General features: G+C 59.8%; 61 protein-coding genes and 1 tRNA gene (2 of these 62 only partly in view). 39 read left to right on the top strand and 23 right to left on the bottom strand.

Translation table 11 applies throughout. From position 1 onward, the window contains the following. Together HU755_RS16250 and HU755_RS16255 are read right to left on the bottom strand one after the other, a co-directional pair. Positions 1–432 carry the 5' portion of an HDOD domain-containing protein gene (locus HU755_RS16250; RefSeq protein ID WP_186621925.1) on the bottom strand. It extends 390 nt beyond the left edge of the window, so 432 of the gene's 822 nt are visible here — the first part of the coding sequence; it begins with the start codon at positions 430–432; its stop codon lies beyond the left edge, outside the window. A 34-nt stretch (positions 433–466) separates the two neighbouring features. Beyond that, positions 467–1,408, bottom strand: coding sequence for a folate-binding protein YgfZ (locus tag HU755_RS16255; RefSeq protein WP_186634438.1), 942 nt, complete (start codon positions 1,406–1,408; stop codon positions 467–469). A 150-nt stretch (positions 1,409–1,558) separates the two neighbouring features. Here HU755_RS16255 and HU755_RS16260 point away from each other — a divergent pair, with 150 nt between their 5' ends. Both HU755_RS16260 and HU755_RS16265 read left to right on the top strand, forming a co-directional pair. Beyond that, on the top strand, positions 1,559–1,813 hold the full coding sequence (locus HU755_RS16260; protein WP_186548888.1) for a succinate dehydrogenase assembly factor 2: 255 nt from the start codon (positions 1,559–1,561) through the stop codon (positions 1,811–1,813). Beyond that, entirely contained in the window at positions 1,797–2,249 is a 453-nt protein-coding gene (locus HU755_RS16265) for a protein YgfX (protein WP_186634441.1), read from the top strand. Before HU755_RS16260 ends, HU755_RS16265 begins: the two co-directional genes overlap by 17 nt. Here the strand turns inward: HU755_RS16265 and nadB are convergent. Continuing rightward, a complete protein-coding gene (nadB, locus tag HU755_RS16270; RefSeq protein ID WP_186634444.1) occupies positions 2,218–3,834 on the bottom strand; it encodes an L-aspartate oxidase in 1,617 nt (538 codons plus the stop codon). The genes HU755_RS16265 and nadB overlap by 32 nt on opposite strands. Positions 3,835–4,391: 557 nt before the next feature. Here nadB and rpoE point away from each other — a divergent pair. The 4 genes from rpoE to HU755_RS16290 all read left to right on the top strand — a co-directional run bounded on the left by rpoE (position 4,392) and on the right by HU755_RS16290 (position 8,204). Further along, positions 4,392–4,973: an RNA polymerase sigma factor RpoE gene (gene rpoE / locus HU755_RS16275; protein ID WP_003172477.1), complete on the top strand. Its 582-nt coding sequence runs from the start codon at positions 4,392–4,394 to the stop codon at positions 4,971–4,973. 30 nt (positions 4,974–5,003) lie between these two features. Further along, on the top strand, positions 5,004–5,591 hold the full coding sequence (locus HU755_RS16280) for a sigma-E factor negative regulatory protein (RefSeq protein ID WP_186548882.1): 588 nt from the start codon (positions 5,004–5,006) through the stop codon (positions 5,589–5,591). Positions 5,592–5,599: 8 nt separating this feature from the next. Continuing rightward, a complete protein-coding gene (locus tag HU755_RS16285; RefSeq protein WP_186621919.1) occupies positions 5,600–6,565 on the top strand; it encodes a MucB/RseB C-terminal domain-containing protein in 966 nt (321 codons plus the stop codon). 208 nt (positions 6,566–6,773) lie between these two features. Then, a complete protein-coding gene (locus HU755_RS16290) occupies positions 6,774–8,204 on the top strand; it encodes a DegQ family serine endoprotease (protein WP_186634447.1) in 1,431 nt (476 codons plus the stop codon). 81 nt (positions 8,205–8,285) lie between these two features. Here the strand turns inward: HU755_RS16290 and HU755_RS16295 are convergent, their stop codons facing one another. Further along, positions 8,286–9,719: a M48 family metalloprotease gene (locus tag HU755_RS16295; protein ID WP_186634450.1), complete on the bottom strand. Its 1,434-nt coding sequence runs from the start codon at positions 9,717–9,719 to the stop codon at positions 8,286–8,288. A gap of 98 nt (positions 9,720–9,817) precedes the next feature. Between HU755_RS16295 and HU755_RS16300 the strand changes: the two genes are divergently transcribed. After that, on the top strand, positions 9,818–10,057 hold the full coding sequence (locus tag HU755_RS16300) for a sulfurtransferase TusA family protein (RefSeq protein ID WP_186548874.1): 240 nt from the start codon (positions 9,818–9,820) through the stop codon (positions 10,055–10,057). A 32-nt stretch (positions 10,058–10,089) separates the two neighbouring features. Then, entirely contained in the window at positions 10,090–11,160 is a 1,071-nt protein-coding gene (locus tag HU755_RS16305; RefSeq protein ID WP_186621915.1) for an AI-2E family transporter, read from the top strand. A 120-nt stretch (positions 11,161–11,280) separates the two neighbouring features. Here the strand turns inward: HU755_RS16305 and HU755_RS16310 are convergent, their stop codons facing one another. Both HU755_RS16310 and HU755_RS16315 read right to left on the bottom strand, forming a co-directional pair. Beyond that, complete coding sequence (locus HU755_RS16310; RefSeq protein WP_186634453.1) at positions 11,281–11,754, bottom strand: peroxiredoxin; 474 nt, start codon at positions 11,752–11,754, stop codon at positions 11,281–11,283. A gap of 10 nt (positions 11,755–11,764) precedes the next feature. Further along, positions 11,765–12,325, bottom strand: coding sequence for a glycine cleavage system protein R (locus tag HU755_RS16315; RefSeq protein ID WP_007958014.1), 561 nt, complete (start codon positions 12,323–12,325; stop codon positions 11,765–11,767). Between the two features lie 327 nt (positions 12,326–12,652). Here HU755_RS16315 and dapA point away from each other — a divergent pair, with 327 nt between their 5' ends. The 5 genes from dapA to HU755_RS16340 all read left to right on the top strand — a co-directional run bounded on the left by dapA (position 12,653) and on the right by HU755_RS16340 (position 16,347). Then, positions 12,653–13,531 carry a 4-hydroxy-tetrahydrodipicolinate synthase gene (gene dapA, locus HU755_RS16320; protein WP_186548868.1) on the top strand — a complete coding sequence of 293 codons (879 nt, stop codon included), beginning with the start codon at positions 12,653–12,655 and terminating at the stop codon, positions 13,529–13,531. A 17-nt stretch (positions 13,532–13,548) separates the two neighbouring features. After that, positions 13,549–14,664 carry an outer membrane protein assembly factor BamC gene (gene bamC / locus HU755_RS16325; RefSeq protein ID WP_186634458.1) on the top strand — a complete coding sequence of 372 codons (1,116 nt, stop codon included), beginning with the start codon at positions 13,549–13,551 and terminating at the stop codon, positions 14,662–14,664. Positions 14,665–14,670: 6 nt separating this feature from the next. Further along, positions 14,671–15,432, top strand: coding sequence for an MBL fold metallo-hydrolase (locus tag HU755_RS16330; RefSeq protein WP_186621907.1), 762 nt, complete (start codon positions 14,671–14,673; stop codon positions 15,430–15,432). 28 nt (positions 15,433–15,460) lie between these two features. Further along, positions 15,461–16,174 carry a phosphoribosylaminoimidazolesuccinocarboxamide synthase gene (purC, locus tag HU755_RS16335; RefSeq protein ID WP_007963288.1) on the top strand — a complete coding sequence of 238 codons (714 nt, stop codon included), beginning with the start codon at positions 15,461–15,463 and terminating at the stop codon, positions 16,172–16,174. Between the two features lie 83 nt (positions 16,175–16,257). After that, positions 16,258–16,347 (top strand) — tRNA-Ser (locus HU755_RS16340). 99 nt (positions 16,348–16,446) lie between these two features. On the opposite strand, the gene HU755_RS16345 is transcribed toward HU755_RS16340, so the two are convergent. Both HU755_RS16345 and HU755_RS16350 read right to left on the bottom strand, forming a co-directional pair. Next, positions 16,447–17,208, bottom strand: a complete 762-nt coding sequence (locus tag HU755_RS16345) for a hypothetical protein (protein ID WP_186548857.1) — start codon at positions 17,206–17,208, stop codon at positions 16,447–16,449. Between the two features lie 220 nt (positions 17,209–17,428). Next, on the bottom strand, positions 17,429–17,620 hold the full coding sequence (locus tag HU755_RS16350; protein WP_095119102.1) for a DUF1508 domain-containing protein: 192 nt from the start codon (positions 17,618–17,620) through the stop codon (positions 17,429–17,431). Between the two features lie 277 nt (positions 17,621–17,897). Between HU755_RS16350 and HU755_RS16355 the strand changes: the two genes are divergently transcribed. The 6 genes from HU755_RS16355 (at position 17,898) to HU755_RS16380 (ending at position 23,664) form a co-directional block, all read left to right on the top strand. Further along, complete coding sequence (locus HU755_RS16355) at positions 17,898–18,863, top strand: glycosyltransferase family 2 protein (protein WP_186548853.1); 966 nt, start codon at positions 17,898–17,900, stop codon at positions 18,861–18,863. Positions 18,864–18,866: 3 nt separating this feature from the next. Further along, positions 18,867–19,577 carry a bifunctional 2-polyprenyl-6-hydroxyphenol methylase/3-demethylubiquinol 3-O-methyltransferase UbiG gene (locus HU755_RS16360; protein ID WP_186634461.1) on the top strand — a complete coding sequence of 237 codons (711 nt, stop codon included), beginning with the start codon at positions 18,867–18,869 and terminating at the stop codon, positions 19,575–19,577. After that, positions 19,574–19,960: a GtrA family protein gene (locus HU755_RS16365; RefSeq protein WP_186634464.1), complete on the top strand. Its 387-nt coding sequence runs from the start codon at positions 19,574–19,576 to the stop codon at positions 19,958–19,960. The genes HU755_RS16360 and HU755_RS16365 overlap by 4 nt, the downstream gene beginning before the upstream one ends. Then, complete coding sequence (locus HU755_RS16370) at positions 19,957–22,053, top strand: DUF6311 domain-containing protein (protein WP_186634467.1); 2,097 nt, start codon at positions 19,957–19,959, stop codon at positions 22,051–22,053. Before HU755_RS16365 ends, HU755_RS16370 begins: the two co-directional genes overlap by 4 nt. An 86-nt stretch (positions 22,054–22,139) precedes the next feature. Beyond that, the gene (locus HU755_RS16375) at positions 22,140–23,060 is read left to right on the top strand and encodes a LysR substrate-binding domain-containing protein (RefSeq protein WP_186548845.1); all 921 of its coding nucleotides are present in this window, start codon (positions 22,140–22,142) and stop codon (positions 23,058–23,060) included. A 238-nt stretch (positions 23,061–23,298) separates the two neighbouring features. After that, positions 23,299–23,664 carry a 5-carboxymethyl-2-hydroxymuconate Delta-isomerase gene (locus HU755_RS16380; protein WP_186548844.1) on the top strand — a complete coding sequence of 122 codons (366 nt, stop codon included), beginning with the start codon at positions 23,299–23,301 and terminating at the stop codon, positions 23,662–23,664. Positions 23,665–23,667: 3 nt separating this feature from the next. On the opposite strand, the gene HU755_RS16385 is transcribed toward HU755_RS16380, so the two are convergent. Both HU755_RS16385 and HU755_RS16390 read right to left on the bottom strand, forming a co-directional pair. Then, positions 23,668–24,603, bottom strand: a complete 936-nt coding sequence (locus tag HU755_RS16385) for a LysR family transcriptional regulator (protein ID WP_186634470.1) — start codon at positions 24,601–24,603, stop codon at positions 23,668–23,670. 185 nt (positions 24,604–24,788) lie between these two features. After that, complete coding sequence (locus HU755_RS16390) at positions 24,789–25,973, bottom strand: cyanate transporter (RefSeq protein ID WP_186634472.1); 1,185 nt, start codon at positions 25,971–25,973, stop codon at positions 24,789–24,791. A gap of 401 nt (positions 25,974–26,374) precedes the next feature. Here HU755_RS16390 and HU755_RS16395 point away from each other — a divergent pair, with 401 nt between their 5' ends. The 4 genes from HU755_RS16395 (at position 26,375) to HU755_RS16410 (ending at position 30,649) form a co-directional block, all read left to right on the top strand. Then, a complete protein-coding gene (locus HU755_RS16395) occupies positions 26,375–28,024 on the top strand; it encodes a phosphoethanolamine transferase (protein WP_186634475.1) in 1,650 nt (549 codons plus the stop codon). 163 nt (positions 28,025–28,187) lie between these two features. Beyond that, a complete protein-coding gene (gene rnd, locus HU755_RS16400) occupies positions 28,188–29,321 on the top strand; it encodes a ribonuclease D (RefSeq protein WP_186548836.1) in 1,134 nt (377 codons plus the stop codon). Further along, positions 29,318–29,611, top strand: coding sequence for a YcgL domain-containing protein (locus tag HU755_RS16405; protein WP_186548834.1), 294 nt, complete (start codon positions 29,318–29,320; stop codon positions 29,609–29,611). Before rnd ends, HU755_RS16405 begins: the two co-directional genes overlap by 4 nt. 105 nt (positions 29,612–29,716) lie before the next feature. Then, positions 29,717–30,649, top strand: a complete 933-nt coding sequence (locus HU755_RS16410) for a D-2-hydroxyacid dehydrogenase (RefSeq protein ID WP_186634477.1) — start codon at positions 29,717–29,719, stop codon at positions 30,647–30,649. Positions 30,650–30,772: 123 nt separating this feature from the next. Here the strand turns inward: HU755_RS16410 and HU755_RS16415 are convergent, their stop codons facing one another. After that, positions 30,773–31,366, bottom strand: a complete 594-nt coding sequence (locus tag HU755_RS16415; protein ID WP_186634480.1) for a nitroreductase family protein — start codon at positions 31,364–31,366, stop codon at positions 30,773–30,775. 164 nt (positions 31,367–31,530) lie between these two features. Between HU755_RS16415 and HU755_RS16420 the strand changes: the two genes are divergently transcribed. Further along, positions 31,531–31,980 (top strand): YcgN family cysteine cluster protein, encoded by a 450-nt coding sequence (locus HU755_RS16420; protein WP_064594159.1) that lies wholly within the window; start codon positions 31,531–31,533, stop codon positions 31,978–31,980. Between the two features lie 118 nt (positions 31,981–32,098). On the opposite strand, the gene HU755_RS16425 is transcribed toward HU755_RS16420, so the two are convergent. The 4 genes from HU755_RS16425 to HU755_RS16440 form a co-directional block, all read right to left on the bottom strand. After that, positions 32,099–32,476 (bottom strand): DUF2892 domain-containing protein, encoded by a 378-nt coding sequence (locus HU755_RS16425; RefSeq protein ID WP_186634483.1) that lies wholly within the window; start codon positions 32,474–32,476, stop codon positions 32,099–32,101. 81 nt (positions 32,477–32,557) lie between these two features. After that, complete coding sequence (locus HU755_RS16430) at positions 32,558–33,028, bottom strand: RNA methyltransferase (protein ID WP_007911337.1); 471 nt, start codon at positions 33,026–33,028, stop codon at positions 32,558–32,560. A gap of 179 nt (positions 33,029–33,207) precedes the next feature. Further along, the gene (locus HU755_RS16435; RefSeq protein ID WP_007944009.1) at positions 33,208–33,579 is read right to left on the bottom strand and encodes a YajD family HNH nuclease; all 372 of its coding nucleotides are present in this window, start codon (positions 33,577–33,579) and stop codon (positions 33,208–33,210) included. Between the two features lie 50 nt (positions 33,580–33,629). Continuing rightward, entirely contained in the window at positions 33,630–34,316 is a 687-nt protein-coding gene (locus HU755_RS16440) for a spermidine synthase (protein WP_186634486.1), read from the bottom strand. Positions 34,317–34,396: 80 nt separating this feature from the next. Between HU755_RS16440 and HU755_RS16445 the strand changes: the two genes are divergently transcribed. Then, entirely contained in the window at positions 34,397–34,681 is a 285-nt protein-coding gene (locus tag HU755_RS16445) for a hypothetical protein (protein WP_186548824.1), read from the top strand. Here HU755_RS16445 and HU755_RS16450 read toward each other — a convergent pair. Both HU755_RS16450 and HU755_RS16455 read right to left on the bottom strand, forming a co-directional pair. After that, positions 34,678–35,151 (bottom strand): Crp/Fnr family transcriptional regulator, encoded by a 474-nt coding sequence (locus HU755_RS16450; RefSeq protein ID WP_186620428.1) that lies wholly within the window; start codon positions 35,149–35,151, stop codon positions 34,678–34,680. The two genes, HU755_RS16445 and HU755_RS16450, sit on opposite strands and share 4 nt — an antisense overlap. Before the next feature lie 194 nt (positions 35,152–35,345). Beyond that, entirely contained in the window at positions 35,346–37,400 is a 2,055-nt protein-coding gene (locus HU755_RS16455) for a S9 family peptidase (RefSeq protein ID WP_186634489.1), read from the bottom strand. A 236-nt stretch (positions 37,401–37,636) separates the two neighbouring features. Between HU755_RS16455 and HU755_RS16460 the strand changes: the two genes are divergently transcribed. From HU755_RS16460 to HU755_RS16470, 3 genes are read left to right on the top strand one after another with little or no spacing between them, the layout of a single operon-like run. After that, positions 37,637–38,134 (top strand): MFS transporter, encoded by a 498-nt coding sequence (locus tag HU755_RS16460; RefSeq protein ID WP_186634492.1) that lies wholly within the window; start codon positions 37,637–37,639, stop codon positions 38,132–38,134. A 15-nt stretch (positions 38,135–38,149) separates the two neighbouring features. Beyond that, positions 38,150–38,926, top strand: a complete 777-nt coding sequence (locus HU755_RS16465; protein ID WP_186634495.1) for a class II glutamine amidotransferase — start codon at positions 38,150–38,152, stop codon at positions 38,924–38,926. A gap of 12 nt (positions 38,927–38,938) precedes the next feature. Next, the gene (locus HU755_RS16470; RefSeq protein WP_186634498.1) at positions 38,939–39,481 is read left to right on the top strand and encodes a DUF2937 family protein; all 543 of its coding nucleotides are present in this window, start codon (positions 38,939–38,941) and stop codon (positions 39,479–39,481) included. Between the two features lie 190 nt (positions 39,482–39,671). On the opposite strand, the gene HU755_RS16475 is transcribed toward HU755_RS16470, so the two are convergent. Continuing rightward, positions 39,672–40,586 carry a LysR family transcriptional regulator gene (locus HU755_RS16475; RefSeq protein WP_186634501.1) on the bottom strand — a complete coding sequence of 305 codons (915 nt, stop codon included), beginning with the start codon at positions 40,584–40,586 and terminating at the stop codon, positions 39,672–39,674. A gap of 158 nt (positions 40,587–40,744) precedes the next feature. Between HU755_RS16475 and HU755_RS16480 the strand changes: the two genes are divergently transcribed. From HU755_RS16480 to HU755_RS16495, 4 genes are all read left to right on the top strand, one after another. Continuing rightward, positions 40,745–42,031, top strand: coding sequence for an MFS transporter (locus tag HU755_RS16480; protein WP_186634504.1), 1,287 nt, complete (start codon positions 40,745–40,747; stop codon positions 42,029–42,031). A gap of 62 nt (positions 42,032–42,093) precedes the next feature. Next, complete coding sequence (locus HU755_RS16485) at positions 42,094–42,846, top strand: 5-oxoprolinase subunit PxpA (RefSeq protein WP_186634506.1); 753 nt, start codon at positions 42,094–42,096, stop codon at positions 42,844–42,846. After that, positions 42,843–43,547 (top strand): 5-oxoprolinase subunit PxpB, encoded by a 705-nt coding sequence (gene pxpB, locus HU755_RS16490; RefSeq protein WP_186634522.1) that lies wholly within the window; start codon positions 42,843–42,845, stop codon positions 43,545–43,547. Before HU755_RS16485 ends, pxpB begins: the two co-directional genes overlap by 4 nt. Beyond that, complete coding sequence (locus tag HU755_RS16495; protein WP_186634525.1) at positions 43,544–44,467, top strand: biotin-dependent carboxyltransferase family protein; 924 nt, start codon at positions 43,544–43,546, stop codon at positions 44,465–44,467. The genes pxpB and HU755_RS16495 overlap by 4 nt, the downstream gene beginning before the upstream one ends. 90 nt (positions 44,468–44,557) lie before the next feature. Here the strand turns inward: HU755_RS16495 and HU755_RS16500 are convergent, their stop codons facing one another. Both HU755_RS16500 and HU755_RS16505 read right to left on the bottom strand, forming a co-directional pair. Beyond that, positions 44,558–45,736 (bottom strand): VWA domain-containing protein, encoded by a 1,179-nt coding sequence (locus HU755_RS16500; protein WP_007956512.1) that lies wholly within the window; start codon positions 45,734–45,736, stop codon positions 44,558–44,560. 10 nt (positions 45,737–45,746) lie between these two features. Beyond that, positions 45,747–46,592 carry a MoxR family ATPase gene (locus HU755_RS16505; RefSeq protein WP_186634528.1) on the bottom strand — a complete coding sequence of 282 codons (846 nt, stop codon included), beginning with the start codon at positions 46,590–46,592 and terminating at the stop codon, positions 45,747–45,749. A gap of 198 nt (positions 46,593–46,790) precedes the next feature. Here HU755_RS16505 and HU755_RS16510 point away from each other — a divergent pair, with 198 nt between their 5' ends. Both HU755_RS16510 and HU755_RS16515 read left to right on the top strand, forming a co-directional pair. Next, positions 46,791–47,021 carry a DUF4160 domain-containing protein gene (locus HU755_RS16510; protein ID WP_186634531.1) on the top strand — a complete coding sequence of 77 codons (231 nt, stop codon included), beginning with the start codon at positions 46,791–46,793 and terminating at the stop codon, positions 47,019–47,021. Next, complete coding sequence (locus tag HU755_RS16515) at positions 47,009–47,506, top strand: helix-turn-helix domain-containing protein (RefSeq protein ID WP_186634617.1); 498 nt, start codon at positions 47,009–47,011, stop codon at positions 47,504–47,506. The genes HU755_RS16510 and HU755_RS16515 overlap by 13 nt, the downstream gene beginning before the upstream one ends. Here HU755_RS16515 and HU755_RS16520 read toward each other — a convergent pair. Then, on the bottom strand, positions 47,503–48,579 hold the full coding sequence (locus tag HU755_RS16520) for a DUF748 domain-containing protein (RefSeq protein ID WP_186620417.1): 1,077 nt from the start codon (positions 48,577–48,579) through the stop codon (positions 47,503–47,505). The two genes, HU755_RS16515 and HU755_RS16520, sit on opposite strands and share 4 nt — an antisense overlap. 139 nt (positions 48,580–48,718) lie before the next feature. Between HU755_RS16520 and cysK the strand changes: the two genes are divergently transcribed. After that, a complete protein-coding gene (cysK, locus tag HU755_RS16525; RefSeq protein WP_186548798.1) occupies positions 48,719–49,693 on the top strand; it encodes a cysteine synthase A in 975 nt (324 codons plus the stop codon). Between the two features lie 229 nt (positions 49,694–49,922). After that, positions 49,923–50,861 carry an aspartyl/asparaginyl beta-hydroxylase domain-containing protein gene (locus HU755_RS16530; protein ID WP_186548796.1) on the top strand — a complete coding sequence of 313 codons (939 nt, stop codon included), beginning with the start codon at positions 49,923–49,925 and terminating at the stop codon, positions 50,859–50,861. A gap of 44 nt (positions 50,862–50,905) precedes the next feature. Here the strand turns inward: HU755_RS16530 and HU755_RS16535 are convergent, their stop codons facing one another. After that, positions 50,906–51,082: a hypothetical protein gene (locus tag HU755_RS16535; RefSeq protein WP_186634534.1), complete on the bottom strand. Its 177-nt coding sequence runs from the start codon at positions 51,080–51,082 to the stop codon at positions 50,906–50,908. Between the two features lie 187 nt (positions 51,083–51,269). Here HU755_RS16535 and HU755_RS16540 point away from each other — a divergent pair, with 187 nt between their 5' ends. Continuing rightward, positions 51,270–51,434 (top strand): hypothetical protein, encoded by a 165-nt coding sequence (locus HU755_RS16540; RefSeq protein WP_186634537.1) that lies wholly within the window; start codon positions 51,270–51,272, stop codon positions 51,432–51,434. A gap of 95 nt (positions 51,435–51,529) precedes the next feature. After that, complete coding sequence (locus tag HU755_RS16545) at positions 51,530–52,393, top strand: DMT family transporter (protein ID WP_186634540.1); 864 nt, start codon at positions 51,530–51,532, stop codon at positions 52,391–52,393. Between the two features lie 119 nt (positions 52,394–52,512). Here the strand turns inward: HU755_RS16545 and HU755_RS16550 are convergent, their stop codons facing one another. Then, the gene (locus HU755_RS16550) at positions 52,513–53,421 is read right to left on the bottom strand and encodes an EamA family transporter (protein ID WP_186634543.1); all 909 of its coding nucleotides are present in this window, start codon (positions 53,419–53,421) and stop codon (positions 52,513–52,515) included. Between the two features lie 198 nt (positions 53,422–53,619). On the opposite strand from HU755_RS16550, the gene aceK reads away from it, so the two are divergent. Next, positions 53,620–54,582, top strand: the 5' portion of a protein-coding gene (gene aceK / locus HU755_RS16555; RefSeq protein WP_186634546.1) for a bifunctional isocitrate dehydrogenase kinase/phosphatase. It continues 759 nt past the right edge of the window; only the first 963 of its 1,722 coding nucleotides appear in the window; its start codon is at positions 53,620–53,622; its stop codon lies off the right edge, out of view.

The raw sequence follows: 54,582 nt of genomic DNA on the forward strand, positions 1-54,582 counted from the left end.
CGCTTGATCGGGCTTGAGCTGGGTGTGACGACGACACAGCGCATAGCTGACGCCGGCGATCTCCAGGCTGCTGCGCCAGACGTCGCGCATCTTCTGTTCTACCACTTCGGAGCGAGCGTTGAAAATCTGCTCCATCACGAGGCCGATCGCCAGGTTGCTGCTGTAATTGATGCCCAGTCGAGTGATGGCGGTGTGCAGGTCGGTGACTTCCTGCGCGGCGCGCAGCAACGGACTGTTGACCACTTTGATCAGGCGCGCAGACAGCGCCGTGTCACGACCGATCACTTTGCTCAGGTCGCTGACGCTGATTTCCGGATCCTCGGCCGCCTTGCGAATTTGCAGTGCCACTTCCGGCAGCGTGGGCAGAACCAGGTCATCGTTATCGATGGCCTCAACCAAATCCTGTTGGACCTTTTCCGCCAGTTCGCTCATTTAGACTCTCTAGGGTGTTGCAACAATGCTGCGATCAACGCTGGATTTCGCGGTCGCGATCCAGTTCGTAAGGCAGGTCGAGCACGCGCAACGCGGGGCCTTCGAGGGCGCCCAGATGCAAATCGCCGGCTTCGGCAGCTTCGGCCTGCAACACTGCCAGGAGTTCAATGTTTCCTGCGGCACTGGCCGCAAGGACCACTTCACCGATCGAGCTGTTATGGCTCGGCGCGAACAGAGGCGTGCCCGGCTCGGGCAGCTCGGCGCTGTCCAGGCTCAAGCGATACAGACGGCGCTTGAGTTTGCCCAGGTACTGCATGCGCGCGACGATTTCCTGGCCGGTGTAGCAGCCTTTCTTGAAACTCACACCGCCAACCGCTTGCAGGTTGAGCATTTGCGGAATGAACAGTTCGCGCGTGCTCGGCATGACCTGGCCGATACCGGCGCGGATCTGGCCCAGCAGCCATTGATTCAATTGCGCTTCAGGCAGCTCGGTCGACAGTGTCCCTTTGATCGCGTCAGCTCGATCGGCAGGCACCCAGAGTTCGGCGCGCTGCGGCGAGACGCGAATCGCGATCAGGCCGTCGTTGCGCACGACGCTGTCGGTTTCGGCGGGCAGTTCCAGACCGATACCGGTCAGGACTGCGTCGCCATGCTCCACGCCGAAGCGCACCCAGGCGGCGCTTTCATCGGTCAGTTTCGATTTGGAGAACACCGCGTACTTTTTCAGGTCAGCCAGTTGCGGTTCGAGCAATTCGCTGGCCATCGCCAGAACCAACCCGTCACCCTCGAGCAGAATGCGGAAGCTGGACTGCATCCGGCCTTTCTGCGTGCAGCGGGCGCCGAGGCTGGCGCGGGTGTCACTCAGGTAATTGATATTGCAGGTCAACTGGCCTTGCAGGAATTTTCCGGCGTCCGCACCGCGAACCGCGAGTACGCCTTCATGAGACAGGGTGCAGAAAAAAGCAGAATCGGCCATGGGTCATCGCAGGGTAAATAGACTGGGGCACATCATAAGGGCGCGTTGTTGAAATGGGTAGTTGATAAAGGATCAAGGGTGCCCGACCAAAGCCGACTGTGCGGCCCGCGTCTGGGCTGTATACTGCCCGGCAAATTTGAGGAGGGCTCCATGGTCGAACAAGTTGAACTCAATCGCCTCTTTTGGCACAGCCGTCGCGGGATGCTTGAACTTGACGTGTTGCTGGTGCCTTTCGTGCAGGAGGTCTACGCGACGTTGAACCAGGTGGATCGCGATCTGTATGTGCGTCTGCTGACCTGCGAGGATCAGGACATGTTCGGCTGGTTCATGGAGCGCAGCGAATCGGACGATCCCGAACTGCAACGCATGGTCCGGATGATTCTGGACCGTGTCCAGCCCAAGTAATACGTTCGAATGTCGCTGGCATGCCTCACGGCAGTTGCTGGCGGCGTATCTGCTGGCTCAGGCGTTCGCCGTGGGTTCTGTGTTTCTGCTGTCGATTCCGCTCTGGGCCAGTCTGCTCGCGGCGTTCGGCTGTGTGCTGCATGGCGTTTGGGTGCTGCCCAGGCAGATTCTGCTGAGTCATCCGAACGCTTTTTGCGGGTTGCGTCGTGACGCCGACGGCTGGCAATTGTGGAGCCAGGCCAATGGCTGGCAAGCGGTGCAACTGCGCCCGGACAGTCTGGCGCTGCCGCTGATCGTGGTGTTGCGCTTTCGTTTGCGTGGGGAGTGGCGGGTCAGATCGATCTGCGTGCCGCGGGACTCGCAGGCGGCGGATATTCACCGCCGCCTGCGAGTGCGGCTCAAGTTCAGCCGACGTAGGTGGGCGGCACCAGAATAGTGTCGAGGGCCTCGGGCAGCAGGTTCGGGTAGTCGAGAGTGTAATGCAGGCCGCGGCTTTCCTTGCGCTCCATGGCAGAGCGGATCATCAGTTCGGCGACCTGCGCCAGGTTGCGCAACTCGATCAGGTCACGGCTGACCTTGTAATTGCTGTAGAACTCGTCGATCTCGTCGAGCAGCAGGCGCACACGGTGCTGGGCCCGTTGCAGGCGCTTGTTGGTGCGTACGATACCGACGTAGTCCCACATGAAACGCCGTAATTCATCCCAGTTGTGCGCAATGATCACGTCTTCGTCGGAATCCGTCACTTGGCTGGCGTCCCAGGCAGGCAGGGCGTTAGGCGCCGCGACGTCGTCGAGTTGCGCGAGAATGTCCGCTGCCGCCGAACGGGCGTAGACGAAACATTCCAGCAGCGAATTGCTGGCCATGCGGTTGGCGCCGTGCAGGCCGGTGAAGCTGGTTTCGCCAATCGCATACAGCCCCGGCACGTCGGTGCGGCCGTGTTGATCGACCATCACGCCGCCGCAGGTGTAATGCGCGGCGGGCACCACCGGGATCGGTTGTTGGGTGATATCGATGCCGAAGCCCAGGCAGCGCTCATAAACAGTGGGGAAGTGGCTTTTGACGAACGATTCGGGCTTGTGACTGATGTCGAGGTAGACGCAGTCGACCCCCAGACGCTTCATTTCATGGTCAATGGCGCGGGCGACGATGTCCCGGGGTGCCAGTTCGGCGCGCGGATCAAAGCGCGACATGAAGCGCTCGCCATTGGGCAGCTTCAGATGTGCGCCTTCGCCGCGCAGGGCTTCGGTGATCAGAAAACTCTTGGCCTGTGGGTGATACAGGCAGGTCGGGTGAAACTGGTTGAATTCCAGATTCGCCACCCGGCAGCCCGAGCGCCAGGCCATGGCAATGCCGTCGCCGCAGGCACCGTCGGGGTTGCTGGTATAGAGGTAGACCTTGGCGGCACCGCCCGAGGCGAGAATCACGAAGCGTGCGCCGTAGGTGTCGACTTCGCCGGTGGCGCGGTTCAACACATAAGCGCCGAGGCAGCGATCGCCTTCCAGTCCCAGGCGGCGCGCGGTGATCAGGTCGACGGCGACACGCTGTTCCAGCAGTTCGATGTTCGAACGCTCTTTTGCCTGGGCCAGCAGGGTCTTGAAGATGGCGGCGCCCGTGGCGTCGGCGGCGTGGATGATGCGTCGATGGCTGTGGCCGCCTTCGCGGGTCAGGTGAAACTCGAAACCGCCGTCTTCGGTGCCGGACTGTTCGTCTCGCGTGAACGGTACGCCTTGGTCGATCAGCCACTGAATCGCTTCACGGCTGTGCTCGACAGTGAAGCGCACCGCGTCTTCATGGCACAGCCCACCACCAGCATTCAGGGTGTCATCGACGTGGGATTCGACAGTGTCGGTATCGTCAAGCACGGCGGCGACACCGCCCTGCGCCCAGAACGTCGAACCGTTGGCCAGATCACCTTTACTCAGCACGGCAATGCGCAGGTGACCGGGCAGGGTCAGCGCGAGACTTAAACCGGCAGCACCGCTGCCAATGACCAGAACATCGTGTTGGAACTGTTGGCTCATTTCAGGATTCCGCTCAAAGCGACCCGGGTCGGGGTTGGCGCAAGACAGCTGGATCGGCGAGTCAAGACAGCCACACAGCCCACTAGTATATAGAGGGGTTGGGCGGCACAATAGCCGGGCCTATATGGCATTGTGAAACTACTGTGACGAGAAAAACCGCTTGCTTCGTCGGAAGGATTTTTCCGCAGCTTTGCGCAAAGACCGCTGTATCGGCGCTGAAACACGGTTTTTCGGTTCAAGGTCGTTCATTGTGCGGTGGGACGTCTATAAATAATTGGAACTTTTGCCAAAGGCCCAAGATCAATAGACGGTGCCAGAAACCAGGGACAGTGTCGGCTTCAATGCGGAATCTGCGGTTGGATTCCTGCCGGCGAAACCGATGACAAGATTATTCGCGCAGCCGGTTTATCCCGCGCTGCGTTTTTCGTGCGTGCCAAATCAGAGCCCGCAGGAAACTTGCTTGGAGGGGGAGAACTTTTGCGAAAAGCCCGAGTCTATGTTTGCAAGTCTGGTCGTTTAGTAATGCAAGTCTCCTCCGGGCTTATCGAGGAGTGTTCATGCTAACCCAGGAAGAGGATCAGCAGCTGGTCGAACGCGTTCAGCGTGGCGACAAGCGAGCTTTCGATCTGCTGGTGCTGAAATATCAGCACAAAATTCTCGGGTTGATCGTGCGTTTTGTGCACGACACCCATGAAGCCCAGGACGTTGCTCAGGAAGCCTTTATCAAGGCGTATCGAGCACTTGGAAACTTTCGCGGCGACAGTGCGTTTTATACGTGGCTGTACCGTATTGCCATTAACACGGCGAAGAATTACCTGGTTTCACGCGGCCGCCGGCCGCCGGATAGCGATGTAAGTTCAGAGGATGCTGAGTTCTACGACGGCGATCACGGCCTCAAGGATCTCGAATCACCAGAACGAGCACTGCTGCGGGATGAGATCGAAGGCACCGTCCATCGAACCATCCAGCAACTGCCAGAGGATTTGCGTACGGCTTTAACTTTACGTGAATTCGATGGTCTGAGTTACGAGGACATTGCGAGCGTCATGCAGTGTCCGGTGGGTACCGTGCGCTCCCGGATTTTCCGCGCTCGGGAGGCCATCGATAAAGCCCTGCAACCTTTGTTGCAGGAAAACTGAGACAGCGGCGACAGCCAAGAGAGGAACGCCATGAGTCGTGAAGCCCTGCAGGAATCGCTGTCCGCAGTGATGGATAACGAAGCGGACGAACTGGAATTGCGTCGAGTGCTCAACGCACTGGATGATGTTGAAACCCGTGAGACCTGGGCTCGTTACCAGATTGCTCGGGCAGCCATGCACAAGGATCTGCTGCTTCCGCGTCTGGATATCGCTGCGGCAGTGTCTGCTGCGCTGGAAGACGAAACGGCACCGGCCAAAGTTTCCCGCAGCCCATGGCGCAACCTGGGTCGTCTGGCTGTAGCCGCCTCGGTGACCGTTGCCGTTCTGGCCGGTGTTCGCCTGTACAATCAGGACGAAATCGCCGGCGTCGAACTGGCTCAGCAAAGCAGTCAGACCACCCTGGCTACTCCACAAGTCAAGGGTCCGGCTGTATTGGCAGGCTATAGTGAGAGTTCTGAAGCCACCGGTCCTATGGCCAACGGCGTATTGCAAGGTCAACCAGGCTGGCACGATCAGCGTCTGCCAGGCTATCTGCGCCAGCATGCGCAACAGGCTGCGCTGAAAGGGACTGAAAGCGCGCTGCCTTACGCACGTGCGGCAAGCCTGGAAAACCGTTAAGGAGGATCATGCGCGCCATACCTGTACTTTCGCTTCTGCTGAGTGGCTGGTTCATCGTTCCAGCCCATGCCGATGACGCCCAGGATTGGTTGACCCGTCTGGGCCAGGCCGAGCAGAAGCAAAGCTTCCACGGCACTTTCGTTTACGAGCGCAACGGTAGTTTTTCCACCCATAACATCTGGCATCGTGTCCAGAATGGCCAGGTCCGCGAGCGTTTGCTACAGCTCGACGGTTCGGCTCAGGAAGTTGTGCGCATTGACGGACATACTCAATGCGTCAGCGGCACCCTGATTGCGGGTCTTGGAGATTCACCCAATTCGACCGCTCGTTCCCTCGATCCCCAAAAGCTGAAGAACTGGTATGACCTTGCTGTCATTGGCAAGTCGCGCGTGGCCGGGCGGGATGCGGTAATCGTATCGCTAACGCCTCGCGACCAACACCGTTACGGTTTCGAATTGCATCTGGACAAGCGAACCGGCCTGCCCCTCAAGTCGTTGTTGCTGAACGACAAGGGCCAGTTGCTCGAACGCTTCCAGTTCACCAGCCTGGACACTGATGAAGTTCCGTCGGATAAAGACTTGCTCGCTGACGCCGATTGCAAGCCGATTACCCTCGACAACAACAAGGCGTCTGCGGTGAAAACGGCGCAGGTCTGGCGCTCGGACTGGCTGCCACCGGGTTTCGAACTCAGCAGCAGCACCTCGCACAAGGATCCGCAAACCAAGACTCAGGTCAACAGCCTGATGTATGACGATGGTCTGGCGCGTTTCTCGGTGTTCCTGGAGCCTTTGAACGGCGCGACGGTCACCGATACCCGCACGCAGTTGGGTCCGACCGTTGCCGTCTCCCGTCGCTTGACCACACCGCAAGGCGAAATGATGGTCACGGTGGTGGGGGAAATCCCGATTGGCACCGCTGAGCGAATCGCCTTGTCGATGCGCAACAATGATGGCGCTGCGACCAGCAAGCAGTGAGCTGATTTCAGTCATTCCCACTTCGTCGTCGAGACGTAGAAATGTTTGCTGAGCATTTTCATTTGCAAATCACCTGAAAATTTTTTATAGGTCAGAGCCTCACGGCTCTGGCCTTGTTTGTTGTTCCCGGAACAAAAATGCCGGTCAGTGGTTTCCGGTGTTCCTTTGCTCCATATCGCTTAACCCTGCTCGTCGTAACGGGAGCTGTATGTCGATACCTAGTTTGAAGTCTTACCTTTCCATCTTCGCCACCGTGCTGCTGCTCGGTCAGGCGGTCCCTGCTGCGCAAGCGGCCGATCTGCCTGATTTCACCCAGCTGGTCGAACAAGCCTCGCCAGCGGTGGTAAACATCAGTACCACGCAGAAACTGCCGGACCGCCGAGTGAATCAGCAAATGCCGGACCTGGAAGGTCTGCCACCGATGCTGCGCGAGTTCTTCGAGCGCGGTATGCCGCCTCAGCAACGTTCGCCGCGTGATGGTCGCCAGCGTGAAGCGCAATCGCTGGGCTCGGGCTTCATCATTTCTCCGGATGGCTACATTCTCACCAATAACCATGTGATTGCCGATGCCGACGAAATTCTGGTTCGTCTGGCTGACCGCAGCGAAATGAAAGCCAAGCTGATCGGCACCGATCCACGCTCCGACGTGGCGCTGCTGAAAATCGAAGGCAAGGACTTGCCAGTACTCAAGCTCGGCAAATCCCAGGACCTCAAGGCCGGCCAGTGGGTAGTAGCGATCGGTTCGCCATTCGGTTTCGACCACACCGTGACCCAGGGCATTGTCAGCGCCGTGGGCCGCAGCCTGCCGAACGAAAACTATGTGCCGTTCATCCAGACTGACGTGCCCATCAACCCGGGTAACTCCGGTGGCCCGCTGTTCAACCTCAACGGTGAAGTGGTCGGGATCAACTCGCAGATTTACACCCGCTCCGGCGGTTTCATGGGCGTGTCGTTCGCCATCCCGATCGATGTGGCGATGGACGTTTCCAACCAACTGAAGAGCGGCGGCAAAGTCAGCCGTGGCTGGCTGGGCGTGGTGATTCAGGAAGTGAACAAGGATCTGGCGGAATCGTTTGGCCTGGATAAACCGGCCGGCGCACTGGTTGCGCAGATTCAGGATGACGGCCCGGCAGCCAAGGGTGGCCTGCAAGTGGGCGACGTGATTCTGAGCATGAACGGCCAGCCGATCGTCATGTCCGCTGACTTGCCGCATCTGGTCGGTGCCTTGAAGGCTGGCGCCAAAGCCAGCCTGGAAGTGATTCGTGAGGGCAAGCGCAAAAACGTCGAACTGACGGTGGGCGCTATCCCTGACGAGGACAAGGAGCTGGACGCGTTGGCGAAGTCTGGCGCTGAAAGCAGCAGCAACCGTCTCGGTGTGGCGGTAGGTGAGCTGACCGCCGAGCAGAAGAAAGCCTACGACCTCAAAGGCGGGGTGGTGATCAAGGAGGTGCAGGACGGACCTGCGGCCCTGATCGGTCTGCAGCCGGGTGATGTGATCACTCACCTGAACAATCAGGCGATCGGTTCGGCCAAGGAGTTCACCGACATCGCCAAGGCGTTGCCGAAGAACCGTTCGGTGTCGATGCGCGTTCTGCGTCAGGGTCGCGCCAGCTTCATTACCTTCAAACTGGCTGAATAAGCCGGCGGCAAGGTAAAAAGAAACCGCCTCGAAAGAGGCGGTTTTTTTGTGCTTGCAGCTTTTGTCTGACGCAGAAGATCTTCAGCCCATCATGTCCTTGATCATGCGTTCCTGCTCCATCAACTCCCGCTGGCGCGCGTCGATTCGCGAGGACAGCGGGAAGTTGTTGCCCGCCTTGCGCTTGGCGAAGTCCAGTTGCTGAATGGCCTGACGGTAATCGCCGACCAGCGCGAAGTATTCGGCCCGCGCCTGATGCAGGCCAATGATGTTGCCCGACAAGCCACGGGTTTCGGCCACCTGATACCAGACGTCCGGATCATCCGGGCGTGACTTGAGCAAACTGTCCAGGGCCTTCTCGGCCTCGGCGGCGCGATTTTGTTTCAGCAACAAATCGACGCGCACCTGATTCAGCGGATAGTTGCCCGGGAATTGCGTGAGCATGCGTTCAGCCCGTGATTGGGCGTCGGGCAGGCGATTGTTGGTGATGTCCAGGTCGATCTGCGCGAGGTTGTAGATGATTTCGTTCGGCGATTTGACCAGCAACTGTTTGAGGTTTTCCCGTGCTTCATTCAATTGGCCGCCCTTGATCTGCGCGATCGCCAGGCCGTAGCGAGCGACGTCGTTTTGCGGGTGCTCATCCAGTTGCGCACGGAAGCGCTTGGCGCCCAGGCCCGGGGTTTCTTCGTAGATCAACTGTACGCGTGCGCGGATCAACTGATAGCGCTTGGAGTCCTCGATACCGCCCGGTTTGGCCTGCTCGGCACGGTTGCGGGTGTCGGCAATCCGCGACTCGGTGACCGGGTGAGTCAGCAAGAACTCCGGCGGCTTGGCGTCGAAACGATACTGGCGCATCAGGCGTTCGAACATGGTCGGCATCGAGCGCGGGTCGTAACCGGCCTTTTCCAGGTTAAGAATGCCAATGCGATCGGCTTCCTGTTCATTCTGACGCGAGAAAGTCCGTTGTGACTGGATCGCCGCTGCCTGGGTACCGGCGATGGTGGCAATTCCTGCGTCGCCGCCGCCGGCTGCGGCAATGACGATCCCGGCCAGCAGTGCGGCCATCATCGGCACCTGCATCCGCTGCGAGGCTTCAACGCCACGGGCGAAGTGGCGCTGCGACAAGTGAGCCAGTTCATGGGCCAGTACCGAGGCGTATTCGCCCTCGGTCTGCGCGTTGAGGAACAGACCGCCATTGACCCCGACAACCCCGCCGGGGGCAGCGAAGGCGTTGAGTTGCGGACTGTTGATCAGGATGAATTCAAGGCGTCGGTCAGTGACCTGGCTGGTCTCCACCAGCTTGTAAACGCTGGATTCGACATAGTCCTTGAGCTGTGGATCATTGAGCTGGGAAACCTGGCTGCGCAACATGGCCAGCCAGGCGCGCCCGAGCTGATATTCCTGTTGTGGCGAGACAATGGCAGAACTGGCGTCGCCAAGTGACGGCAGATCGTCGGCAAAGCCCGGTGAGGCGAGCAGGCAAGCGAGCGTCAGCAGGGTAGGGCGCAGAAAAGTCATGCACAAAGCCTTAGAAGACAAAGACCTTACTGTAGCCGGACACCGAAGCTGCGACCAGATATTCTAGGTGGCCCGAATGACCTGAACGGAGTGCCGCAATGACTGACGCTGTAGCCCATGACGTAGAACTGGACGCCAGTGGCCTGAATTGTCCGTTGCCGCTGCTCAAGGCAAAAATGGAACTCAATAAACTGCAGAGCGGCGCTGTGCTCAAGGTGATCGCCACGGATGCTGGCTCGCAGCGTGACTTCCGTACCTTTGCCAAACTGGCCGGTCATGCGCTGCTGCGTGAAGAAGACGACGCTGGCGTCTACCGTTACTGGTTGAAAAAAGCCTGAAGCGACCGCGTTAAAAACCGAAGGGATTATTGATGTTCAAAGTGTTACGCGACTGGATTCAGCGTTATTTCTCCGATGAAGAAGCGGTGGTGCTGGCGGTGCTGCTGGTTCTTGCCTTCACCGCCGTGCTCACCCTTGGCGGCATGCTCGCGCCCGTGCTGGCGGGGATGGTGCTGGCCTATCTGATGCAAGGTCTGGTGGTCACGCTGGAGCGCATGCGTGTGCCCGGCGGCGTGGCGGTGGGGTTGGTGTTTGCGCTGTTCATGGGCGTGCTGATGCTGTTTATCGTCGTGGTGCTGCCGTTGCTGTGGCATCAGTTGATCACGCTGTTCAACGAACTGCCGGGGATGCTCGCCAAGTGGCAGTCGCTGCTGCTCTTGCTGCCAGAGCGCTATCCGCATCTGGTGTCTGACGAGCAGGTGTTGCAAGCCATCGAAGCGGCGCGGGGGGAGATCGGCAAGTTCGGGCAGTGGGCGCTGACGTTCTCGCTGTCGAGCCTGCCGTTGCTGGTGAACATCATGATCTATCTGGTGCTGGTGCCGATTCTGGTGTTCTTCTTCCTCAAGGATCGGGCCATGATCGGTGAGTGGGTGCGCGGTTATCTGCCTCGCGAGCGCGCGCTGATCACTCGGGTCGCCCAGGAAATGAACCGGCAGATCGCCAATTACATTCGGGGCAAAGGCATCGAAATCGTGATCTGCGGCGGCGTGACTTATATCGCCTTCATCGCCTTGGGCCTGAACTATGCGGCGCTGCTGGCGTTGCTGGTCGGATTGTCTGTGGTGGTGCCGTATGTCGGTGCCGTGGTCGTGACCGTGCCGGTCATGCTGATTGCCTTGTTCCAGTGGGGCTGGAGCGATCAGTTCATCTACCTGATGGCGGTCTACGGAATCATTCAGACGCTGGATGGCAACGTGCTGGTGCCATTGCTGTTTTCCGAAGCGGTCAATTTGCACCCGGTGGCGATCATCTGCGCAGTGCTGTTGTTCGGTGGGCTGTGGGGATTCTGGGGAGTGTTCTTTGCGATTCCGTTGGCGACGCTGTTCAAGGCTGTGCTTGATGCGTGGCCGCGCAAGGAGCCGGTGGTGGCGCCGTTGTTGTAGCGGTGATCTGGAATTTGTAGAGAAGCTATTCGCGAGCAGGCTCGCTCCCACCAATTGAAATGCAATCAACTGTGGGAGCGAGCCTGCTCGCGAAGGCGTTCGTGCAAACGACGCAGAAACTCAGGCTCTATTCAGAGCCTGAGCGGCAGCCAGCACGGCATCAACATGCCCCGGCACCTTCACGCCGCGCCATTCCTGACGCAGCACACCATCCTTGTCGATCAGGAAAGTGCTGCGATCAACGCCCAGGTATTCCTTGCCATACAGCTTCTTCAACTTGATCACGTCGAACAGCTGGCATACCGCCTCGTCCTTGTCGCTGATCAGCTCGAACGGGAATTCCTGTTTGCCTTTGAAGTTTTCGTGCGACTTCAAACTATCGCGAGAGATGCCGAAGACTTCAGTATTGGCAGCCTTGAACGCCGCATATTGATCCCGAAAACCCTGGCCTTCGGTGGTGCAGCCCGGCGTGCTGTCCTTGGGGTAGAAATAGATCACCACTTGCTTGCCCTTCAAGGCGGACAGGCTGACGGTTTGCCCGCTGGTGGCAGGCGCTTCGAAATCCGCTACCGGCTGGTCGATGACAACGGCCATGAAAGCTTCCTTACATTGGGTTTTGTGGGCGCCAAGGCTCGATCAGCGCATCCAGATTCATCGCATCGGCGAAATCGAGGAACTGATCGCGCAGCCAGCTGATCTGGGTGCCGGCCGGCAGGGTCACGGTGAATGTGGCGTTGAGCATGGTGCCGCCGGTCTGTGGCGCCTGGTACGTATCGCAGGTCAGGTTTTCCAGTTCGACGTTGTGATCCATGAAGAACTGGCACAGCTCATTGATAATGTCCGGGCGATAGGCCGAGCTGACGTAAGCCACGTAGGGCAGGGCCTGCGGACGATTCTCCAGCGCCGCGCTGCGCACCACGTTGACGGTGAAGGCGTGACGCTTGGCGAGTACCGGCAGGCTGCCTTCCAGGCGAGCCAGGGCGTCCCAGCTACCGGAGACTTCCAGTACCAGAGCGCTGCACTCGCCGTGGCGGGTCAGGCGTGACGTGACTACGGCGCAGCGGTTTTCATGGCTGGCGCGGCACAGGACGTTGGTCAGCTCCATGGGGTTGGCGCCGAGGGCACTGATGACAAGGAATTGTTCGCGAACTGTGGGGGTGGACATGCAGCATTCCTAAAGCGATGAGCGGTCGGTAGGTTTACGCGCGTTGTCCGTCGGGGAAGTGCCTGAGCGTGCCGTTCCGTCAGTCCCGGCAAGCGCTCGCGGTTCGCTCCACGGTGGCGGGAGCGCGTCGAGGCGACGCAGGAACGGGGTCTGGGAGGCCGAAAAGGGAGGCTGGAACCCGGCGTACAAGCTGATCAGTACCGATCAAAGTCTGAAGGGTAGCGAAAAGCGGCGCCAAGGGGAATGGCGGCAGCGCAGTACTTCGCTTGTGCAAGCATCTTGGCGCCAGTACCATTACCGCTCTCTTTTTCCGGCAGGAGCGGTTTCATGATTGCGGGCAGTATGGTGGCACTGGTCACTCCCATGGATGCACAAGGGCGTCTGGACTGGGACAGCCTCAGCAAACTCGTGGACTTCCACCTCAAGAACGGCACCCATGCCATTGTCGCCGTCGGCACCACCGGCGAGTCGGCAACCCTTGATGTAGATGAACACATTGCCGTCATCAAAGCCGTGGTCAAACAGGTCGCCGGGCGTATTCCGGTCATCGCCGGCACGGGCGCCAACTCGACCCGCGAAGCCGTCGAGCTGACCCGCAATGCCAAGGAAGCCGGTGCCGATGCCTGCCTGCTGGTGGTTCCTTATTACAACAAGCCGACTCAGGAAGGTTTGTACCAGCACTTCAAACACATCGCCGAAGCCGTCGACATCCCGCAGATTCTTTACAACGTTCCGGGCCGCACGTCTTGCGACATGCAGGCCGAGACCGTGATTCGCCTGTCCACCGTGCCGAACATCATCGGCATCAAGGAAGCGACCGGCGACCTGAAGCGAGCCAAAGCGATCATCGAGGGTGTGAGCGAGGATTTCATCGTGCTGTCCGGCGATGATCCGACCGCCGTCGAGCTGATCCTGCTGGGCGGCAAAGGCAACATCTCGGTGACCGCCAACGTCGCACCGCGCGAAATGGCCGACCTGTGTGAAGCCGCGCTCAAGGGCGACGCCGACACCGCACGGGCCATCAATGAAAAACTGATGCCGCTGCACAAAGATCTGTTCATCGAAGCCAACCCGATTCCGGTGAAGTGGGCGCTGGTCGAGATGGGCCTGATGCACGAAGGCATCCGCCTGCCACTGACCTGGCTGAGCACACCTTGTCATGAAACGCTTCGCACGGCCCTGCGCCAGTGCAGCGTCCTGGTTTAATTGAGGAAGTACAACGCATGAAGCGAATGGCCGGACTTTCCGCACTTGCCTTGATTATCTCCAGCACCAGCGGCTGCGGATGGATCTGGGGTCCGGAAGGTTATTTCCGCGACCGTGGTAGCGATTACCTGCAAGCGCAACAGACTGCACCGATGCAACTGCCACCGGATGTCAGCACCTCCAAGCGTCTGGATCCGCTGTTGCCGATCCCGCGTAACGTCGCCGACGACACCGCCAAGGGCGAATACATCGTGCCGCGTCCGCAGCCGTTGTCCGCTGTTGCCGATGCCAGCGATTACTCGCTGCAAAAGAGCGGTGACTCGCGTTGGGTCGTCGCCCAGCATCCACCGGCCGAAGTCTGGCCTGTGGCGGTGCAGTTCTTCCAGGACAGCGGTTTCCGCCTGGACGAGCAGCGCCCGCAGACCGGCGAATTCACCACCACCTGGCAGCATTCCGACGAACTGTCGGCGTCCATGGCCAAGCGCTTGAGCGCCGCCGGCATCGCCAGCGACAGCGAAACCCGTGTGCGTGTGCGCATCGAACCGGGCGTGCAGCGCAACACCAGCGAAATCTACGTGGTCAGCGCCGAGCGTCCTGCCGGCAGCACGACCGACGTCGCGTTCACCAACCGTTCGGTCAACACCGGCCTGGACGCTGCGCTGGTCGACGACATGCTCGCGAGCATGAGTCGTACTTCCGAGAAGGGCGGTTCGGTGTCGATGCTGGCATCGCGTGATTTCGACGCGCCGAGCCGTGTCAGCCTCAGCGAAGACGGCAGTGGCAACCCGGTGTTGAACGTCGGCACCGATCTGGATCGTGCCTGGTCGAGCGTCGGCCGTGCGCTGGAACAGGGCGAGTGGCGCGTTGAAGACATCAACCGCAGCCTGGGCCTGTACTACATCAACCTGGCTGAAAAAGCCGAGAAGAAAGACGACAAGCCTGGTTTCTTCAGCAGCCTGTTCGGCAGCGCGCCGAGCAAGGAAGAAGTCGAAGCCCGCGCCGAGCGCTATCAGGTGCGCCTGAGCAAGGTCGGCGAGAACATTCAGGTGACCGTCGAGAAAAACATCAACACCGTGGCGCCGGCTGACGTTGCCCGTAAAGTGTTGAGCGTGATTCAGGACAACCTGGGCTGATCGACCATGCGTTTTGCCGTTCTCGGCAGCGGTAGCCAAGGGAACGGCACGCTGATCGCCAGTGCTGATACGTATGTACTGGTGGATTGTGGTTTTTCCCTGCGGGAAACCGAAAAACGCCTGCTGCGCCTGGGTGTGAACCCGGCGCAACTGAGCGCGATACTCGTAACCCACGAACATGCCGACCACGTGCATGGCGTGGGTTTGCTGTCTCGGCGCTACAATCTACCGGTCTACCTCAGCCGGGGCACACTGCGCGGGATGCGCAAACCGATTGAACCCGCAGGCTTGCTGGCCGGCGGCGAACAACTGCAGATCGGAGCACTGAACATCGGGGTCATTGCCGTGGCCCATGATGCGCAGGAACCGACCCAGTATGTCTTCAGCGATCATGAACAGCGGCGCTTCGGCCTGCTGACCGATCTGGGGTCCTACTGCGAGCGGGTGCTGGACGGTTATCGGGATCTCGATGCGTTGATGATCGAGTCCAACCATTGTCGCGACATGCTGGCGCGCGGGCACTATCCGTACTTTCTCAAGCAGCGGGTGGGCGGCGAGCTGGGACATTTGAACAACCATCAGGCGGCATTCCTGGTGGCCGAGTTGGGCTGGCAGGGGTTGCAACACCTGGTCCTGGCCCATCTGAGCAGCAAGAACAACCTGCCGCAGTTGGCCCGGCAATGTTTTGTCGACACCCTCGGGTGCGACCCGGACTGGCTGCAACTGGCCGATCAAGATTCAGGGCTCGACTGGCGCCACATCGCCTAGCCCACCTACTTAGCAAGCGGAGCCCATCATGGAAAAACGTGAAGAACTCTACCGCGGCAAAGCCAAATCGGTTTACAAGACCGACGACGCTGACCGCTTGATCCTGCTGTTTCGCAACGACACCTCGGCGTTCGACGGCAAGCGTATCGAACAGCTCGATCGCAAAGGTATGGTGAACAACAAGTTCAACGCCTTCATCATGCAGAAACTCGAAGCGGCCGGCATTCCGACCCAATTCGACAAACTGCTGGGCGACAACGAGTGCCTGGTGAAGAAGCTCGACATGATCCCGGTTGAATGCGTCGTGCGTAACTACGCCGCCGGCAGCCTGGTCAAGCGTCTGGGCGTCGAGGAGGGCATGAAGCTCAATCCGTACACCTTCGAACTGTTCCTCAAGGACGACGCCAAGGGCGACCCGTTCATCAACGAATCCCACGTCGTGGCATTCGGCTGGGGCACCGCCGAACAACTGGCACGCATGAAAGAACTGTCGCTCAAGGTCAACGAAGTCCTGAGCAAACTGTTCGACGACGCCGGCCTGCTGCTGGTCGACTTCAAGCTTGAATTCGGCGTATTCAGCGACGGCTCCATCGTCCTGGGTGACGAGTTCAGCCCGGACGGCTGCCGTCTGTGGGACAAGGACACCAAGAAGAAAATGGACAAGGACCGCTTCCGCCAAGGCCTCGGTGACGTCATCGAAGCCTACGAAGAAGTCGCCAATCGTCTGGGTGTACCGCTTTAATCGACGCAAGCATCTGATAGCACGAAGAAATTTTCGAAAGAGGGTTTGCTTTCGGTAGAAGTGTTGTTATGATGCGCGCCGTTGGAGAGATGCCAGAGTGGCCGAATGGGACGGATTCGAAATCCGTTGTACCTTCACCGGTACCTAGGGTTCGAATCCCTATCTCTCCGCCATACATAGAAAAAGCCCCGTAGATGAAAATCTACGGGGCTTTTTCGTATTCGTTGTCTCGTCAGCCAACCGGGCACTGACGTAGCCAGCGCCCACAGCGATCAACGCAGATCGATCTCGCTGAATTTGAGGGTGAGGGTCTCATCATTCAGGTCGTTGAATACAAGCTTGACGGCGGGAGCCTTGGTCAGCTTGCTGTTGCTTTGCTGAAAGATCAGCGTGACCCGCGTCGGAACGTTGCGGATCAGCTGGAACCGCAGCCACGCGCGGTCTTCAACCTGGCCGACGCGAATTGATTCGAACTTTAGCGGGCCACCCGATTCGTCGAAGAGGCGCGTGCTTTCGTCGAAGCGGAAACTGCGATCGACGTTCAGGTTCGTCAGCTCGAATGTACACGTTGGCAACCGGCCGATATTTTCACAGCCATCCAGCTCAATGCGGACGTTGTCCAAGACTTCCATTCGCTTGCCGAGCAGGTTGCTGCCCTCGTTCTCCACGATTTTTGACTGCAGTTTCGCGAATTCGAATGAGGGTTTGGCGTATTCCGTGCCGAGAATAAAAAAACCGAATGAAATACCGGCAATGATCAGAAACTGCAGGCTTCCTCTAATCAGGGGCGTGAAATTGCGAATTTGCCACCCGATCGACACAGCGCCCAGAAACATGAAGGTGCTGACGAGCAAGACGACATTTTTCCAACTGATGAAGCTGAAGCCGAAGACGCTCGGGTCTGGCACGGCGTAGGTGATCAGTGCCCACATGCCACTGAGCAGAACAGCCAGCCCGGCCATGCCTCGCGTTATAAGGGAAGTGAGTTTCTGTGTCCGGGAAACAGGCGCTGAAAGATCTTGGGGGAGGGTCAACGTTACGAGCTCCTTTCGTAGCCTGATCATGTATCCATAGGGTGACTGTCGGGCCGATGAGACGAAATCCCTGGCGTCAGGGATCGGTGATTTGTGGCAGGTAGCCATTATCCATCTGCAACGGTCTGGGTAAAGTCGTATCTTGGTCGATTGGAAACCTGGCGGGGTGCGGAACGCGATATCTGAGTGCTGCCTACATTGATAGGCAGCACGTTTGCGCTTAGATCTCCTTTATCGGCGTCTCCCCCTGCACAGCCTTGATCAACCCGATCACGTGCAAACAGTCAGCCTTGTTCACATAAGATTCGCCGCTGGCGATAGTCTCGTGGTTGCCTGCTCGTAGCCGCCAGCGCCATTGGCCTTTGCCGGTGCTTGGGGTGCCTCTGGATTGTCGGTAAATCTCGAAATACATTCGGTTCGCTCCCTGCGATTTGTCGGTGCAACAGCCTGTGTGGTGCACCGACGCAAGACTAGCCGAGCGAGGTTTTTTGGCTATCGAGGATTTGTTTCCAATCGTTCGCGAATGTTTCTGAAGGGCGCATTCCAGAGCGCGCTGATTGGCCTCTGGATTGGCCAATATGACGCCGTCCGGCGCTTGCAACCGAGAGGACGCTACTGCTTAATACGGGACGGCTCATGGCGTCGGCAAGTGATCGGCGACCGATAAACACTATAAGAAGAGCACTCCTTTGACTGAGCATGGAACGCAGCAGGCCGCTCGGGTGGCGTTGTCACTGGTTGTCCCGGTTTTTAACGAGGAGGACAGCCTCGACCGGTTTCTCGCGCGCATCGATCAGGTCTTTGCGGCGCAAGCGCTGATTGATCTTGAATTGGTGTTTATCAACGACGGCAGCACCGATGCCACCCTTGAGCGTTTGCTTGAGCATCAGCGCCGCGATTCGCGCCTGCGCATCGTCGATTTGAGTCGCAACTTCGGCAAGGAAGCAGCGTTGTCCGCCGGTTTGCAGATGGCGACCGGGCAGGTCGTGGTGCCGATTGACGCCGACCTGCAGGATCCGCCCGAAGTCATCCTGCAGATGATCGAGCGCTGGCGTGAGGGCTATGAAGTCGTACTCGGCCATCGCATCAGCCGCCACAGCGATACCTGGGCCAAGCAAACTTCGGCGCACTGGTTCTATCGCCTGCACAACCGCATTGCCGAACAGCCATTGCCCGAAAACGTCGGCGATTTTCGTCTGATGGACCGCTGCGTGGTCGATGCTCTGCTGACCTTGCCCGAGTCGCGACGCTTCATGAAAGGCCTGTTTGCCTGGGTCGGCTTCCGCACCACTCACGTCGATTACGAGCGCCCCGAGCGCGTGGCGGGGCACAGCAAGTTCAACGGCTGGCGCTTGTGGAACTTCGCGCTGGAAGGCATCACCAGTTTCAGCACCGAACCGCTGCGGATCTGGACCTATGTGGGCGCTGCGGTGTCGCTGGTGTCCTTTGCCTTTGCCATGTTCATTGTGCTGCGCACGCTGATTCATGGGGTCGACATGCCGGGGTACGCCTCGCTGATGGTTGCCGTGACCTTTCTCGGCGGCCTGCAATTGATCGGTATTGGCATCCTCGGTGAATACCTGGGCCGTACGTATATCGAATCCAAACGCCGACCGGTTTTTCTGGTGCGTCGCGTCTATGACCCGAAGGACTGAAACATGGATCTCAAGGAAACCGACATCCTCGGCGACAGCATCGACGAGCATTGGTATTACTGCTCCAAGGCCGCCGCCACCCGACGGTTGCTGGGCGATCAGCCAATCAGGCGCATTCTTGATGTCGGCGCCGGGTCGGGGTTTTTCTCCCACCATCTGCTGACCCATACCGATGCGCAGGAAGCGTGGTGTGTGGACATCAGTTATCCCGCCGACTCCAGCGCTACCACCGCGGGTAAACCCGTGCATTACCGTCGCGGGATCGATGCCATCGACGCCGACCTGGTGCTGCTGATGGACGTGCTGGAGCATGTCGATGATGACCTCGGTCTGCTCAAGGCTTACGTCGACAAAGTGCCGTCGGGCAGTCGTTTTCTCATGACCGTGCCGGCGTTCCAGTTTCTGTGGAGCGGTCACGATGACTTCCTTGAGCACAAGCGTCGCTACACCCTGGCGCAATTCGAAACACTGGCCCGTGACGCCGGCCTGACGGTGCGGCGCGGTGCCTATTATTTCGGTGCGGTGTTTCCTTTGGCGGCGGCGTTGCGCTTATTGCCGCAAGGTCGGCAGGCAGCGGAGCCGCGTTCGCAGCTCAAGCGCCATTACCCGTTGGTGAACGCGGCGCTGAAGATGCTTTGCCGGGTGGAGCTGCCGCTGCTGAGTCTGAATCGTCTGGCCGGCCTGAGCGTTTTTGTGCTGGCGCAGAAACCGTGACATCGAGTGAAAAGTCAGCTCTGATCCAGCGTGGTCTGCGTTTCGCGGTGACCGGCTTGTTCGTCACCGCCCTGCATGCACTGGTGGCCGTGCTGTTCATCAATTTTGTTGTCGCGCTGCCGCCCCTCGCCAACGGCGTGGCCTTTGTTGTGGCAACGGTGGTGTCGTATGTGATCAACACCACCTGGAGCTTTTCCGCCCGATTGCAGGGCCGCACCCTCTGGCGTTTCCTCGCCGTGTCGGCATGTGGTTTCGGGTTGGCGATGTTTGTCGCCTGGGCCGCGCAGATGGCCGGCCTCCACTACGGGTTGGGCATTGGCGCCGTAGCGCTGACCATCCCGGCATTCACGTTTGTCCTGCACAACTTCTGGACGTACCGATGAAGGAATGGAACAAATCTCCAGCCCTGGCGATTTTGCCGTTGTTATTGGGGGCGCTGGCATTTCTCCTGGTGATCGGCCCGCGCGCACTGGATCCGCAAAACATCGCCTGGCTCGCCGAAGGGGATCCGGCGACGCATTATCTCGGGTGGGTATTTTTCCGCCATTCACCGTGGACGTTCCCGCTTGGACTCAATCCTTCCTATGGGATGGAATTGGGCAGCGCAATTATTTTTTCTGACTCCAATCCGTTATTGGCGCTGCTGTTCAAACCGTTCAACCATTGGTTGCCTGAGACGTTCCAGTATTTCGGCATCTGGCTGCTGGCCTGTTTTGTCCTGCAAGCCTGGTTCGCCTGGAAACTGCTCGGTCTGATGACGGCAAACCCGCTGCTTCGCCTATTGGGCGCAGGGCTGTTGGTATTTTCCCCTCCGATGTTTGTCCGTACCGGCGGGCATTTGTCCCTGGCCGGGCATTTTCTGATTCTGGCCGCGCTGTACTTCGCGCTACATCCGTCCCTGCAGCGACGGCGTCTGGCCTGGGGCGTCTTGCTGTCGGCTACAGCACTGGTGCACGCCTACTTGTTGGTGATGGTCGCACTGATCTGGGTTGCCGATGTGTTGGGCAAAGTCACGGCCGCCAAATTGACTCGACGGCAGGGGCTGATCGAGTTCGGCGGTCTGTTCGCGCTGGTCAGCGTGTGTTGTTGGCAGGCGGGTTACTTCAGCATTGTCGATGGCGCCGGTGGTGGTGGTTTCGGCTGGTATCGGATGAACCTGCTGGCATTGTTCGACGCCGATGGGTGGTCGCTCCTTTTACCGGACATCAAGACGGCCGGCGGCGACTACGAGGGCTTCAACTATCTGGGGCTCGGCGCGCTGCTGCTGTTCCCCTTGGCGGTGTTGGCGTTGTTCTCCGCGCGCATCGACGGCAAGGCGCTGCTGCGCAGTTATCCATGGCTGTTGTTGGCGATGCTTGGGCTGAGTCTGTTTGCGTTGTCCAATCAGATCGGCGTAGGCCTGCACACGTTCAGTTATCCGCTGCCCAAAACCATCGAGGGCCTGGCGAGTATTTTTCGTGCCTCGGGGCGCATGTTCTGGCCGGTGTTCTACGGCATTGTCCTGTTGCTGATCTATCTGGTGGTCCGCGGCTACCGGCCGGCCATTGCCATGGCCCTGCTGGCCATGGCGCTGACCGCGCAAGTGCTCGACACCCGCTTGGCCTGGGCCGGTTTGCGTGCGGCAAAAATGCTGCCGCCGAGCGCCGCCTGGGCCAGTCCGATGCGCGATCCGTTTTGGGCCAGCGCTGCCGCTCACTACCGGAATATTCGCGTGCTGGCGCCGCAGAACCAGGCAGAGCGCTGGCAGGTCATCGCTGATTTCGCCGGACGGCATCGATTGAAAACCGATGCGGTGTACATGGGGCGGGTGAGCCCTTCGGCACTCGCCGAAGCCCAGCGCGAGGCTCGGCGTCGTCTCGAGTCCGGGCAGTATGAGGCCGACTCGCTGTACATCCTTGACGATGACTCCCTCGACCTCGCCAGCAAAGTCCTTCGCAGCGATACCGACTTGCTGACTCGGGTCGACGATTTTGTCGTGCTCGCGCCGGGCTGGAAGCGCTGCGAGCGATGTCTGCCGATGGCTGATGAAGGTCGCGCGATTTCCTCACTTGTGCTGAGCCGTCCGGGACTCGTGCACACGTACGATCGCAAGAGTCGGCAATTGGTCAGCGGTTGGGGCGCTCCGGAGACCTGGGGGACCTGGAGCGAGGGGACAGAGGCGCACATTGCGTTACGCGTAGCCCCGCAAACGCAAGCGATCGTCATCGAAGCGCTGGCATTCGCCTTGCCTCCTGGCCTCAGTCAACGGGTCATCGTCAGCATCGATGGCGTTGAGGTGCTGTCGACGCGCCTGACCCAGGCTCAGGGCAATCGACTGCAAATCCCCCTGAGCGCGGCGATCCGCCAAACCCTGGCGCAGGACGCTACGCTGAGGCTCCAGATACAGCTTCCGGACGCCGCCAGCCCGCGCAGTCTGGGGGCCAACGATGATGCTCGCGTCATGGGCATCGGTATCAAGACCCTGACCGTGCAATGAGCGCGAGCGGGGCGCGTAAAGGTTAATGGACGCCAGCCCGGCAGCCTTTCTACACTGCGGCTATTCCGGGGAGCAGGGGGCAATGGATGAACCGCAATGAACTACGCAAGGCCGACATCAACCTGATGGTGGTTTTCGAGACCTTGATGCTGGAGCGCAACGTGACCCGGGCGGCCGAGAAACTGTTTCTCGGTCAGCCGACCATCAGTTCGGCGCTCAACCGCTTGCGCACCATGCTCAATGATCCGCTGTTCATCCGCGTGGGCCATCGCATGGAGCCGACGGCCCGTGCCGAAGATATCTACCGCCACCTCAAGCCCGCGCTGGATTCGCTCTCGGTCGCGCTGAGCCTGACCCGTGATTTCGACCCTGCCGTCAGCACCATGACCTTTCGCATCGGCCTTTCCGACGACGTTGAGTTCGGCCTGCTGCCGCCGCTGTTGCGCGCGTTGCGCCAAGAGGCGCCGAACGTGGTGTTTGTCGTGCAGCACGCCGACTACTGGCGAATTCCCGACCTGCTCGCCGCCGGTGACATCACTGTCGGCATCAGTCAGACCCGCGGCCTGCCGGCCAATGCCAAGCGTAAATTGCTGCGGCACATTCAGCCGAGCATCCTGCGTGCCGACGCCAGCGAGCACCCGCTGACCCTCGATGAATATTGTGCGCGTCCGCATGTGCTGGTTTCCCACACGGCCAACGTCAGCGGTTACGCCGACGAGTGGCTGGCAGAGCTGGGCCGCACCCGTCAGGTGGTGTTGTCGGTGCCGCAATACAGCGCATTGCCAGCGCTGCTGGCCGGCACGGATCTGATCGCCAGCCTGCCGGATTACACCGCCGCGGCGATGGCGGCTTCGGGGCTGCTGTTCAAGGAGTCGTTTCCGTTCAAGACGCCCATGCTGGATCTGTCGATGGTCTGGCTCAGTCACGTCGACAGCGACCCGGCCGAGCGCTGGCTGCGTTCGCGCCTCGAAGCCTTTATGAGCGAACGGCCGCTGATTGCGTCCTGAATTTCAACACGACTACCTGTAGGGCGAGCCCTGTGGCGAGGGGATTTATCCCCGCTGGGCTGCGCAGCAGACCCGATTTTTTTGGGGGCGCTGCGCGACCCAACGGGGATAAATCCCCTCGCCACAGCGCGCACTCCTACAGGAACGGTGCCAGGCTCGCGGCAATAATCCGTCGCAAACAGCAGGACCACGTTGTGCTATATGTACAGCCTTTCTGCCCATTGAATGGAGATCTGCAATGCCACACCTGCACATGGAATACACCGCCAACCTGCCGCAGTTGAACGCCGACGTTGCGTTGATCCGGCTCAATAACACGTTGGTGGGGTCCGGTCAGTTCGGGGCGGAATTCGATATCAAGAGCCGCGCGGTCAAGGTCGAGACCTTCAAGGTGGGCACGGCCATGGGCGAGCGCGCGTTCATTCACGTGAAGCTGGCGCTGCTCAGTGGTCGTTCGCCGCAGATCAAAAAACAGTTGTCGCAAAGCCTGCTCGCCGTGTTGCAAGACCTCTGCGAATGGCCGGCCGGACTTGAAGTGCAACTGTGTGTCGAACTGGTCGACATCGATCGCGAGTCCTACAGCAAAACCGCAATCGGCGTTTGAGGTTCAGGCCGCTTCCAGCTCGCTGCACACCTTGATCACCTGCTCGCGCAGCCAGACGTTGGCGCTGTCCTGATCGGCGTTCTGGCTCCACTGCATGTCTAGGGTAAAGCCCGGCAAGCCGTTCGGCGCTTCGCAGTGATTGAACACCGCCTCGTTGGTCAGCAAGCGCTGGATCCGTCGCGGCAGGGTGAGAATAAAGTCAGTGCCGGTGATCATCTTCAACGCGGCGCTGTAACTGTTGGAGCGGGCAACAATCTGGCGTTTCTGCGCCTGCCGCGCCAGCCAGCCGTCGACCATGTTGGTGGTCGACAGCCACGGCGTCGGGAACACATGGCGACGCTCGGTGAACGCTTGCAGGCTCAGGCGTGGTTCCAGCGGCGTGGCGCGTTTGTCGAAGACACAGACCAGATCATCTTCCAGCAGCCTGCGCGATTTCAGATCGGCGTGGTGACGATGGAAGTTGGGGCCGAAACTGATCACCAGATCGAGGCTGCCATCGCGCAACTCATCCGCCGGCACATCGGTTTCAAACTTGTGCACGTTGACCATCACCGGCAAGTCATCGAAGTCAAAACGCTTCAACAACCGCGGCAGGATCAACTGCTCGAAGTATTCCGGGGCGCAGATATTGAAGGTGACTGACTGTTGCGTCGGGTCAAATGTCGGCGCCCCGGCGTGGCACAGGTTGATGCTCTCGAGGATTTTCTGCACATGGCCGTACATGCTGCTGGCCTTGTAGGTCGGGCGCATGCCGGTGCGGGTGTTGATGAACAGTTCGTCTTCGAAACTGGTCCGCAGTTTCTTCAGGCAATAACTGACGGTGGACTGACTGACAAACAGCGTTTCCGACACATCGGTGACGCTGCTCTGCTCATACACGGCGATAAACACCATGAGGTCCTGCATGTCGAGCTTTCGAAGCAAGTTACTGTTCAGCATCCGTTCCGTCTCGCTGTGCTCCTTGCGCCGATACCGCGCAAACGTGTGCGAACGATCCTAGCGGAACGATGGTGCCAAGAGAAACCCCTGTAGGACATTTCACGGACAGTTGTGAGACAGAAACTTTTAGTAACACGACGTCATCGAACAAAGCGCTAAAACATGGCCAGAGGCCTGCAGCCGGATCAGCGAAAGTGTCGCCGGTAATGCCGTGGATCGAAGCGCAGCGTCATCAGCAGCATCACCACCATCACCAGGGTCAACGACCACCAAGCCCACTCAAAACTGCCCAGTCGGTCGCGGATCAGTCCGGCCAGTAGCGGCGACAGGCCGGCAATCAGGTAACCGATGCCTTGCACAAACGCGGTCAGGCCACCGGCGCGTTGCGGATCGTCGAGGTGGTCGAGCGAGACGATCAGGCTCATCGGAAACAAGCCGCCGATGCCCAGGCCCAGCAGGCACGGCCACAGCAGGCTGAGGGACTGCGGACTGAGGATCAGGCCACAGAAACCGACGATGATCAGGCCGAGCAGCGCTGCCAGCACCCAGCGTCGATCGCGGCTGCGATTGGCGATGACGGGCACTACCAGGCCGGAAATTACCTCCATGGCTGTCAGAAAACCCAACAGCAGGCCGGCGTTTTGTTCGCTCCAGCCGTTCTCCACGTAGTACGGCGCGAGCCAGGCCAGCACACAGGTGTAGGACGCCGTTCCGAGACCGAAAAAGATTGCCAGCAGCCAGGCGCGGGCATTGCTGAACAGGGCATCCTGGCGGGGCGCCTTCGCCGTGGACGACGCCAGGTTGTGGCGTTGCGACCAGACGAACAGCAGCGCGAGCAAGGCCAGCGCCGCCCAGATCGCCAGACCGCTGCGCCATTGCCCGGTGTGCGCCAGCACCAGCGGTGCGAACGAGGCGGCAATCGCCGCGCCGCCCATGATCGAGGTGACATACAACCCCATGCACAGCGCAACGCTGTCGGGGAAGCGCGACTTGATCAAGGCCGGCATCAGCGCCTGAATCAGCGCGATGCCCAGACCCGCCAGCACCGCGCTGGCGATCAACTCGGCGGCCGAGTCGACCAACAGGCGCGACAGGGTTGCCAAGCCGATGATCAGCAATGACAGCAACAGCGTTCGCTGCTCGCCCAATCGCCGAGCGATGCCGAGGCCGACAAACATCGCCAGCCCCATGGCCATCACCGGCAGCATGGTCAGCAGCGACGCGACACCAAAGCTCAACGCAATGTCGCCGCGAATCGCCGAGAGCAAAGGCCCGACCGCTGCCATCGAAGGACGCAGATTGAGCGCGACCAGCATGATCGCGAGCATCAGCCAGACAGCGGGGCGGGCGGTGGTGCGTACGGTTTCCATCTTCGGGCCTTTGAACAGGAGGCCGACGATTAGGCGCGACGAGCGCTGGCGCATGCAAATCAGAAAATCCCGAGCCGTATCTAAGAATCCGATATCACACCGTCTCCTTGTAGGAGCGGGCTTGCTCGCGATAGCAGTCGGTCAGTCACCACTACCTTATCTGAACCACCGCTATCGCGAGCAGGCTCACTCCTACAAGGAACTGTGAACGGTCCTGAACTGAATAAAACCTGAACCATTCTCAAATATTTGCAACGTTCCATTGTTATTACCTCGCTCCAACTAATCATTGGCATCTTTTTCACGAAAAATTGATCCGCGCCTGCCTAAAGTTTGTCGTGCCTCGGTGAATGAAATTTTCACAATTAACGAGACTCTTCTTTCAGGAACTGTCACTCATCATGTTGAAGTTAAAAGCCGTGCGCCCGGAATGGGTGACGTTGATCGCCAGTGCCTTTCTGTTGCTCGGTTTCAATTTCGTGCTCTGGCAGCACCTGACCGACATCACCGGCACCGATGGTAAAGGGATTGCCCTGCGCGTGGCGTTTGCGGTGATGATCTTTGCCGCGTTCAACCTTGTCCTGACGGTGCTGGCTGTTCGACCGCTGCTCAAACCACTGCTGACCGCGATCTTTCTGGTCAGCGCGGGTGTCGCGTATTTCATGAGTCAATATGGCGTCATGATCGATGCCGGCATGTTTCGCAACTTTGCCGAAACCAATGTGACGGAAGTGCGCGATCTGCTCTCGTTAAAGTTGCTTGCTTATATTGTCTTGCTCGGAGTTTTACCGTCCTGGTTATTATGGAAAGTACCGGTCGACTATCGCCGCTGGCACCGTGAGCTATTAAGTAAGGTGATTGTCAGTGTCGCCTCGGCAGCGGTGATTGGGGGTGTCGCGCTCGCCAACTATCAGGGCCTGTCCTCACTGTTTCGCAATCACCACGAAATACGTTTGATGTTGGTGCCGAGCAACTACATTGGCGCGTCCGTTGGCTACCTGCGTGAGCAGGTCGTCTCGGCACAGCAACCCTTCGTCAAAATCGGTGAAGATGCCCAGCGTAATCCCGAGGTGAAGCTGCAACCGCGTCGCTCCCTGACCGTACTGGTGGTGGGTGAAAGTGCCCGCGCGGAAAACTTCGGCATTCTTGGTTATCACCGCGACACCACGCCGCAACTGGAAAAGGAAGCCGGGCTCATTGCTTTTACCGACGTGCATTCGTGTGGCACGGAAACCGCCGTTTCGGTGCCCTGCATGTTTTCCAACATGGGGCGCAAGAACTACGACGCGAGCAAGGCGAAGAACGAAGAAGGCCTGCTTGATGTTCTCCAGCGGGCCGGGATCGACGTGATCTGGCGCGATAACCAGTCCGGCTGCAAAGGCACCTGCGATCGAGTGACGGTCCAGGATGTCAGCAACCTGAAAGATCCGGCGCTGTGCGCCAACAGTGAATGCCGCGATGAAATCCTGCTGCAAGGGCTACAGAGTTTTATCGATCACCTGGACAAGGACACCGTGCTGGTCCTGCATCAGATGGGCAGCCATGGCCCGGAATACTTCAAGCGTTACCCGAAAGAGTACGAACACTTCACGCCGGTGTGTGAAAGCAACGCGCTGAACAATTGCAGCCGTGACAGTATCGTCAACGGTTACGACAACACGCTGGTGTATACCGATCATGTGCTGTCGAGCCTGATCGATGTGTTGCGCAGCAATCAGGACAAGGTCGATACCGCCATGTTGTATCTGTCGGATCACGGCGAATCCCTGGGCGAATACAACCTGTTCCTGCACGGTACGCCTTACATGTTGGCGCCGGAGCAACAAAAGCATGTGGCGATGCTGGCGTGGTTCTCCGACAGCTATCAAAAGGCTTATTCGGTCGACACTCACTGTTTGCAGATGAGCCGCGACAAACCGCTGAGCCAGGACAACCTGTTCCATTCCATGCTTGGCCTGCTGGAGGTGCGCAGTAAGGTGTACGAGCCGGATCTGGACCTGTTCGCCGGTTGCCGCGGCGCGGTGATCGACGGCGTACTGGCCACGGAGTGAGAGGTTTTCGGCCCGTGACGTCGATGCAGCGGGCTTTTCCATTCTTGCTGTCAGACTATTCTTGCTGACAGGCAAGACATTTCCTTACAGCTCTTGCCCTTCACAGGCGCGTAAATCGCCAGTGGCGATATATACTGCGCGCCATTCTTCAAGGGAGAGCCGTGTGGCTATCGATATTCACTGGATTCGCGACAACGAAAGCCTCGCGCAGTTTTGCGCCGAGTGGCAGCAACTGCCGTTCGTTGCCCTCGACACCGAATTCATGCGGGTCGACACCTTCTACCCGATTGCCGGCCTGTTGCAGATCGGCGACGGCAAACGCGCCTACCTGATCGATCCGTTGACCATCAATGCCTGGCAGCCGCTGGCCGCGTTGCTGGAAAACCCGGCAGTGCTCAAAGTGCTGCACGCCTGCAGCGAAGACCTCGAAGTGCTGTTGCGCCTGACCGGCAGCCTGCCGGCGCCGTTGTTCGACACGCAATTGGCCGCGGCTTACCTGAACCTCGGTTTCTCGATGGGCTATTCGCGGCTGGTGCAGGAAGTGCTCGGCATCGACCTGCCCAAGGGCGAGACCCGCTCCGACTGGCTGCAGCGTCCGCTGTCCGACACGCAGATCAGCTACGCCGCCGAAGACGCCGTGCACCTGGCCGAAGTGTTCGTCGAGCTGCGTCCCCGACTGTCCGACGACAAGTTCGCCTGGGTACTGGAAGACGGCGCCGAACTGGTCGCCAACCTGCGTCGCGAAACCGATCCGTACGAGGTCTATCGCGAAGCCAAGCTGGCGTGGAAACTGTCCCGTGCGCAACTGGCCGTGCTGCGTGAGCTGTGCGCCTGGCGTGAACGCGAAGCCCGCGCTCGCGATTTGCCGCGTAACCGTATCGTCCGCGAACACTCGTTGTGGCCCCTGGCCCGCACGCAGCCGGATAATCTCGCGGCGCTGGGCAAGATCGAAGACATGCATCCGCGTACCGTGCGTCAGGACGGTCAGTTTCTGCTTGATCTGATCAAGCGCTCTGGCAGTGTGGGGCCTGATCAATGGCCGCCCGCCGTGCCGGAGCCTCTGCCGATCGAAGCGGCGGCACTGATCAAACAACTGCGCGCATTGGGTCAGGCCGAGGCCGAGCGCCTGGGCATCGCCCCGGAACTGATGCTGCGCAAGAAAACCCTCGAAGCCCTGGTCAAAAGCGGCTATCCCGAGGGCCCTTACCAATTGCCCGATTCGCTGCGTGGCTGGCGCCGCGAATTGCTGGGTCAGAAGCTGCTCGACAGCCTGGCCACCGCCGGAGAACAGCCTTGAAACGTATTTGCTCCATCTACCAAAGCTCCAAGCGCAGCGGCATGTACCTTTATGTGCTTAAAAGCGATGCGCTTGAGCGCGTGCCCGAAGCCCTGATGCTGGCCTTCGGCAAAGCCAGACACGCTTTTGACCTGGTGCTGTCGCCCGAGCGCAAACTCGCCAGCGAGGACATCGTCGTGGTCCTGGAAAACCTCGACAAGCAGGGCTACCACCTGCAAATGCCACCGGCCGAGGACGAGTACATCGAGCACTTGCCCGAAGAGTTGCTGCGACGCAACGACCCGGTCTGATCCGCGAGGCCCTGTTCTGGGCCTCGGTTAACCCTGGAACTGTTTTTACCGCGATGGCCGCCCTGAGTCTGGCGGCCGTCTGCTCGGTTTGCGAAAGGTTTGAAGATGCGCGTTCTGATTGCCGAACACGACCACGCGATATACGCCCGGCTGCTGCGTCAGGCACTGCCTGAAGTTGAAGTCCTGACCAGCGGCGATTCCGCCGAACTGGCCCGTCAGGCCGCCGATTGCCCGGTGTGGCTGGGCCAGCCGGATCTGCTGGCGACCCTGTTGCGTCAGGGCCATCAACCGCAATGGCTGCAATCGACCTGGGCCGGCATCACGCCGCTGCTCGCCGACGGTTTGCGCCGCGATTACCGCTTGACCCGCGCGGTAGGGATTTTCGGCCAGGTCATGGCCGAGTACGTCCTCACTTACATTCTCGGTCACGAGCGCGAAGTACTCGCGCGACTGGTCAGCCAGGTCGAGCGCAAGTGGGACAACCGCAGCGGCCAGAGCCTGGCCGGGCGCAAAGTGCTGATCGTCGGCACGGGCGACATCGGCCAGAGTGTGGCGCAATTTCTGTTGCCGTTCGGCATCGAGTTGTACGGCATCGCCAGCAGTGCCCGGCAACAGGCACCGTTTGTCGAAGTCGGTTCGATGGCTGATCTGCCGCGACTGGTGGGCGAGGTGGATTATGTGGTCAATCTGCTGCCCAACACCGAACACACCCACGATATCTACGACGCGGCGCTGTTCAAACAATTCAAGCCGACCGGGTTGTTCATCAATGCCGGGCGCGGCGTCGCCGTGGTCGATGCCGATCTGGTCGAGGCGTTGAAAGAAGGGCACCTGGCGGGCGCGGTGATCGACGTCTGCCGTCAGGAGCCGTTGCCACAACGCCATCCGTTCTGGACCGCCTGGGGCTTGCTACTGACCGGGCACAGCTCGGCGCCGACGTCACCGGCGTTGATGGTGGATTTGTTTGTGCAGAACCTGAAGGCGTATGAAGCGGGCGAGGCGTTGCGCGGGGAAGTGGATTTCACTCGCGGATATTGATTCGCATCCATCCACTGTGGGAGCGGGCTTGCTCGCGAAGGCGCAGGTTCAGTCGACATCAATGTTGCCTGAAGCACCGCTTTCGCGAGCAAGCCCGCTCCCACATTTGCTTTGCATTGTGGCTCAGAGGGTGAAGTCGCCTTCAGCCACCAGTTCGCTCAACGGACGACGCGGACTCGGCGTTTCACGGGCTTGCAGGTACTCCGCCAGCGTTGCCTTGTCACCCAGTTTGCCCACTGCCACCGCGGCGTGCAGGGCGTATTCCTTAGGAATATTGAGTTCCTTGCGGGTCAACTCCTGATCGAAACCGGCCATGCCGTGGGTGTGCCAGCCGCTGAGGCTCGCTTGCAGCGCCAGATGGCCCCACGCCGAACCGGTATCGAACGTGCTCCACAGTGCCGGGGTTTCTTCGGTCGCGCCCGGTGCGGTGAAGGTGGTTTTGGAAATGACGATCACCAGCGCCGACGCGTGCTGCGCCCAGCTGCGGTTGAACTCATTGAGCAGGCCCAGATAGCGTTCCCAGTTCGGCGTATCGCGACGTGCGTAGAGAAAGCGCCACGGCTGCGAGTTGTACGCCGACGGCGCCCAGCGCGCGGCCTCGAAGAAGCTCAGCAGGGTCTCTTGCTCGATCGCTTCGCCGGTGAAGGCACGCGGCGACCAGCGGTCAGTGAACTGCGGGTGAATGGCGTAATCGGCAACGCGAGGGTTGGCACTCATGCACGGATTCCTTGCAACGGTTGGATAAGAAGTTCGTCGAAAAACCCTACTGGGCGGCGCCGGGGCTGACAAGCGGATTTACCGACAGTCGCCAACGCTTGGCCCCCGCGTTCGCTGGCACTAGACTGGCGGCCTTTTCACCACCTGATGTTGATGCTTGAGCCATGGCCGCCAAAGTCGAACCGTTCTGGATACGTAAAACCCTCGATCAACTCGACCACGAGGAATGGGAATCGCTGTGCGACGGCTGTGGTCTGTGCTGCCTGCAAAAACTTGAGGATGAGGAAGACAACAGCGTCTATTACACGCGCATCGCCTGCAAACTGCTGGACCTGAAAACCTGTCAGTGCAGCGATTATCCGAACCGCATGCAGTTCGTCCCGGATTGCATCCAGCTCACCCCGGGGCAGGCTGAAGAATTCAAATGGCTGCCGCCGACCTGCGGTTATCGTCTGGTCAGCGAGGGCAAGGATCTGCCGTTATGGCATCACTTGGTGTGTGGCGACCGCGACGCGGTGCACCATGAGCGGATTTCCCAGTCCGGACGGATGCTCGCCGAAGGCAGCGTGCCGGAGGATGACTGGGAAGATCATCTGATTTTTCGTGCGGGTTAATAGTTACAGGATTGGAAACCGCTATCGCGAGCAGGCTCACTCCTACAGGTGAACGCATTCCAATTGTAGGCCTTCGCCTGCTCGCGATAGGGCGATTCGCCTCACCGGGATATGAGGATCAAACCCCAGCCTTCGGCGAGGTCAGCGAATCATTGCCCGTAACAGTGGCCGTTTCGGTGGCCACCTCGGCATTGGTTTTCAGCTTGTTCAGTTCTTCCCCGGCCCGCTCGATTTTCGCTCGCACGTTATTCATGTCCTGACGGCTTTTCTCCAGCAGACTTTTCGCCGAACAATGGCCGGTAATGCCACGGGCCACCGCCATGCCGCCGAGCGCCACCTGAATCAGGCCGAACACGCCGCCGCGGCGCAGGCCCTTGCCGAGCATGATCACGCCGCCAGTCAACGAACCAATGCGTTCCCAACCGTGGACGTTCTGCTGCGATGGCGTCTGAAACGGGGTGGTGTCGATGCGTTCAACGCGTTTGAGCTCGCTCATGATCTATCTCCAGGCAGTGTGCGATTGATAGATAAGCTGACTGCCGGGGCGCTCAGCTCGTTCCATCGGATGTGCGGCGTTTCAGCGGAATTTTGGCCCGGAGCGGGTGTTCAAGCCCTTGGCCATGCGGTCGTAGAGCACGACGTTGACCGTGGCGGCGAGGTTCATGCAGCCGGTGGTCGGGATGTACACGACGTCTTCGCACCAGTCGCGAATCTCTTTATCCAGCGAGCCGTCTTCAGGGCCGAAGATATACAAGGCGCGGTCGGGGTGGGTGTATTCCGGCAGCGGACGGGCGCCTTCGACCAGTTCCACGGCCACGGGCACGCAGTTGAGCGGAAGAATCTTCTTCAGGTCGTCAATGCCGATCAACGGGATGTCGTAGTGCACGCGTTTGGTGTCGGTGACGAAGTCGGCGGCGCGTTCATAACGCTTGCCGGTGTAGAACACCGACGCCACGCCGTAGCAGCCTGCGGCGCGCATCACCGAACCGACGTTCTCCGGTGATTTGGGGTTATACAAACCAATGCAGCTGTACCGTTTGTCTGCCACGAGCGGGGTGCCTTCGGGAAAAAGAGGGCGATTATACGGGGATTGGGGGAGGGCGGGCAGATTCGAGATTGGTGGTGTCTGGCAGGCCGTCTTCGCGAGCAGGCTCGCTCCCACAGGGGAACGCATTTCAACTGTGGGAGCGAGCCTGCTCGCGAAGGGGTCAGTTCAGCCGATGAAGATCAGTCTTCTTTTTTCATCAACCCGGCAAGGGCCGCAAACGGATTATGCGTCGCCTTGGCAATCTTCGGCGTGCTCAGCGAGCCCTCGCCGAAATACTGCTGGTCGGTATAACGCGAATGTTCATTGTCGTGGCAGTACAGGCACAACAGTTCCCAGTTCGAACCGTCCTGCGGGTTGTTGTCGTGGTTGTGGTCGCGGTGGTGCACGGTCAGTTCGCTCAGGCGCTTGCCGGAAAACTCACGGGCGCAGCGGCCGCACACGTGCGGGTACATTTTCAGGGCCTTGTCGCGGTAGCCCATTTCCTTGTCGCGCTGATTGTCGGCAAGGATGCGATCCAGTTTCGACGTGTTGGTGGGGGTGGACGAACTCATGGGTTCACCTTTGTAAAAAAGACGGATGACGGTTATGCGCAGAGTTTAGCTCAGCCCTTGAGCTTCTCGGCAATCCAGATCGTGTGCCGTGTGCCCTTGTTACCGTGGGCGAAGACCTGGACTTCTTCGGCCTTGAAACCGGCCTTCTTCAATTTGTCGGAAAATTGCCGGTCGGCGCTGGCCGACCACACGGCGAGCACGCCTTTGGGGCGCAGTGCCTTGGCACAGGCATTGAGCCCGGCGGCGGAATACAACCAACTGTTGGCTTTCTGGGTCAGGCCTTCGGGGCCGTTGTCGACATCGAGCATGATCGCGTCAAAGCCGCTCGGCTCGCTTTGCAGCACGTTGGCGACATCGTCCTGACGGATCACCGTGCGCGGATCGAGCAGCGGACGACCGGACTTCTCGCCGAGCGGACCGCGATTCCACTCGACCACACCGGGCACCAGTTCAGCGACCACCACTTCGGCGGTCTTGCCCAAGTGCTTGAGCGCCGAGGCGAGGGTGAAGCCCATGCCCAGCCCGCCGATCAGCACGCGCGAATTCGGCCGCCCGGCGACCTTGCGGCACGGAATCTCGGCCAGTGCGTCTTCCGAACCGTGCATGCGCGTATTCATCAGTTGCCCGCCGTCGCCGCCCTGGATCTTGATGACGAAATCCTCGCCATATTCGAACAGGCACAGGGCACCGCCGCTTTCAGGGATCGGCGTGGTGTCGAGCAGAACGAAACGTTTCATGGAAATCTCTACAAGGGGGGAAGGCAAGCAGGCGCGTTGGGAGTAGCCTGAACACAGACTAAGGCCAAACGGAGCCCTTGATGAAGCGCACCATTCTAACGGTCATTACCCTGGCCGCGCTCGCGATTACTGCAGTGCAGGCCCAGCAAAGCATTCCGGTCAGCCCGACGCCGCAGCCCGGCTCGCCCGGCACCGCGACGCCCACCCCGTATCCACAGATCACCCCGATTACCCTGCCCAAGTCGGGCGCCGGCAGTGGCAGTCCGCCGCTGGTGCCGATCGAAATGCCCAGCCCGCCGAGCAAGGATCAGCCGGTGCCGGGCCTCGAGCCGAACGGCGGCAAGGCTAAATCCCCCGGCGGCTAAACCTGCTGCGCGGCCAATTGACCGTCGGCCATGCGCAGGCGCCTGGACAGCGAGACGGCAAGGGCGCGGATGATCTTGGCGGCAATCTTCGGCGCGTCGTTGAGCATTTTTTCCAGCGAGTCCTTGCCCAGGTTCAGTAACTGACAGTTGCTCGCGGCGATGCAGGTGGCCGAACGGCGTTCGCCATCGAGCACGGCCATTTCACCGAAGGCGCGGCCACTGCGCAGCGTGGCCATGGTGATGACCTGACCGTCGGCGCCGGTTTTCTGCACGGCGACCTGGCCGGTGTGGAGGATGCACATGAAGCTGCCGGCATCGCCCTCACGGAAAATCGCCTCGCCTTCAGCCACCGTGCTGATGCTGAAATAGCCGGACGCCGCCGCGAAGTCGGCCAGCTGCAATTGATCGAACAGGCCACAGTCCATCAGCCAGTCGCGGATTTCGTTGTTCAGTAGGGTCGGTTCTGACATGTCGATGCGGTCTTTTGGATTTCACATTTTTAGGCGTTACACAGTCCCTTGTAGGAGTGAGCCTGCTCGCGATAGCGGTGTGTCATTCAAAATCACTTTGGCTGACACACCGCTATCGCGAGCAGGCTCACTCCTACATTGGATCTTCGGTGGCTCGGGTCTGGTGTTAAGACCCAAGCCACCGAAAGAGTTCCTCAGGCAATCCCCAAAACCTTGAACACAAACGCATATTCGAGCGCTACGTCACGTAATCCCTGATAGCGCCCGCTCATCCCGCCATGGCCTGCGCCCAGCTCAGTCTTGAGCAACAGCAGGTTGTCGTCGGTCTTGGTAGCGCGCAGTTTTGCCACCCATTTGGCCGCTTCCCAGTACTGCACGCGGCTGTCGTTGTAGCCGGCGATCACCAGCATCGGCGGATAATCCTGCGCGGTTACGTTTTCGTACGGCGCATAAGCCTTGATCCGATCATAGACCTCCGGTTCTTCCGGGTTGCCCCACTCGTCGTATTCAGTCACGGTCAGTGGCAGTTCGGGGTCGAGCATGGTGTTGAGCACATCGACGAACGGCACTTCGGCAATCGCCACGCCGAACAGGTCCGGACGCTGATTGAGTACCGCGCCAATCAGCAAACCCCCGGCGCTGCCGCCGCTGATCGCCAGTTGTTCCGCTGTGGTGATGCCATTGAGAATCAGAAACTCGGCGCAGGCGATGAAGTCGCTGAAGGTGTTGTGTTTGTGTTCCTGCTTGCCGGCGCGATACCAGGCTTCACCCAGTTCGCCGCCGCCCCGCACGTGGGCAATGGCGAACGCCATGCCGCGATCCAGCAAGCTCAGGCGCGCGTGGGAGAACCATGGATCGAGGCTCGAACCGTACGCGCCGTAACCGTACAGGTACAGCGGCACCGCTTGGCCGACCATCTCGCGTTTCATGACCAGGCTGATCGGCACCTGCGTGCCGTCCGGGGCGCTCGCCCACAGGCGCTGGCTGACGTAGGCATCGGCGTCGAACGGGCCGAGGACCGGGGTTTCCTTGAGCACGGCTTGCTCGCCAGTGGCGAGGATCAACTGACGCACCTGGGCCGGACGATTCAACGCTTCGTAGCGCAGGCGAATGCGATCGCTCTCGAACTCCAGGCTGTTCTGCACATAAAGGCTGTAGGCCGCGTCGGGCAATTGCACGCGATATGGCGCCAGCCCCTGCGGGTGAACCTCGATGATCGGCAGGCCACCTTCGCGCAGGCTCAGCGTCATGGCCCGGGTGTTGAGGCTGACGCCATCGAGCATTACCTCGTCGCTGTGCGCGATCAGGTTCTGCCAGTCGGCCTCGCTCGGCGGCACACCGGTATCCGGCGCCTGATACAGGGCGAAGTTGATACCGTCGCGGTTGGTGCGGATAAACCAGGTCCACTCGCCGTCGAGCAGGCCGTGGTCGACATCGTATTCGTGATCCTCAACCCGTGGCGCCAGGCACGTGAACGGCAGGTGCGGCTGATTGGCATCCAGTACCCAGACTTCGCTGGTGGTCTTGCTGCCCAGCGACAGCAGCAATTGCTGCTCGGAGCTGGCGCGATAGCAGTGCAGGAAAAAGCGCCCGTCCGCTTCGTGGAAGACTTCTTCGGCGGCGGTGCCATCGAGGCGGTAGCGGAACAACTTGTGCGGGCGGTGGGTGTCGTCAAGCACGCCGAAAAACAGGGTCAGGCTGTCGTTGGCCCAAGTCATGCTGCCGTCGCAGTCTGTGAATTCCAGCTCGCTGACCTTGTCGCTGGCCAGTTCCTTGACGAACAGCGTGTAGACCTCATCGCCCGAGGCATCGATGCTGTAGGCCAGACGCTGGTGATCGGGGCTGATGCTGAACGCGCCCAGCGAAAAGAAGCCACCGTTGGCCAGCTCATTCGGGTCGAGCAGCAGTTGCTCGCGGCTTTCGTCCAGCGTCAGGCTGTCGTCCGCCGGACGCGGGCAGCGGTAATGCCGAGCGTATTCGTCACCGGCCGTGGTGCGTGTGTAATAGAGATACGGCCCCCACGGCGAGGGCAGGGACAGGTCGGTTTCAAGAATCCGCCCCTTGATCTCTTCGAACAGGCGCTCGCGCAACTCGGCCTGATCGGCGGTCTGCGCCTCTTGATAAGCGTTTTCGGCCTTGAGGTAATCAAGCACCGCGTCGGTGTCGCGTTCCTGCAGCCAGGCATACGGGTCGACGCCGGCGGCCCGGTGGGCAATCGGGGCAGTGATGACATTGGCGGATTGGGGCATGGAAGGCTCTCGGGGAATAATCGGAATCAGGTTTTTCGCGGGTCATGAAAGCGCCGCAGCCCTTGTGGGAGCGAGCCTGCTCGCGAAAGCGGTGTGTCAGGCTACGATGTTTCAAATGACAGTCCGCTTTCGCGAGCAGGCTCGCTCCCACAGGGATCGCAGCGGGCTCTCTGGTATTGGGACAAGCCGCATGGGCGAAAAGTCGTTACTATAAGCGTCTCTTTGCCTGCCTTGCCATGGACACCATGACCGAGAACGACTATCTGATCGCCTGGGGCCTCTACGCCTTTGCCGCTGTGGGCTGCCTGTTGGTAGGAATGCGCCTGACCACCTGGATGTGGCGCTGGCTGCGTGAACCGCTGCGGGTACTGATGGCAGTCTTGCTGTTCAGCCCGACCATCGTCGACCCGGTGAAGGCCAAGGTCGCGCCGTCGGTCGCCATCACCGCGCTGGACCTCGCCTTCAAGGTCGGCAATAACGCCTGGCGGGCGGTTTCCGATTTGTTCATGTACGGCATGATCGCTTTCGGTCTGTATCTGATCTTTGTGCTGATCCGCTTCCCGCTCGAACGCGCGTCGAAAGCCCGCCGTGAGCAGGCAGAAAGCGCCAGGGCAGCGGCCCGCGCCGATGAGCGTGACGACGACCAGCCGTTCGGCGCGGCCGGTGATGACCGTTACGGTCGCCCACCGGTACCGAGTAATCCGCAGCGCATGCGGGTCGAGCCGCGTCTGTAATCCGAGAGTCCGCACATGTGTGAATTACTGGGCATGAGTGCCAACGTGCCGACCGACATTGTGTTCAGCTTCACCGGCCTGATGCAGCGCGGCGGTCGCACCGGGCCGCACCGCGACGGCTGGGGCATCGCCTTCTACGAGGGCCGTGGCCTGCGCCTGTTCCAGGATCCGGCGGCGAGCAGCGAGTCCGAAGTCGCCAATCTGGTGCAGCGCTATCCGATCAAGAGTGAAGTGGTCATCGGCCACATCCGCCAGGCCAACGTCGGCAAGGTCTGCCTGTCCAATACCCATCCGTTCGTGCGCGAACTGTGGGGGCGCAACTGGTGCTTTGCGCACAACGGCCAGCTCGCCGATTTCACCCCGATCAAGAGTTTCTACCGCCCGGTCGGCGATACCGACAGCGAGGCGGCCTTCTGCGATTTGCTCAACCGTGTGCGTGCAGCCTTTCCGGAACCGGTCGATATCGAAGCGCTGTTGCCCGATCTGGTCGCTGCCTGCGCCGAGTATCGCAGCAAGGGCGTGTTCAACTGCCTGCTCAGCGACGGTGACTGGCTGTTCTGTTATTGCTCGACCAAACTGGCACAGATCACCCGGCGTGCCCCGTTCGGCCCGGCGCGGTTGAAGGATGTCGATGTGATCGTCGATTTCCAGGCCGAAACCACGCCCAACGACGTGGTCACCGTTATCGCCACCGAGCCTTTGACCGAAAACGAAACCTGGACCCGCTACGAACCGGGCCAATGGAGCCTGTGGCGACGCGGTGAATGCGTAAGCCAGGGCAAGACCGAATAAGGATTGCACCTCATGTTGCTCAGTTATGTACGGCTGGTGTTGTTTGCGGCGGGCCTGTTGATCGGTGTCCAGATTCCGGGGTTCATCAACGATTACGCCAAGCGCGTCGAGGCGCACCTGATCGAAGCGCAGACGGGCCTGCGTGGTTTTCAGGGCACGGCCGAGCAGTTTTTCAAAGGCGATATGCAGGCATTGGTTGCGCATTACCGTGCCAGTGAAGACCCGATCTTTCGCAGCGATGCCGACAGCCTGAATACCTTGCTCACCCGACAGGTTGCCTTGGATAAACAGTTTCAGGCGATGCAGGGGCCGTGGTACATCCGCTTCCTGCAGGTGGTACTGGCCGCCGATCCGGACATCCGCAAGGAGACCTGGAATGGCTACAGCTATCAGATTCTGCTGACGCCCGAAGCGATGATCTGGGGCATGAGCGGGGCGTTGCTGCTGTCGTTCGGCATTGAATGCCTGTTCCGCCTGATCGATTGGGTGGTGCTCGGTGGCCGGCGTCTGCGCCAGAGCCGGCCGATCGAAGATCGCGATGTGCGTGGCTTGTAAGGCTTACACAATCCGCTGAGGCAAGAGGGATTCTGTGGCAGCGGAATTCTGTGGCGAGGGGATTTATCCCCGTTGGGCTGCGCAGCGGCCCAAAAACCTGCAACTGCGGTGCCTCTGAAAAATCGCATTGGCCGTAATGACGAATGCTGCGCAGCCGAGCGGGGATAAATCCCCTCGCCACAGGATGTGGTCAGTCAGTGAGGGTGATGTAGTCCTTGCCCATCTTGTGCGCATACCCCGCCAGTACCTGCTGACACAACGTCACAATCTCCTCGACCCACTCAACCCCGACCCGCCACGACACCACCACTTGCAGATTCTCCGGTCGCTGATCGATGTCGAGCAAGGTCAATTCCCCGCGCGCCAGCTCTTCAGCCACCAGCACCGGTGGCAGCGCGCCAATGCCAAAACCATCACGCAGCAATCGGGTAATCGCCGACACCGAATTCACACAGTTCAAGCGCGGTGCCATGACGCCGTTGGCCTGCATCAGCGCGAGTATGTCCTGGTGCGGTCGTGAGTTTTTCGAGTAGGTGATGATCCGCTCCTGCGCCAGCTCGGCGAGGTCGGCGTAGTCGCGGTTGTAGATCGAGTTGCTGGCGACAATCCAGCCCAGCGGATGGCTGGCCAATTCCAGGCTGCGCACGCTTTCATGGCGTACCAGGTCGGTCTGCAGAATGATATCGAGAAAGCCTTTTTGCAGCTGATCGCAGAGATTCAGCGCGGTATCGGCCACCAGTTCGATTTCCAGCCGCGGATACAGATCGGTGATCTGCGCCACCAACGGGCTGAGCCAGGTATGGATGACCGTGTCCATCACACCGATGCGCACCCGGCCGACCTTGCTCGAGCGGGTCTCGATCGACTGTTTCAGCGCCGCCATGGTGTCGAGCATCTGCTCGGCGTAGTCCAGCACTTTCAGACCTTCCGGCGTCAGGCTGACGCCGCGCGAATCGCGCAGAAACAGCTTGACCCCCAGCTCGCCCTCAAGCACTGCAATGCGGCTGGAAATCGACGCCTGGGTGGTGAACAGCTTGTCGGCGGTCAGGCGAAAACTCTTCAGTCGGGCGACCCAGACAAAGGTCTCGAGAAACTTCAGGTTCATGGGCAAGGCTCGGGTGACAAATTTTTCTTATGCCTAAGGCGGGTTTTTATTCGTTGGACGGCGCAGGGCGGGGCGACGAAAAATCGGCGCATCCGGTTCCCACGATAGGCGTCGTCGGGGCTGCGAACAAGACCAATAAAAACCTGCGGAGATTTGCCATGAGTGCTCCCGACACCGTCCCTTTACCCAAGCCTGCGGCACGTCCGGGGCCGTTCGACTGGTATCGCAACATCAATCAGCAGGAGCGCCGGACTTTCTGGAGCTGCAAGATCGGCTATGGCCTGGATGGCATGGACACGCAGATGCTCAGCTTCGTCGTGCCGACGCTGATTGCAATGTGGGGCATCACCACCGGTGAAGCCGGACTGATCCACACCAGCACACTGATCGCCTCGGCCATTGGCGGCTGGGTCGCCGGTATTCTCTCTGACCGCATTGGTCGCGTGCGCACCCTGCAACTGACCGTGCTGTGGTTTGCGTTCTTCACTTTCCTCTGCGGCTTCGCACAAAACTACGAACAACTGTTAATCGCCCGCACGTTGATGGGCTTTGGTTTTGGTGGCGAGTGGACCGCCGGCGCCGTGCTGATCGGTGAAGTGATCCGCGCCCAGGATCGCGGCAAAGCGGTGGGCATGGTGCAATCTGGCTGGGCGCTGGGCTGGGGCCTGACGGCGATTCTGTATGCGCTGCTGTTCTCGGTGTTGCCACCGGAAGATGCCTGGCGCGCGCTGTTCATCCTCGGCATCGTGCCGGCGGTGTTCGTGATTTTCGTCCGTCGATTGGTGAAAGATCCGGAGATCTATCGCCAGGCCAAGGCCCGGCAAACGCCGGAAAATCCAGCGAAGTTCTACGAGATTTTTGCCCCTGGCATGTTGTTCACCACATTTCGCGCTTCGCTGCTGACCACTGGCGCGCTGGGCGGTTACTACGCGATCACCTCGTGGCTGCCAACCTTCCTCAAGAATGAGCGCGGTTTGAGCGTGCTCGGCACGGGCGGGTATCTGGCGATGGTGATCGTCGGTTCCTACGTCGGCTATGTGATCAGCGCTTATCTGACCGATCTGTTGGGACGAAAAAAGAACTTCATCCTGTTCGCGGTTGGCTCGTTCACGATCGTTCTGCTTTATACGCAAATGCCGGTCAGCAATGGTGTGATGCTGTGGCTGGGCTTTCCGCTGGGTTTCTTCGCCTCAGGCATATTCAGCGGCATGGGCGCGTTTCTTACCGAATTGTTCCCCACGCGCATTCGCGGTTCGGGACAGGGCTTCTGCTACAACATCGGTCGAGCGCTGGCAGCGCTGTTTCCCCTGCTGATCGGTCTGCTCAGCCAGAAAGTGCCGCTGAGCATGGGCATCGGTGCCTTCGCGGCGGTGTCCTACGGCGTGGTCATTCTCGCGGCGTTGAGCCTGCCAGAGACGCGCGGCAAGCAACTCGAGGCGCAGTAACTGATAACCTGCGGGGCACTGTCCTACAGATAAAAAGACAAGCAGCTACAGGAGTGTTCACCGTGAGCCGCCTGCTATTGAATTGCGACATTGGCGAGAGCTTCGGCAGCTGGACGATGGGTCTGGACGCCGAGGTCATGCCCTTCATCGATTGCGCCAACGTCGCCTGCGGTTTCCATGCCGGTGACCCGAGCATCATGCGCAAAACCGTGGCGCTGGCGCTCAGGCACGGCGTGCAGATTGGCGCGCACCCGGCCTATCAGGATCTGGTCGGTTTCGGTCGCCGCTCCATGGCGTATTCCGCGCAGGAGCTGCAAGACATCCTGCATTACCAGATCGGTGCCCTCGACGGCATCTGCAAGGCGCAGGGCGGACGGGTCAGTTACGTCAAACCCCACGGCGCGATGTACAACGACATGATGGCCAATCCAGCGCAATTGCGTGCGGTCATTCAGGCCGTGGCCGCTTATGACCGCAGTCTGCCGTTGATGCTGATGGCCACCCGTGACAACGCGGCGGCGCAGCAGATCGGCGATGAACACGGCGTGACGCTGTGGTTTGAAGCCTTCGCCGATCGCGCCTACGACAGCGCAGGCCGGCTGGTTTCGCGGCAACTGCCCGGCGCGGTGCATCACGATCCGGAAAGCATCGTCGCGCAAGCTTTGACCATCGCCCGTGGCGGCGAGCTCATCGCCAGCGATGGCAGCGCTTTGCACTTGCGCGCCAACACCCTCTGCGTACACGGCGACAACGCCAGCTCGGTGGCCGCCGTGCAGCGTATCCGCCAAGCCCTGAATGCGCAGGGCGCGTCATGAATCCAAGGGTCGAAGTCGTGGCGGTGGACTGCCTGATGCTACGTCTGTTCGACGACATTGCCGAAGCCAACATGCCATGGATGCTCGCCGCTGCAGAGCGCTTGCGGGTGGGGTTCGGCGCACAGCTCATCGATCTGGTGCCGTCGTATACGACGTTGATGGTGCATTACGATTTGATGGTTTTGTCTCCGGCTCAGGCGCGAGAACTGATCGCCGACGCGTTGATCGACCTGTCGCCGACTGCGCGAACCGCGGGGCAGTGTCACGTCTTGCCGGTCTGGTATGACCTGAGTGTCGGCCCGGAACTGAGCCTGTTGGCCGAACGCAGCGGGCTGGCGGTGGAGGAAGTTATTCGTCGCCACAGTGCGCGTGAGTATCAAGTGTTCGCCCTCGGTTTTGCGCCAGGGTTTGCCTTTATGGGACTGGTCGAAGAAGTCCTGGCAGCACCACGCCTGGACACACCGCGCAAAAAAGTCGCCGCCGGCAGCGTCGGCATCGCCGAGCGACAGACGGCGGCTTATCCGGTGGTATCGCCCGGTGGCTGGAACCTGATCGGGCGCACCCCGGCCAAGCTGTTCGATCGCCATCGCGACGGTTACAGCCTGATGCAGCCCGGCGACACGGTACGCTTCGAAGCGGTCGACCACGCCGAATTCGTAAACCTGGGCGGCGACGACACGCCACTGGGGGCGCTGGCATGAGTCGGCTGACGATTGAAGCGAGTACACCGCTGTGCCTGTTGCAAGACGCCGGGCGGTTTGGCGTACGGCATTTGGGCGTGACCCAGGGCGGTGCGGCGGACTGGTGTTCGATGAGCTGGGCCAACTGGCTGCTGGGCAATGGGCTGGACGCCGCGGTGGTAGAAATCACCCTCGGCGGGTTCGCCGTGACGGCTGAGGAGGATTGCCTGCTGGCGCTGGCCGGGGCAGATCTTGGCGCGCAAATCGACGGCCAGCCGCTGGCGCCGTGGCGCAGTTTCGCACTGGCGAAAGGGCAGACATTACGGCTCACCCAGCCTTTGCTCGGTGCTCGCGCCTACCTCGCAGCGCCCGGTGGTTTTGCCGCGCCGCAGGTGCTGGGCAGCCGTGCCACGGTGGTGCGCGAAGAACTGGGCGGTCTCGATGGGATGGGTTCGCCGCTCGGCAAAGGAGCGACGCTCGGTTATGGCGGGGAAGGGCTGGCGGCGCGTGAAGTGCCTTTGGCGCTGCGGCCGGATTTCACCAGGGACACACCTCTGCATCTGGTACTGGGCGCACAGATTGGTCAGTTCAGCGGGCAGAGTCTGTTTGATGTCTTCAACAGTGCCTGGACGCTGGACAGCCGCGCCGATCGCATGGGTATTCGTTTGCTGGGCAAGGCGTTGGAATATCAGGGCCAGCCGATGATTTCCGAGGGGATTCCATTGGGCGCGGTGCAAGTGCCGCCGGACGGACAGCCGATTGTGTTGCTCAATGATCGCCAGACCATTGGTGGCTATCCGCGCTTGGGCGCGTTGACACCGCTGGCACTGGCACGGCTGGCGCAGTGCCTGCCGGGAGCGAAGGTGAGATTGAGGCCGGTGGTGCAGGAGGTCGCGCATCGCGAGCATGTCGCGTATTTGCAGCGCTTCAATGATCGCTAAAAGCTTCGCGAGCAGGCTCACTCCCACAGGTAAATGTGTTCCAGTGTGGGAGCGAGCCTGCTCGCGAAGGCGTCGGTCCAGCCAGCGGGATTATTTGGAAAGAAACCGCATCCCTTCCTCAAGCCCGCGCAACGTCAACGGATACATCTGGTCCTCGATCAGATCCCGCACGATATTGGTGGACGAGGTATAGCCCCAAGTGTCTTTCGGATACGGGTTGATCCAGATGAGCTTTTTATACTTCTCCATGAAGCGCTGCATCCACACATAACCCGGTTCTTCGTTCCAGTGCTCGACACTGCCGCCGGCCTGGGTGATTTCATAGGGCGCCATGGCGGCGTCACCGATGAAAATCACTTTGTAGTCGGCGCCGTACTTGTGCAGCAGGTCCTGGGTCGAGGTGCGCTCGGAAGTGCGGCGCATGTTGTTCTTCCACACCGACTCATAAATGAAGTTGTGGAAATAGAAATACTCCAAGTGTTTGAACTCGGTCTTGCACGCCGAGAACAACTCTTCGCAGATCTTCACGTGCGCGTCCATCGAGCCGCCGATGTCAAACAGCAGCAACAGCTTCACTGTGTTGCGGCGCTCCGGGCGCATCTGGATGTTCAGCAGGCCGGCATCCTTGGCGGTATGGTCGATAGTGCCGTCGATGTCGAGCTCTTCCGCCGCGCCCTGGCGGGCAAATTTGCGTAAGCGGCGCAGGGCGACCTTGATATTGCGCGTGCCCAGTTCCACCGAGTCGTCGAGGTTCTTGTACTCGCGCTGATCCCAGACTTTCACCGCTTTGCCCTGGCGCTTGCCGGCGTCGCCTACCCGAATCCCTTCCGGGTTGAAACCGCCGGAACCGAACGGGCTGGTGCCGCCAGTGCCGATCCATTTGTTGCCGCCGGCGTGGCGTTCCTTCTGTTCTTCCAGGCGCTTCTTGAATTCTTCAATCAGCTTGTCCAGACCGCCGAGGGACTGGATCTGCGCGCGTTCTTCGTCGGTCAGCGAACGCTCGAATTCCTTGCGCAGCCAATCTTCGGGAATCAGCGCCTGCAAGTGATCGTCGAGTTTCTCCAGACCGTTGAAGTAGGCACCGAACGCCCGGTCGAACTTGTCGAAATGGCGCTCGTCCTTCACCAGAATCGCCCGCGACAGGTAATAAAACTCGTCCATATCGGCGAAGGTCACGCGCTGTTTCAGCGCATTGATCAGGTCGAGCAGTTCGCGCACCGACACCGGCACCTTGGCTGCACGCATTTCGTTGAACAGGTTGAGCAGCATGACGATGGCCTTATCGAGAGCCGCGACGGCTCATGAATGCAAGGCGCTCAAGCAACTGCACGTCTTGCTCGTTCTTTACCAAGGCGCCTGCCAGCGGCGGAATCGCCTTGGTCGGATCGCGATCGCGCAGCACCGCTTCGCCGATATTGTCGGCCATCAGCAGCTTCAGCCAGTCGACCAGCTCTGATGTCGAAGGCTTTTTCTTCAGGCCCGGCACCTTGCGCACGTCGAAGAACACGTCCAGCGCTTCGCTGACCAGATCCTTTTTGATGTCCGGGTAATGCACGTCAACGATTTTCTGCAGCGTGGTGCGGTCGGGGAACGCGATGTAGTGGAAGAAGCAGCGGCGCAGGAACGCATCCGGCAGCTCTTTCTCGTTGTTGGAGGTAATGATGATGATCGGGCGCTTTTTGGCCTTGATGGTCTCGTCGATCTCGTAAACGTAGAACTCCATCTTGTCGAGTTCTTGCAGCAGGTCGTTGGGGAATTCGATGTCGGCCTTGTCGATTTCATCGATCAGCAGAATGACCCGCTCCTCCGACTCAAAGGCCTCCCACAGCTTGCCCTTCTTCAGGTAATTGCGCACGTCGTGGACTTTTTCATTGCCCAGTTGCGAGTCGCGCAAGCGGCTGACCGCGTCGTACTCGTACAGACCTTGATGAGCCTTGGTGGTCGACTTGATGTGCCAGGTGATCAGCCTGGCGCCGAACGATTCGGCCAGTTGCTCGGCAAGCATGGTCTTGCCGGTGCCCGGTTCGCCCTTGACCAGCAGCGGTCGCTCCAGGGTGATGGCGGCGTTGACGGCCAGCTTCAGGTCATCGGTGGCGACGTAGGCCTGGGTGCCTTCGAACTTCATCTGTTAATCCTCGAACGGTAACGCTGACCTTGCGGGCAGGGCGGGGCGAAATAATCGGATGCCCGACTATAACGCGCAGTCCGGTCGACTGTGAACGCAGACGGCTCATTCAGTCTCTGAATGGAGCGTCACATGTTGACTCAGTCTCGGCGGATGGCCAGTATTCGAGTATCGCCGATTTGGCGATAGTCTTGCGGCATGTCTACTAAATATCGATTTCGCGATAAATACCGAATTCAACTGCGGGAGAAGGATCACCCACCGCCCCATGTCCACCTTACCGGTGGCGGCGTTGATGTGATGCTGAGCCTGGAAACTATTGAAGTGATGATGGGCAAGGCCCCGCCGCTGATCGTCAAAGAAGCGTTGGCCTGGGTGGGCGCGCATCAGGCGCAACTACTGGAGGAGTGGAAACGATGTTACCCATGAAACGGCCGCGTCTGCGATCCGCGCAGGTTCTGTCGGATTTCAGGTTGGCGCTGACTTTTATAGACGGTCAGGAACTGACAGTTGACCTGGGGATGGATATTCATGCTTATCCAGGTCTGCGACCACTGCTTGATCGCGAAGTCTTTGCGACTGCCATAGTTGGCGACGAGGGCTGGATTGTCGAATGGCTTGAACCTGACATTCAGATTGGTGCAGACACGTTGTACATGGATGCGCTGGCGCAGAATGCGCAGGATGACAACACACGCATTTTTATCGACTGGCGAGCCCGTACCGGGCTTTCTCTCAAGGATGCCGCCGAGGCGCTGGGTGTGAGCGCTCGGAGCATCAGCCGTTACAGCAATGGGCGTGAGCCAGTGCCACGTTCTCTGGCGTTGGCCTGTCTGGGCTGGGATTCGCTGCAACAGCGCTCATCGATAGCGGCTGAGGACACTGGTCGATATGTCGTCAGCCGCAAAACTTAGCCCTCATCCGGCGTCGGCCGCTCGTACCGCGCATTGAAGGCCTGGATAAATCCATTACGCAAAATCTGCAAGAACGCTTCGAAGGCGTTGACGTTTTGCTGGTGGACATTGCCGCTGAGTTCGACGCGGGTGGCAAACTGGTTTTTGTTCTGGTTTTTCAGTGCGGTTTCGGTGCCGCCGACCAATGCTTCCCAGATTGAGCGGAACAGGCCCTTGTTCTCGTTCTCGACGTCCTGCTGCCAGTTGAACACGTCGACGTCGCGCAGCAGGGGTTTGATATAGCCGGTCAGGCGAGCGTTCTCTGCCTTGGCTTCAATTACCACATCACCGTGGCCGGCATTGAAATCGAATTTGCCGTAGGCCGCGGCGAAGTCGTTCATGCGCTTGAGCTCGATGTTGCGAGCGCGCAGGCGAAATTCGAAGTTTTCGAAGTTGCTCAGCGGGTCGAATGTCGCGGTGGTTTCCATTGGCGCGTGGCCGAGCAGCAGGGCCTTGCCTTCGAAACGGGCGTCACGCTTGCCCTCCTTGTCGACCACGTTGGTCAGGTTGTAAAAACTGGCGTTGACGTTGCTGGCATTCAGGTTTACCGGCGGTTTGGAATTGAAGTTGCGGAATGTGACGCGACCATCGTTGATCTGCACCTCATCGAGCGTAATCGGCAACAATTTGCCCAATTGCTCGCGCCAGTCGGTGCCCTGACCGGTCTGCGAGTTCTGTTTGTTGGCGCCGCCATCGACGAAGTTGATCTCAGGGTTGAGGAATTGCACCTGTGCGACCACGGCATGGTCGTACCACAGTGAATGCCAGCTGACTGACAGGTCGATCAGCGGTGCGTCGACGAAGGGCACCGGCACCTTGCCGTCAACCTTGACGATTTTCAGGCCGTTGATTTTGTACGCGCCGCGCCACAGCGCCAGATCGACATCGGTGATCTGGCCGCGGTAGTCGCCCATGTCCGCCAGCTTGTCATTGAGGTAGTCGCGCACCAGATAAGGCAGGGCGATGTGCAGGGCGACCAGCAGCACAACGACCCCGGCGAGGGTCCAGAGCGGCCAACTGTAACGACGCTTCATGATGGTTCCTTGGTCAGGGTTCCTTGATGACTCAATGCAATTGACTGCCGGCATTTGCAGACGTTCGACCCGACTGGACTGTGATGGACAACAGGCTTACCTTGAAAAGCTGAATTCAACGCTGCACAAGGACCCAGCCATGAGCCGTATATTCGCTGACAACGCCCACTCCATCGGCAATACGCCGTTGGTACAGATCAACCGCATCGCGCCGCGTGGCGTGACCATTCTGGCCAAGATCGAGGGGCGCAACCCCGGTTACTCGGTGAAGTGCCGGATCGGCGCGAACATGATCTGGGATGCCGAAAGCAGCGGCAGACTCAAGCCAGGCATGACCATTGTCGAACCCACTTCAGGCAACACCGGTATCGGCCTGGCCTTCGTTGCCGCTGCGCGCGGGTACAAATTGATGTTGACCATGCCGGCTTCGATGAGTATCGAACGTCGCAAGGTGCTGAAGGCATTGGGCGCAGAACTGGTGCTGACCGAACCGGCCAAAGGCATGAAAGGCGCCATCGAGAAAGCTACTGAAATCGTTGCCAGCGATGTCGGCAAGTACTTCATGCCGGCGCAGTTCGATAACCCGGCCAACCCGGCGATTCACGAAAAGACCACGGGCCCGGAAATCTGGAACGACACGGATGGTGCGGTTGACGTGCTGGTTGCCGGCGTCGGCACCGGCGGAACCATTACCGGTGTTTCGCGGTATATCAAGAACACGGCGGGTAAACCGATTCTGTCGGTGGCGGTCGAGCCGGTCTCGTCCCCGGTGATCACCCAGGCGCTGGCAGGCGAAGAGATCAAGCCGAGCCCGCACAAGATCCAGGGCATCGGCGCTGGATTTGTGCCGAAAAACCTCGATTTGTCGATGGTCGACCGGGTCGAGCAGGTCACCGACGAAGAGTCGAAAGCCATGGCCCTGCGCCTGATGCAGGAAGAAGGGATTTTGTGCGGGATATCCTGCGGTGCAGCCATGGCGGTCGCGGTGCGCCTGGCAGAAACCCCGGAGATGCAAGGCAAGACCATCGTGGTGATTCTGCCGGACTCGGGCGAGCGCTATCTGTCGAGCATGTTGTTCAGTGACCTGTTCACCGAGCAGGAAACCCAGCAATAAAAAGGATCGCAGCCGCAGGCGCTGCCGAGGGCTGCGATTTTTCAGGCTTTTTGATGCAGGTCAGCCAGGGTTCAGGAGTCGCATGTTAATAAATGCTTTGTTGCGCAGCGCTTGATACTGAATCTTCTGTCAGGCGGGTTTTTCCCAAGGCCGGTAGTGTTTATCATGGCCGGCTGCCATGTCGGGTAAAGGGCATTGTGCAGCGTTGTCTTTATTCAAGGAGTTGTTGATGACCTTTTCGTTTGCCGCCAAGGCGTTTGTGCTGTTGCTGTTTCTGGGCAGCACGCTCTTTGTGCATTTGCGCGGCAGGGCGCGTTTGCCGGTCCTGCGTCAGTTCGTCAACCACTCGGCGCTGTTCGCACCGTACAACGCCTTGATGTACCTGTTTTCGGGCGTGCCGTCCAAGCCGTATCTGGATCGCAGCAAGTTTCCTGAGCTCGATGTCCTGCGCGAAAACTGGCAAACCATCCGCGACGAAGCCATGCACCTGTTCGACGAGGGCTATATCCGCGCCGCCGAGAAGAACAACGACGCCGGTTTCGGCTCGTTCTTCAAGAAGGGCTGGAAGCGTTTCTATCTCAAGTGGTACGACAAACCGCTGCCATCGGCCGAGGCGCTGTGCCCGAAAACCGTGGCGCTGGTCAGTGCGATTCCCAACGTCAAAGGCGCAATGTTCGCCTTGCTGCCGGGCGGCAGTCACCTCAACCCGCACCGCGACCCCTTCGCCGGTTCGCTGCGTTATCACTTGGGGTTATCGACGCCGAATTCCGACGATTGCCGGATTTTCGTCGATGGTCAGGTGTATGCCTGGCGCGACGGCGAAGACGTCATGTTCGACGAGACCTACGTGCATTGGGTCAAGAATGAAACCGAGCAGACCCGCGTGATCCTTTTCTGCGATATCGAACGTCCCCTGAGCAACCGCTTCATGACGCGCATCAACCGCTTTATCAGCGGCTGGCTCGGCCGCGCCACCGCGCCACAGAACCTCGACGACGAACGCGTTGGAGGCATCAATCAGGCTTATGCCTGGAGCAAGCGTTTCAGCGACCGGTTCAGCGGTATGGTCAAACAGTGGAAACGCCGCCATCCCAAGGCCTACCGCGTGATGCGGCCGGTGTTGGCGGTGCTGGTGCTGACGTTGTTGGGGTATTGGTTGTTTGGTTGAAGTCGGACCAGAAATAAAAACCGCTCCTTTGGAGCGGTTTTTTATTAGCGGAAGGAAAAGGACGAACCGGCCAGAACGCCGTTTGGCTCTTCACCGGTTGGGTTGGCCAGGGCGTCCCTGATGCGATTCATTTCCGTTTCAGATAACTCACCAGAAGTCCGCTTTCCTCCCTTCTTTCTGGGTTTGGAATCTGATGCTTTCTTTTCAACGACAGCTTTCATGGGGGTCACCGACGTTGATCAATAAATGAGCAGGTGTTCAGCCGCCAATCACTGTAATCACCCAGCGCCGCACTGTCGCTACCGGCCCTTTGCCCAAGTCATTGCAATCTGTGTCCTGCGCTGGTTATAGTCAGCTCGTGTGAGCCGCCGTGCTCAAGCTTTCATCTCTCAATGAAGATCTGTATCCATGCCTGCATCCCTCATCAACGCGGTAGTCGATTCAGCGGTCAACGCTGGCGTCGTGCCGTGCGGGAATCAGCAGCCTGTGCAGATCAGCCATTACCCACCACCTGTCAGTAGCACGCCGGTGTGCGCAGTCGTAGCGCCGCCGGGCGTTGGTGTTTCGGGCTGATCGGCCGTTTCTGCCGACTCCCGCGCCCGCCACAAAAACCTACTGAATTTCAGCTTCGGCTGAGTTGGCTATTTGCCTGACTACAGGTGGTATTCATGTTTGTCCTTTCGAAACAATCCGCGCTCGCGGCGGCGTCCACGAGCCTGTTCGTTCTGCTGTGGAGCAGCGGGGCGATCTTCTCCAAATGGGGCCTGGCCCATGCTTCGCCCTTTGCCTTTCTACTGATTCGCTTCGCGATCGCGCTGTGCGGGCTGTTGCTGCTGGCGCCGCTGCTGAAATTGAGGTGGCCCAAGGGCGGCAAACCGATGCTGTTTGCGATCGCCACGGGGCTGGTGTTGCTTGGCGCCTATCAGATTTTTTATCTGCTGGCGCTCGACTGCAAAGTCACCCCGGGGGTGATGGCGACGATCATGGGCGTGCAGCCGATCCTCACCGTCGTGCTGATGGAGCGTCAACGGTCGGCGAGCCGCCTGTTCGGGCTGGCCCTGGGGCTGGCCGGTCTGATCATGGTGGTCTATCAAGGCATCGGTCTTGCCGGCATGTCCTGGACTGGCATGTTGTTCGGACTGCTGGCGCTGGCGAGCATGACACTCGGCTCGATCATGCAGAAACGCATCACCGACAATCCCCTCGGCACGCTGCCGGTGCAGTATCTGGCCGGGTTGCTGCTGTGCGCGGTTTTCGTACCGTTTCAGCCATTCCACTTCGAGCACAGCAGCGGTTTTGTCGTGCCGGTTTTGTGGATGGGTCTGGTCGTCTCGGTGCTGGCGACGCTGTTGCTGTATCGCCTGATCGCGCGGGGCAATCTGGTCAATGTCACCAGCCTGTTCTATCTGGTGCCGGCGGTGACAGCGGTGATGGATTACCTGATTTTTGGTAATCGGCTGGCGGCGTTGAGTGTGTTGGGGATGGTGTTGATTATTGTTGGGTTGGCATTTGTGTTCCGTAAAACCGGATAGCGGAAAGATAGGCGGTGGCTGTTCGGGCGCCATCGCGAGCGGGCTCACTCCTACAGTTGGAATGCATTCCCCTGTAGGAGTGAGCCTGCTCGCGATGGCGATTCTATAAACAAAGCAGATTACCGATTCATAACTTCTGCAGGCTTCACCACTGCCGGCTTCAACACCAGCCACAACGCCGCTGCAATCAACACCCCACCATAAACATGCGCCATCGACAGCGGCTCATCGAGCAACAACGCCCCCCACAACACGCCAAACGGCGGGATCATGAAGGTCACGGTCATCGACTTTACCGGGCCGATCGAGCTGAGCAGGCGGAAATAAATGATGTAGGCAAACGCGGTACAGCCCAGGCCCAGACCGAGCAGCGACAGCCAGACGCTCCAGCCGCCCCAACTGACCGGCGGAGCGCTGATGACGCTATAACCGAACAACGGCAGCAAAAACAACGTTGCGCCCAGCATACTGCCCAGCGCCGACAGACGGCTGTCCAGCCCGCCCGCCTGATCCAGCCAGCGCCGTGCGAGGAATCCGGCGAAACCGTAGCAGGTAGTCGCCAGCAGGCAGGCGACCGCCCCCAGCAGCAGTTGCAGATCGAACGCCACCGGCCCGGCACGGGTCAGCACGCCGACCCCGAACAGACCGAGGAACACCCCCGCCAATTTCGCCGCCGAGAGTTTTTCACTGAAAAACAGTCCGCCAATCAGCACGCCCATCAGCGGCGTGGTGGCGTTGAAAATCGCCGAATACCCGGCCGGCAGCACTTGCGCGGCCACCGAGTACAGCGTTGCCGGGATCGCCGAATTGATCACGCCCAGCAACATCACTGTTTTCAGCTTGCCCTTGAAATCCCAGCTGATGCGCATCAGGCCCAGAATCACCAGCAGGCCTGCGGCGGCGATCGACACGCGGAAAAAACCGGTCGGAATCGTGCCGATCACTGGCGCAATAATGCGCATGAACAGAAAACTCGCGCCCCAGATAGCGGCCAGCGACAACATGCGGAAAATATCAACGGGGCTCACGGGCGGCTCCTGGCTTGATCGGGACGAGAGTGTTGCCGAGGGGCCTGGCGATGGCAACCGTAATTCGGGCAATTAATTGTCTCGGCGAAAAATCCCGCACCGTACGTCCGGGTTCGGCTTTTGGCCGATATTGCGCTTCTCCAAAGGCCCGTTCCGTGGCTAAGCTCAAGCTTTCGAGCGCACGCAGAGGTTTCATCTATGCCGCAGCAATGGCCAGCCACCGACATCGCCCGCATGATCCTCGATGGCTTTGACGATTACCGCGAGCATTTCCGCCGGATCACCGACGGCGCCCGGGAGCGTTTCGAGCAGGCGCGCTGGCAGGAAATACAAACCGCATCGGCGGCGCGGATCAACCTCTACGAGGAAAAGGTCGGCGAAACCATCACCCGCCTGCGCGAGTATTTCGATGACGAGACGCTGATGAATGTCAGCTGCTGGCCGCTGGTGAAAAGCGCCTATATCAGTGTCATCGACCTGCGCTTTGACGATGAACTGTCCGAGACCTGGTACAACTCGATCTTTTGCGGGCTGTTCAGTCACGACCTGATCAGCGACGGCTGCATGTTCATCCACACCACGCGTCCGAGCCTGCGCCGTGCCCGGGCTGCGCAAACGCGCACATACAAGCCGCAGGGGCAGCTATCGGCGATGCTTGCGAGCATTTTCGCCGACTATCGCTTCAGCGAGGATTACGCCGACCTGCCTGGCGACGTGCATCGCCTCGAAGCGCAACTGCGTGAAAACCTGCCGGACTGGGTGTGCAAGGACCCGGAACTGAGCGTCGAGCTGTTTTCCTCGGTGCTGTACCGCAACAAGGGCGCGTACCTGGTCGGGCGCATCTACACCCGCGACGAACAGTGGCCGTTGGTGATTCCGCTGTTGCATCGCGAAGGGCGCGGGATTCAGATCGACGCGTTGATCACCGACGAAGCCGACGTGTCGATCATCTTCTCCTTCACCCGTTCCTATTTCATGGTCGACGTGCCGGTGCCGGCGGAATTTATCGGGTTTCTGCGGCGCATTCTGCCCGGCAAGCACATCGCCGAGCTGTACACCTCGATCGGCTTCTACAAGCATGGCAAGTCGGAATTTTACCGCGCGCTGATCAATCACCTGGCCAACACCGACGACCAATTCATCATGGCCCCGGGCGTGCGA

The organism is Pseudomonas sp. SWRI111, assembly GCF_014268555.1.
Lineage (GTDB): Bacteria > Pseudomonadota > Gammaproteobacteria > Pseudomonadales > Pseudomonadaceae > Aquipseudomonas > Aquipseudomonas hamedanensis.

Excerpts from the sequence above, each read along its gene's own strand:
- HU755_RS16255 (WP_186634438.1), bottom strand. The coding sequence starts at position 1,408 with ATGGCCGATTCTGCTTTTTTCTGCACCCTGTCTCATGAAGGCGTACTC.
- HU755_RS16260 (WP_186548888.1), top strand. The coding sequence starts at position 1,559 with ATGGTCGAACAAGTTGAACTCAATCGCCTCTTTTGGCACAGCCGTCGC.
- nadB (WP_186634444.1), bottom strand. The coding sequence starts at position 3,834 with ATGAGCCAACAGTTCCAACACGATGTTCTGGTCATTGGCAGCGGTGCT.
- rpoE (WP_003172477.1), top strand. The coding sequence starts at position 4,392 with ATGCTAACCCAGGAAGAGGATCAGCAGCTGGTCGAACGCGTTCAGCGT.
- HU755_RS16280 (WP_186548882.1), top strand. The coding sequence starts at position 5,004 with ATGAGTCGTGAAGCCCTGCAGGAATCGCTGTCCGCAGTGATGGATAAC.
- HU755_RS16285 (WP_186621919.1), top strand. The coding sequence starts at position 5,600 with ATGCGCGCCATACCTGTACTTTCGCTTCTGCTGAGTGGCTGGTTCATC.
- HU755_RS16290 (WP_186634447.1), top strand. The coding sequence starts at position 6,774 with ATGTCGATACCTAGTTTGAAGTCTTACCTTTCCATCTTCGCCACCGTG.
- HU755_RS16295 (WP_186634450.1), bottom strand. The coding sequence starts at position 9,719 with ATGACTTTTCTGCGCCCTACCCTGCTGACGCTCGCTTGCCTGCTCGCC.
- HU755_RS16300 (WP_186548874.1), top strand. The coding sequence starts at position 9,818 with ATGACTGACGCTGTAGCCCATGACGTAGAACTGGACGCCAGTGGCCTG.
- HU755_RS16305 (WP_186621915.1), top strand. The coding sequence starts at position 10,090 with ATGTTCAAAGTGTTACGCGACTGGATTCAGCGTTATTTCTCCGATGAA.
- HU755_RS16310 (WP_186634453.1), bottom strand. The coding sequence starts at position 11,754 with ATGGCCGTTGTCATCGACCAGCCGGTAGCGGATTTCGAAGCGCCTGCC.
- HU755_RS16315 (WP_007958014.1), bottom strand. The coding sequence starts at position 12,325 with ATGTCCACCCCCACAGTTCGCGAACAATTCCTTGTCATCAGTGCCCTC.
- dapA (WP_186548868.1), top strand. The coding sequence starts at position 12,653 with ATGATTGCGGGCAGTATGGTGGCACTGGTCACTCCCATGGATGCACAA.
- bamC (WP_186634458.1), top strand. The coding sequence starts at position 13,549 with ATGAAGCGAATGGCCGGACTTTCCGCACTTGCCTTGATTATCTCCAGC.
- HU755_RS16330 (WP_186621907.1), top strand. The coding sequence starts at position 14,671 with ATGCGTTTTGCCGTTCTCGGCAGCGGTAGCCAAGGGAACGGCACGCTG.
- purC (WP_007963288.1), top strand. The coding sequence starts at position 15,461 with ATGGAAAAACGTGAAGAACTCTACCGCGGCAAAGCCAAATCGGTTTAC.
- HU755_RS16350 (WP_095119102.1), bottom strand. The coding sequence starts at position 17,620 with ATGTATTTCGAGATTTACCGACAATCCAGAGGCACCCCAAGCACCGGC.
- HU755_RS16360 (WP_186634461.1), top strand. The coding sequence starts at position 18,867 with ATGGATCTCAAGGAAACCGACATCCTCGGCGACAGCATCGACGAGCAT.
- HU755_RS16370 (WP_186634467.1), top strand. The coding sequence starts at position 19,957 with ATGAAGGAATGGAACAAATCTCCAGCCCTGGCGATTTTGCCGTTGTTA.
- HU755_RS16375 (WP_186548845.1), top strand. The coding sequence starts at position 22,140 with ATGAACCGCAATGAACTACGCAAGGCCGACATCAACCTGATGGTGGTT.
- HU755_RS16380 (WP_186548844.1), top strand. The coding sequence starts at position 23,299 with ATGCCACACCTGCACATGGAATACACCGCCAACCTGCCGCAGTTGAAC.
- HU755_RS16385 (WP_186634470.1), bottom strand. The coding sequence starts at position 24,603 with ATGCTGAACAGTAACTTGCTTCGAAAGCTCGACATGCAGGACCTCATG.
- HU755_RS16390 (WP_186634472.1), bottom strand. The coding sequence starts at position 25,973 with ATGGAAACCGTACGCACCACCGCCCGCCCCGCTGTCTGGCTGATGCTC.
- HU755_RS16395 (WP_186634475.1), top strand. The coding sequence starts at position 26,375 with ATGTTGAAGTTAAAAGCCGTGCGCCCGGAATGGGTGACGTTGATCGCC.
- HU755_RS16410 (WP_186634477.1), top strand. The coding sequence starts at position 29,717 with ATGCGCGTTCTGATTGCCGAACACGACCACGCGATATACGCCCGGCTG.
- HU755_RS16415 (WP_186634480.1), bottom strand. The coding sequence starts at position 31,366 with ATGAGTGCCAACCCTCGCGTTGCCGATTACGCCATTCACCCGCAGTTC.
- HU755_RS16420 (WP_064594159.1), top strand. The coding sequence starts at position 31,531 with ATGGCCGCCAAAGTCGAACCGTTCTGGATACGTAAAACCCTCGATCAA.
- HU755_RS16425 (WP_186634483.1), bottom strand. The coding sequence starts at position 32,476 with ATGAGCGAGCTCAAACGCGTTGAACGCATCGACACCACCCCGTTTCAG.
- HU755_RS16435 (WP_007944009.1), bottom strand. The coding sequence starts at position 33,579 with ATGAGTTCGTCCACCCCCACCAACACGTCGAAACTGGATCGCATCCTT.
- HU755_RS16440 (WP_186634486.1), bottom strand. The coding sequence starts at position 34,316 with ATGAAACGTTTCGTTCTGCTCGACACCACGCCGATCCCTGAAAGCGGC.
- HU755_RS16445 (WP_186548824.1), top strand. The coding sequence starts at position 34,397 with ATGAAGCGCACCATTCTAACGGTCATTACCCTGGCCGCGCTCGCGATT.
- HU755_RS16450 (WP_186620428.1), bottom strand. The coding sequence starts at position 35,151 with ATGTCAGAACCGACCCTACTGAACAACGAAATCCGCGACTGGCTGATG.
- HU755_RS16455 (WP_186634489.1), bottom strand. The coding sequence starts at position 37,400 with ATGCCCCAATCCGCCAATGTCATCACTGCCCCGATTGCCCACCGGGCC.
- HU755_RS16460 (WP_186634492.1), top strand. The coding sequence starts at position 37,637 with ATGGACACCATGACCGAGAACGACTATCTGATCGCCTGGGGCCTCTAC.
- HU755_RS16465 (WP_186634495.1), top strand. The coding sequence starts at position 38,150 with ATGTGTGAATTACTGGGCATGAGTGCCAACGTGCCGACCGACATTGTG.
- HU755_RS16470 (WP_186634498.1), top strand. The coding sequence starts at position 38,939 with ATGTTGCTCAGTTATGTACGGCTGGTGTTGTTTGCGGCGGGCCTGTTG.
- HU755_RS16475 (WP_186634501.1), bottom strand. The coding sequence starts at position 40,586 with ATGAACCTGAAGTTTCTCGAGACCTTTGTCTGGGTCGCCCGACTGAAG.
- HU755_RS16480 (WP_186634504.1), top strand. The coding sequence starts at position 40,745 with ATGAGTGCTCCCGACACCGTCCCTTTACCCAAGCCTGCGGCACGTCCG.
- pxpB (WP_186634522.1), top strand. The coding sequence starts at position 42,843 with ATGAATCCAAGGGTCGAAGTCGTGGCGGTGGACTGCCTGATGCTACGT.
- HU755_RS16495 (WP_186634525.1), top strand. The coding sequence starts at position 43,544 with ATGAGTCGGCTGACGATTGAAGCGAGTACACCGCTGTGCCTGTTGCAA.
- HU755_RS16500 (WP_007956512.1), bottom strand. The coding sequence starts at position 45,736 with ATGCTGCTCAACCTGTTCAACGAAATGCGTGCAGCCAAGGTGCCGGTG.
- HU755_RS16505 (WP_186634528.1), bottom strand. The coding sequence starts at position 46,592 with ATGAAGTTCGAAGGCACCCAGGCCTACGTCGCCACCGATGACCTGAAG.
- HU755_RS16510 (WP_186634531.1), top strand. The coding sequence starts at position 46,791 with ATGTCTACTAAATATCGATTTCGCGATAAATACCGAATTCAACTGCGG.
- HU755_RS16515 (WP_186634617.1), top strand. The coding sequence starts at position 47,009 with ATGTTACCCATGAAACGGCCGCGTCTGCGATCCGCGCAGGTTCTGTCG.
- HU755_RS16520 (WP_186620417.1), bottom strand. The coding sequence starts at position 48,579 with ATGAAGCGTCGTTACAGTTGGCCGCTCTGGACCCTCGCCGGGGTCGTT.
- cysK (WP_186548798.1), top strand. The coding sequence starts at position 48,719 with ATGAGCCGTATATTCGCTGACAACGCCCACTCCATCGGCAATACGCCG.
- HU755_RS16530 (WP_186548796.1), top strand. The coding sequence starts at position 49,923 with ATGACCTTTTCGTTTGCCGCCAAGGCGTTTGTGCTGTTGCTGTTTCTG.
- HU755_RS16535 (WP_186634534.1), bottom strand. The coding sequence starts at position 51,082 with ATGAAAGCTGTCGTTGAAAAGAAAGCATCAGATTCCAAACCCAGAAAG.
- HU755_RS16540 (WP_186634537.1), top strand. The coding sequence starts at position 51,270 with ATGCCTGCATCCCTCATCAACGCGGTAGTCGATTCAGCGGTCAACGCT.
- HU755_RS16545 (WP_186634540.1), top strand. The coding sequence starts at position 51,530 with ATGTTTGTCCTTTCGAAACAATCCGCGCTCGCGGCGGCGTCCACGAGC.